General features: G+C 57.9%; 44 protein-coding genes, 3 pseudogenes and 1 other annotated feature (2 of these 48 cut by a window edge). Of the genes and pseudogenes, 10 read left to right on the top strand and 37 right to left on the bottom strand.

Annotated features, from left to right (window positions below):
- Positions 1-1245, top strand: partial view of an IS701-like element IS1452 family transposase gene (locus tag ACE2AA_RS04015; RefSeq protein ID WP_012812328.1) — the 3' portion only. It extends 6 nt beyond the left edge of the window; the window shows 1245 of its 1251 coding nt (coding positions 7-1251); its start codon lies off the left edge, out of view; its stop codon occupies positions 1243-1245.
- Between the two features lie 207 nt (positions 1246-1452).
- The gene (locus ACE2AA_RS04010; protein WP_395371306.1) at positions 1453-1833 is read left to right on the top strand and encodes an IS630 transposase-related protein; all 381 of its coding nucleotides are present in this window, start codon (positions 1453-1455) and stop codon (positions 1831-1833) included.
- 126 nt (positions 1834-1959) lie between these two features.
- Here the strand turns inward: ACE2AA_RS04010 and ACE2AA_RS04005 are convergent.
- The 16 genes and pseudogenes from ACE2AA_RS04005 to ACE2AA_RS03930 all read right to left on the bottom strand — a co-directional run bounded on the left by ACE2AA_RS04005 (position 1960) and on the right by ACE2AA_RS03930 (position 25654).
- A protein-coding gene (locus ACE2AA_RS04005; RefSeq protein WP_395371305.1) for an IS3 family transposase occupies positions 1960-3179 on the bottom strand; the annotation gives its coding sequence in 2 pieces (ribosomal slippage) (positions 1960-2882 and positions 2882-3179; 1221 coding nt in all).
- Positions 2785-2901 (bottom strand) — a sequence feature (AL1L pseudoknot). (Overlaps the previous gene by 117 nt.)
- A 51-nt stretch (positions 3180-3230) precedes the next feature.
- Complete coding sequence (locus tag ACE2AA_RS04000; RefSeq protein ID WP_395372121.1) at positions 3231-3968, bottom strand: hemagglutinin repeat-containing protein; 738 nt, start codon at positions 3966-3968, stop codon at positions 3231-3233.
- Positions 3969-4081: 113 nt separating this feature from the next.
- Complete coding sequence (locus tag ACE2AA_RS03995; RefSeq protein ID WP_395371303.1) at positions 4082-4636, bottom strand: hypothetical protein; 555 nt, start codon at positions 4634-4636, stop codon at positions 4082-4084.
- Between the two features lie 147 nt (positions 4637-4783).
- The gene (locus ACE2AA_RS03990) at positions 4784-5284 is read right to left on the bottom strand and encodes a hypothetical protein (RefSeq protein WP_395371302.1); all 501 of its coding nucleotides are present in this window, start codon (positions 5282-5284) and stop codon (positions 4784-4786) included.
- On the bottom strand, positions 5281-7596 hold the full coding sequence (locus ACE2AA_RS03985) for a hemagglutinin repeat-containing protein (protein ID WP_395371300.1): 2316 nt from the start codon (positions 7594-7596) through the stop codon (positions 5281-5283). The genes ACE2AA_RS03990 and ACE2AA_RS03985 overlap by 4 nt, the downstream gene beginning before the upstream one ends.
- A 121-nt stretch (positions 7597-7717) precedes the next feature.
- Complete coding sequence (locus ACE2AA_RS03980; RefSeq protein ID WP_395371299.1) at positions 7718-8128, bottom strand: hypothetical protein; 411 nt, start codon at positions 8126-8128, stop codon at positions 7718-7720.
- Between the two features lie 195 nt (positions 8129-8323).
- Positions 8324-8737: a hypothetical protein gene (locus ACE2AA_RS03975; protein ID WP_395371297.1), complete on the bottom strand. Its 414-nt coding sequence runs from the start codon at positions 8735-8737 to the stop codon at positions 8324-8326.
- Positions 8734-8859, bottom strand: a complete 126-nt coding sequence (locus ACE2AA_RS03970; protein ID WP_395371295.1) for a hypothetical protein — start codon at positions 8857-8859, stop codon at positions 8734-8736. The genes ACE2AA_RS03975 and ACE2AA_RS03970 overlap by 4 nt, the downstream gene beginning before the upstream one ends.
- A gap of 12 nt (positions 8860-8871) precedes the next feature.
- A pseudogene (locus ACE2AA_RS03965) lies at positions 8872-9669 on the bottom strand (IS5 family transposase).
- 85 nt (positions 9670-9754) lie between these two features.
- Positions 9755-10102: a hypothetical protein gene (locus ACE2AA_RS03960; protein ID WP_395371294.1), complete on the bottom strand. Its 348-nt coding sequence runs from the start codon at positions 10100-10102 to the stop codon at positions 9755-9757.
- 2 nt (positions 10103-10104) lie between these two features.
- A complete protein-coding gene (locus ACE2AA_RS03955) occupies positions 10105-20049 on the bottom strand; it encodes a beta strand repeat-containing protein (RefSeq protein WP_395371292.1) in 9945 nt (3314 codons plus the stop codon).
- Positions 20046-21785 (bottom strand): ShlB/FhaC/HecB family hemolysin secretion/activation protein, encoded by a 1740-nt coding sequence (locus ACE2AA_RS03950; RefSeq protein ID WP_395371291.1) that lies wholly within the window; start codon positions 21783-21785, stop codon positions 20046-20048. Before ACE2AA_RS03950 ends, ACE2AA_RS03955 begins: the two co-directional genes overlap by 4 nt.
- Positions 21786-21811: 26 nt before the next feature.
- Complete coding sequence (locus ACE2AA_RS03945; protein ID WP_395371290.1) at positions 21812-22465, bottom strand: invasion associated locus B family protein; 654 nt, start codon at positions 22463-22465, stop codon at positions 21812-21814.
- 589 nt (positions 22466-23054) lie between these two features.
- Positions 23055-23549: a hypothetical protein gene (locus tag ACE2AA_RS03940; RefSeq protein ID WP_395371288.1), complete on the bottom strand. Its 495-nt coding sequence runs from the start codon at positions 23547-23549 to the stop codon at positions 23055-23057.
- Positions 23550-23922: 373 nt separating this feature from the next.
- On the bottom strand, positions 23923-24717 hold the full coding sequence (locus tag ACE2AA_RS03935; RefSeq protein ID WP_395371286.1) for a dienelactone hydrolase family protein: 795 nt from the start codon (positions 24715-24717) through the stop codon (positions 23923-23925).
- Between the two features lie 358 nt (positions 24718-25075).
- A complete protein-coding gene (locus ACE2AA_RS03930) occupies positions 25076-25654 on the bottom strand; it encodes a TetR/AcrR family transcriptional regulator (protein WP_395371285.1) in 579 nt (192 codons plus the stop codon).
- Positions 25655-25789: 135 nt separating this feature from the next.
- Between ACE2AA_RS03930 and ACE2AA_RS03925 the strand changes: the two genes are divergently transcribed.
- Positions 25790-26773: an SDR family NAD(P)-dependent oxidoreductase gene (locus tag ACE2AA_RS03925; RefSeq protein WP_395372119.1), complete on the top strand. Its 984-nt coding sequence runs from the start codon at positions 25790-25792 to the stop codon at positions 26771-26773.
- A 533-nt stretch (positions 26774-27306) separates the two neighbouring features.
- On the opposite strand, the gene ACE2AA_RS03920 is transcribed toward ACE2AA_RS03925, so the two are convergent.
- Complete coding sequence (locus ACE2AA_RS03920; RefSeq protein WP_395371283.1) at positions 27307-28203, bottom strand: AraC family transcriptional regulator N-terminal domain-containing protein; 897 nt, start codon at positions 28201-28203, stop codon at positions 27307-27309.
- 221 nt (positions 28204-28424) lie between these two features.
- On the opposite strand from ACE2AA_RS03920, the gene ACE2AA_RS03915 reads away from it, so the two are divergent.
- Entirely contained in the window at positions 28425-29339 is a 915-nt protein-coding gene (locus ACE2AA_RS03915) for an SDR family oxidoreductase (protein WP_395371282.1), read from the top strand.
- A 5-nt stretch (positions 29340-29344) separates the two neighbouring features.
- On the top strand, positions 29345-29704 hold the full coding sequence (locus ACE2AA_RS03910) for a hypothetical protein (protein WP_395371281.1): 360 nt from the start codon (positions 29345-29347) through the stop codon (positions 29702-29704).
- Positions 29705-29773: 69 nt separating this feature from the next.
- Here the strand turns inward: ACE2AA_RS03910 and ACE2AA_RS03905 are convergent, their stop codons facing one another.
- Both ACE2AA_RS03905 and ACE2AA_RS03900 read right to left on the bottom strand, forming a co-directional pair.
- The gene (locus ACE2AA_RS03905) at positions 29774-30301 is read right to left on the bottom strand and encodes a hypothetical protein (RefSeq protein WP_395371279.1); all 528 of its coding nucleotides are present in this window, start codon (positions 30299-30301) and stop codon (positions 29774-29776) included.
- A complete protein-coding gene (locus ACE2AA_RS03900; protein WP_395371278.1) occupies positions 30265-30894 on the bottom strand; it encodes an HD domain-containing protein in 630 nt (209 codons plus the stop codon). The genes ACE2AA_RS03905 and ACE2AA_RS03900 overlap by 37 nt, the downstream gene beginning before the upstream one ends.
- Before the next feature lie 115 nt (positions 30895-31009).
- On the opposite strand from ACE2AA_RS03900, the gene ACE2AA_RS03895 reads away from it, so the two are divergent.
- Positions 31010-31981 (top strand): GlxA family transcriptional regulator, encoded by a 972-nt coding sequence (locus tag ACE2AA_RS03895; RefSeq protein WP_395371277.1) that lies wholly within the window; start codon positions 31010-31012, stop codon positions 31979-31981.
- A 356-nt stretch (positions 31982-32337) separates the two neighbouring features.
- Here ACE2AA_RS03895 and pyk read toward each other — a convergent pair whose 3' ends face one another.
- The 3 genes from pyk to ACE2AA_RS03880 form a co-directional block, all read right to left on the bottom strand.
- On the bottom strand, positions 32338-33435 hold the full coding sequence (gene pyk / locus ACE2AA_RS03890) for a pyruvate kinase (protein ID WP_395371275.1): 1098 nt from the start codon (positions 33433-33435) through the stop codon (positions 32338-32340).
- Complete coding sequence (locus tag ACE2AA_RS03885) at positions 33428-34279, bottom strand: sulfotransferase family protein (RefSeq protein ID WP_395371274.1); 852 nt, start codon at positions 34277-34279, stop codon at positions 33428-33430. Before ACE2AA_RS03885 ends, pyk begins: the two co-directional genes overlap by 8 nt.
- A gap of 105 nt (positions 34280-34384) precedes the next feature.
- Positions 34385-35125: an autoinducer binding domain-containing protein gene (locus ACE2AA_RS03880; RefSeq protein ID WP_395371273.1), complete on the bottom strand. Its 741-nt coding sequence runs from the start codon at positions 35123-35125 to the stop codon at positions 34385-34387.
- A gap of 1026 nt (positions 35126-36151) precedes the next feature.
- On the opposite strand from ACE2AA_RS03880, the gene ACE2AA_RS03875 reads away from it, so the two are divergent.
- The gene (locus tag ACE2AA_RS03875; RefSeq protein WP_395371271.1) at positions 36152-36601 is read left to right on the top strand and encodes a HEPN family nuclease; all 450 of its coding nucleotides are present in this window, start codon (positions 36152-36154) and stop codon (positions 36599-36601) included.
- Positions 36602-37009: 408 nt separating this feature from the next.
- Here the strand turns inward: ACE2AA_RS03875 and ACE2AA_RS03870 are convergent, their stop codons facing one another.
- The 4 genes from ACE2AA_RS03870 to ACE2AA_RS03855 form a co-directional block, all read right to left on the bottom strand.
- On the bottom strand, positions 37010-37519 hold the full coding sequence (locus ACE2AA_RS03870) for a RidA family protein (protein ID WP_141298825.1): 510 nt from the start codon (positions 37517-37519) through the stop codon (positions 37010-37012).
- Positions 37520-37524: 5 nt separating this feature from the next.
- On the bottom strand, positions 37525-37947 hold the full coding sequence (locus ACE2AA_RS03865; RefSeq protein ID WP_141259448.1) for a cytochrome c: 423 nt from the start codon (positions 37945-37947) through the stop codon (positions 37525-37527).
- Complete coding sequence (locus ACE2AA_RS03860; protein ID WP_395371270.1) at positions 37947-39548, bottom strand: flavin monoamine oxidase family protein; 1602 nt, start codon at positions 39546-39548, stop codon at positions 37947-37949. The genes ACE2AA_RS03865 and ACE2AA_RS03860 overlap by 1 nt, the downstream gene beginning before the upstream one ends.
- 215 nt (positions 39549-39763) lie before the next feature.
- Positions 39764-42073, bottom strand: a complete 2310-nt coding sequence (locus ACE2AA_RS03855) for a TonB-dependent siderophore receptor (RefSeq protein WP_141259450.1) — start codon at positions 42071-42073, stop codon at positions 39764-39766.
- Positions 42074-42701: 628 nt separating this feature from the next.
- Between ACE2AA_RS03855 and ACE2AA_RS03850 the strand changes: the two are divergent.
- A pseudogene (locus tag ACE2AA_RS03850) lies at positions 42702-42937 on the top strand (IS701 family transposase); the annotation flags it as partial.
- Positions 42938-42985: 48 nt separating this feature from the next.
- Here the strand turns inward: ACE2AA_RS03850 and ACE2AA_RS03845 are convergent.
- From ACE2AA_RS03845 to tkt, 8 genes are all read right to left on the bottom strand, one after another.
- On the bottom strand, positions 42986-43264 hold the full coding sequence (locus ACE2AA_RS03845) for a hypothetical protein (RefSeq protein WP_395372245.1): 279 nt from the start codon (positions 43262-43264) through the stop codon (positions 42986-42988).
- 116 nt (positions 43265-43380) lie between these two features.
- Entirely contained in the window at positions 43381-44085 is a 705-nt protein-coding gene (gene rpiA, locus ACE2AA_RS03840) for a ribose-5-phosphate isomerase RpiA (protein WP_395371268.1), read from the bottom strand.
- Between the two features lie 77 nt (positions 44086-44162).
- The gene (gene pgl, locus ACE2AA_RS03835; RefSeq protein ID WP_395370054.1) at positions 44163-44912 is read right to left on the bottom strand and encodes a 6-phosphogluconolactonase; all 750 of its coding nucleotides are present in this window, start codon (positions 44910-44912) and stop codon (positions 44163-44165) included.
- Positions 44905-45714 (bottom strand): Cof-type HAD-IIB family hydrolase, encoded by an 810-nt coding sequence (locus tag ACE2AA_RS03830; RefSeq protein ID WP_395371266.1) that lies wholly within the window; start codon positions 45712-45714, stop codon positions 44905-44907. Before ACE2AA_RS03830 ends, pgl begins: the two co-directional genes overlap by 8 nt.
- Positions 45715-45772: 58 nt before the next feature.
- Positions 45773-47305 (bottom strand): glucose-6-phosphate dehydrogenase, encoded by a 1533-nt coding sequence (gene zwf / locus ACE2AA_RS03825; protein WP_395371265.1) that lies wholly within the window; start codon positions 47303-47305, stop codon positions 45773-45775.
- A gap of 110 nt (positions 47306-47415) precedes the next feature.
- Entirely contained in the window at positions 47416-48417 is a 1002-nt protein-coding gene (gene gnd, locus ACE2AA_RS03820) for a phosphogluconate dehydrogenase (NAD(+)-dependent, decarboxylating) (protein ID WP_395371264.1), read from the bottom strand.
- Between the two features lie 117 nt (positions 48418-48534).
- Positions 48535-51402 (bottom strand): bifunctional transaldolase/phosoglucose isomerase, encoded by a 2868-nt coding sequence (locus ACE2AA_RS03815; protein WP_395371263.1) that lies wholly within the window; start codon positions 51400-51402, stop codon positions 48535-48537.
- Between the two features lie 87 nt (positions 51403-51489).
- Entirely contained in the window at positions 51490-53607 is a 2118-nt protein-coding gene (tkt, locus tag ACE2AA_RS03810) for a transketolase (RefSeq protein ID WP_395371262.1), read from the bottom strand.
- A gap of 1032 nt (positions 53608-54639) precedes the next feature.
- Here tkt and ACE2AA_RS03805 point away from each other — a divergent pair.
- Positions 54640-56121 (top strand): sugar porter family MFS transporter, encoded by a 1482-nt coding sequence (locus ACE2AA_RS03805; RefSeq protein WP_395371261.1) that lies wholly within the window; start codon positions 54640-54642, stop codon positions 56119-56121.
- A 46-nt stretch (positions 56122-56167) separates the two neighbouring features.
- On the opposite strand, the pseudogene ACE2AA_RS03800 reads toward ACE2AA_RS03805, so the two are convergent.
- A pseudogene (locus ACE2AA_RS03800) lies at positions 56168-56476 on the bottom strand (class I fructose-bisphosphate aldolase); the annotation flags it as partial.
- A 4-nt stretch (positions 56477-56480) separates the two neighbouring features.
- Here ACE2AA_RS03800 and ACE2AA_RS03795 point away from each other — a divergent pair.
- Positions 56481-57050: a hypothetical protein gene (locus tag ACE2AA_RS03795; protein ID WP_395371260.1), complete on the top strand. Its 570-nt coding sequence runs from the start codon at positions 56481-56483 to the stop codon at positions 57048-57050.
- A 32-nt stretch (positions 57051-57082) separates the two neighbouring features.
- Here ACE2AA_RS03795 and ACE2AA_RS03790 read toward each other — a convergent pair whose 3' ends face one another.
- Positions 57083-57544, bottom strand: a complete 462-nt coding sequence (locus tag ACE2AA_RS03790) for a YbaK/EbsC family protein (RefSeq protein WP_141299900.1) — start codon at positions 57542-57544, stop codon at positions 57083-57085.
- 85 nt (positions 57545-57629) lie between these two features.
- On the bottom strand, positions 57630-57671 hold the 3' portion of the coding sequence (locus tag ACE2AA_RS03785) for a class I SAM-dependent methyltransferase (RefSeq protein WP_395371258.1). It continues 714 nt past the right edge of the window; 42 of the gene's 756 nt are visible here — the last part of the coding sequence; the start codon falls outside the window, past its right edge — the gene reads right to left on this strand; it ends in the stop codon at positions 57630-57632.

Raw genomic sequence — 57671 nt, 5'->3', positions numbered from 1 at the left:
CAGGATATGATGAGTGGCGGTACGTCTGTTGAAGAGACGCTGGAATTATGGGCGCGCTCGCTTCGGTCCGCCAAGGATCGGATGGCGCCGCTGTTCACGCAAAAACGTGTCGTAGATTCGGCCTGTGCTTTTCTTGATGTTTTGATTGGCAATGAACCACGCAAGACGGGATGGATGCGAGCGGAAGCCGCAGGAGATCCTGGTCCATGGCGGCAGCAGGCGCTTCTGGGACGCGGGCACTGGGATGCCGATGCCCTTCGTGACGTCGTCAGGGATTATGTGATTGAGCATCTGGGCACTGAAGAGGGCGTGCTGGTCATTGATGAGACCGGTTTTCTGAAGAAGGGTCAGGCGTCCTGCGGTGTGGGGCGGCAGTATACGGGATCTGCCGGCAAGATCACGAACTGCCAGATTGGTGTGTTTGGCGCTTATGTTTCGGAACGGGGGCATGCCTTTATTGACCGCGCCCTGTATCTCCCGAAAGACTGGACATCAAAGCCTGAGCGTCTGAAGCGGGCCCACGTTCCCGATGACGTGGTGTTTGCAACCAAACCGGCGTTAGCCTCGATGATGATTGAGCGAAGTATTGAGGCCGGTGTGCCGTTCCGCTGGGTTGCAGCAGACAGCGTGTATGGCGTGGGCGACGTAGAACGCACGCTTCGCCGGGCAGGAATTGGATATGTGCTTGGGGTCAAGGGCAATCACTGGTTCGGATCATGGGCAACGGAACCGCTGATTGCCGGAGAGGCGAAAGATATTGCAGCAGGACTGCCAGACCAGGCCTGGCGTCGTCTGTCAGCGGGGCACGGCACAAAAGGTGAGCGACTTTATGACTGGGCGTATCTTCCGCTTGCTGATCTGGATGCTGAAGAATTTGACTGCCCTATAGCCGGACCATGGACACGTGGCCTGTTGATCCGCCGAAACATCGCTGACGGGGACCTTGCCTATTTTACGACCTGGAGCCCGAAAGGGACAACCACGCAGGAACTGGTGAACGTTGAAGGGACGCGCTGGAGGATCGAAGAAGGGTTCGAGACGGCCAAAAACGAATTTGGTCTTGATCATAACGAGACCCGCTCCTGGCATGGTTGGCATCGGCATGTCTCTCTGGTCATGCTGGCCTATGCCGTCATGGCCAGTGTCCGTTACCAGGCAAACTCACTGAAACCGAAAAAAACACAACTCAGAACACGACAGTCCTTGTCCGCTGGTCCATTCAGGAGATCAGGCGCCTCGTCGTAAAACTTGCACAACGCAGACTACCCGTCTCTCACATCCTCAGATGGTCCGTCTTTCGACGAACGCATCAGGCCAGTGCTATCCGCGCTCACTCACGACACAAAATGCAACTGTAGTGCTAGAGCGCGCTGCGAATAGATTGAATCATAGGATTCCCAAAGGGTGTCTGATGTGATTCAAGATGAAGACTGGCGAAGGAGGCCAGCCTTCATGCCGAAAGCCTACTCGCAGGATTTACGAGACCGTGTAATTGATGCGGTGGAGAAAGACGGCATGAGTTGCCGGGCAGCGGCGCGGCGCTTCGGCGTGAGCGATGCTTCAGCGATCAAATGGGTTCAGCGCGCAAGACGCGTCGGGGATCGGTGCTGTGCCGGCACGGGCGGGCATCGTCCCTCGAAAACCAGACCTGAACGGGTCTGGCTGCTGGCCATCATTGATGCCGAGCCTGATATCACCCTCGCGGCGCTATCGATCCGACTGCGCGAGGAGCGTGGCGTTCAGGCCGACACGGGCATGCTTTCACGCTTTTTCCAATCCGAAGGGATCAGCTTCAAAAAAAAGCGTGCTGTCCTACGAGCAGGACCGGCCTGACGTCGCGCGCAAGCGCAGGTTCTGGAAGCGCTATCAGGCCAACATAGATCCCACCCGTCTGGTCTTTATCGACGAAACCTGGGCCAAGACCAACATGAATTGCCCCGGGTTTTGTGGAGACGTTTTTTATCTGAACCAGGCGGCTAAAGCATGTGATTTCTGCTGAGCATAAAAGCGAGCCTCAGCTTCTGCCGGGGGGATGTTTCCAATAGATGACAGAATGCGGCGATTATTGAACCAGTCCACCCATCTGAGTGTGGCCAGTTCAACAGAGTCCCTGTTTTTCCATGGCCCCTGCCGATAGATGAGTTCGGTTCTGTAGAGACCATTTATGGTCTCGGCCAGGGCGTTATCATAGGAATCCTCAACACTTCCGACAGAGGCAACAAGGCCTGCTTCAGCCAGTCTTTGCGTGTAGCGAATGGACACATACTGACAGCCCCTGTCGGAATGATGGGTCACTTTCTCCTCGGGCTGCCTCTGGCACAGAGCCTGCTCCAGGGCATCCAGTACGAAGTCGGTATGGGCAGTTGATGAGACGCGCCAGCCCACAATCACGCGGGCGAATACATCAATGATGAAAGCGACATATACAAAGCCCTGCCATGTGGAAACGTAAGTGAAATCCGAAACCCACAGCCTGTCGGGAGCTGGCGCATGGAACTGGCGCTGCACCAGATCCTGTGGGCAGGGGCGTTGCGGATCTGGCCGGGTGGTTCTGCCCCCCTTGCCACGAATGACGCCTTTCAGTCCCATCTGGCGCATCAGCCGCTCTACCGTGCAGCGGGCGACATTCCTGCCTTCGCGTCTGAGCTGATGCCAGACCTTACGCGCTCCATAAACACAAAAATTATCGTTCCATACTCTACGGATTTCATCGCACGGTCCTTTGTCTTTCTGGCTGCGCATACAAGGATTTTTCTGTCTGGTCACGGAAGCATAATAGACAGATGGCGCAATCGGCAGAACCCTGCAGATTGACCCGACACCATATGCCTGCCGGTGCTCATCGATGAAGCGCGTCATGGCCTGAAGCGGCGGTCGAGTTTCCCTTCCGCAAAATATGCTGACGCCTTGCGCAGGCTCTCATTGACCTGCCGCAGTTCGCGGTTCTCGCGCTCCAGTCGCCTGATCTTCTCCCGATCAGGCAGATCATTTACCGCAGGTGCATTGGCCCGTTCATGCAGACGTGTCCATTTTGACAGCGTGTCAGGATGAATATCCAGCTTTGGCGCTATCATCATCACTGCGGACCAGCGTGACGGATGGTTCTTCTCTTCCTCCAGAACCATGCGGGCTGCACGTTCACGAAATTCAGGCGGAAAACGCTTCGATTTGTTACTCATGAATATCTCTTACCTCACGGGTCTTGCTGTCTCCACAAAACCCGGGGCAATTCAGTCTGACAGGCCGGCTTTCAGGCCGATAAAGCTGGAATCGCTGGTCTGGGAATCCTTCGCGACATTGCTGAGGGCATTGAACGAAACCGACGACCCTGAAACATTCAGGTCCTTCGCCGCCTCAAGCCCGGACGCGTTGATCGTGACCGGACCACCCGCCGCAACGGTTACGTCTCCGCCCGTTGACCCGATTTCGCTGGAGGTCCAGGTCGTGCTGCTGTCATTGGCGGTCTGGCGCGATTTGCCAAACCCAACCTCGAACCCGGCGCCGCTGGTGCCCACGAACAGGCCGCTTTTCTCCTGGCTGTAGGCAGACTGCGCCGTATCCTTCAGCGCGTTTTCCGTGACTTTTCCACCGGCCTGGAGCGTGACATTGCCGCCGCCTGCAACCGTACCCGCCACGGACATGTCCCTGCCCGAGACCATGGTGACGTTGTCATTGGCCGCCACCGTGCTGCCGACCTGGTCGGTTGAACTCTCGCTTGAAGTCGTGGTCGTCCTGTTGAGGAACCCGTGTTCAACCGTGCGGGTATAGGAAGACTGACTGTCAGTGACCGCGTTGAGGTTCACGTTGCCCGTCGCCATCAGCGTGGCCGACTTCCCGGCCGCAACCGTCGCCCCTGCCAGGGTGAGGTCACCCCCAAGGGCGGCCGCCGTCAGGTTTCCGCCCGTGCTGATCGACGCTCCGAAATTCTCCGTCTCGGCCGCGCGATGGCTGTAATCATGCTGCTCGATGTCCTGCGACGCGCTCGCCGCAACCGAACCCAGCGTGATTCCCTGCCCCGCCTGAACCGGTTGCCAGAAAGAATATCAGGAAAAGGAATGAGGGATTTCCTCGTCAGGCCCACCTACCAGAGGGACGGTCCGTGTCGCCACGAAGGGGGATAATTCCAGCGATGCTGCAGCGTGACTGACGTTGTCTGGTCAGGCAGGGTCCTGACTTCCTTGACGGCAATATTCTTGCTGCCGATCTCCGTAACCGCGTACCAGACGCCGACAGGCAGGTTAGAGAATATAAACTGCCCATCCGCTCCGCATGTGACATGCCGAACAAAGGGCTCAACATCAGCAGAAGCAACTTTTGGCCCGGTCATCACAGCATAATGGAACATATTGTCCACAACAGGATCAGATGCCGGACTTTGCGGCAGCAACTGCACATCGTGTCCGGCACAGGTCAGTTCGTGCCCTTTACCAACAGCAAATTGCATATTTCCGCCCTGTAGGGTGGGATAACTCCGGTGGTCAAAGAGACGCATGGATGCGGATCCGGCAATCGTTGCCGTGCCCTCTTTTGTAGACCACGACATATCCTTCGCACTCACGGGCGCCCGCATGGAATCAGGATATGGGTGACAGCCCACAAGAAAAAAACTTAATATGATGGGTATATATTTCTTCATATAAATTTATTCCTACAGTAATTTTATAATATTCTCTATAAATTATCCATATTATAGAATTATATAGTAAATAATTAAAAAATAGATATCAGAATACAATTCATATTAAAAAAACAAATATATAATGTTTTTTTCGTTATTGTAAATTTATTCGTTTACCTGCCAGAACGTTAAACATACGCCATCTTCAGGCCATATACCATTTCCAGAAATTTCAAATTCAAATTTCTTTTCTGGATAGCAATCGCGCAAGGACAGTCTCCAGTATTTCTCTATTTGCCTTGCGAATATTATCTTTAATTCTTTGTATTTTATACCGCCCTCTTCTTCGGTTTCCTCTAAATTATTAACTTCTTCATATTTTTGGAAAAAATCTTCTACACAAAATAGGTTAAAATACCGTTCTTTGTCTAATCTTTTGTTTGCTATGAAACCTTTCCTACCTTCTTTATATCCTATAGATTCTATATTTTCCCAAAATATACACCCATCAGCCTCAAAAAAAGCCGGACTCAATATACCAAGGACACCAATCGTCTGTTCTAATGTTACATTATTACTAACATATAAGAAAAAATCATTAAACGGGAAAGGGTCTGAGAATAATTCCATTACCTTTGCATCAATTCCATTTTTACACTTTTTCATTTCTTTATCCCTAGTATATTCAAGACCACATCCGGAACCAAGCTTTTTCCATTAGATATAAAAGTTTTTTCTCCTGATTTTTTAGGATATTCAATTCCCGTCTTCTTATTAACGTTGTATGATATATCTTTTATTCTTTGTGAAGATATATCATATAATGCTTTTCCGTTAGGCCCAAAAACGTAAGCATGGCCATTCCCCGCATTCACATAGGTATTTGGAACTCCATAATGATTATATGTTGTAGAACCTCGGTTTAATTTTAGATTTATACTTTCTCCACTCACCTCCTTTAAACTTCTAATATAGTGTAAATCAATTGTGCTTCCGGATGGATCAGTAATAAATCTAGCTCCGCCATTTCCTTCCGAAGACGACGGATCTTTCGGACCGCGCGGCGGTATATTTTTCCCAGAAATATCATTCTTACCAACCGGCTTCTCAGCAGAAACTTTACCGCCTGTGGCTTTAGTATAATCGACTATCTTGGTATAATCGACCGGCCCCGGCGCCCCTAAAATGTAGATATCACTGCTGCCGTCCTTGGTGAATTTCAGTTGGTTGTCCTTGGTGAACGTACCAGTTGAACGATATGTTCCTGCGTCAGGAATGCTAATGCCCAGATCCCCGATACCCGTCCCCGAAACCATGGCATCCGGCGAATAATGGGCAACTCCCGGTCCAAACCGATCAGTCATTGCGACCTCGGCACCGGGATACTCGTTGGCCATATCGGGAGCAACCGTCAGCCCCCCCGAGGAATCAAGCCTCAGGATATTTTCCCGGTGCACCCGAGTCGTAGTATCCCATGGATTTGCAACGTCGGGTTCGACTGGCTGTGGTACGTCCGCACCGACGTTGTTTCCCGTGCTATCCCCCTTTTTAATCCCTGGCCCCATTCTCCAGTCGAGAGTCTCAAAGCCGCCAGGTCCACCATCTTCGCCAAACCTGTCAGGCCGTAATCCTGATGACGTCGCATCTCCTGTGCCAGCCACGCTATCCTGCTTCGGCTGTATGTCGCGCGCGTCAGTTCCGACCGTGTCCCTGTCGTCAGCTCCCTCGCTGGCCATGTCATAACCCTGCTTGGCCGTCCATGCTGCCGCCTGGGTGACCGTCTCGGCCTCATTGGCGAGCGCCAGGACATTGCTTTCCTTGCTGGCGTCAAAATCGTTGGCGATGGCCTGGTTGGCGGTGGACGGATCACGCGAGAGGCTGCCGGATGTGGCGCCCGTCTCCACCGTAATGTTCGAGCCGATCGCCGACTGGCTTTCCGTCTCATGGGAACCGGCTACCGCCGCAGCCGAAGTCATGGGAATGCCGTTATCCGCCAAACCCTGCGTCAGGGGCACCGAGTTGTCCTCGCCCGTATCTCCCCCGCCCTGCATCGTGCTGTAGGAGAAACTGGCCGACGCCCCGGCGTAATCGGAGACATTCTTCTCCCCGCTGGCCGTAAGGCTGCCTGTCGTGAAGCTGTTGAGCGTCGATGCCGCCGTGCTCTCGATCACCCCGGCATCAAGGCTGGTATTGCCCGCAACGGCGATGTTCACACCACCATTGCCAGCATGGATCCCCGATAGCCCGCTGGCTTCCGTCGAGGCGTAGGTATCACCGAGCGCGCCGCCCGAGGCGTTGACCGAGAAGCCCTTCTCGCCCCCCACCCCGTAAACCGGGATCGCAAAACTGAACCCGCCACTTTCCTGATTGCTGGAATAGCTCGCCGTGTTCTGCGCCGAGGTGATGTCCAGGCTCCCCGTCGTCACGTCCACGGATCCACCCGAGACCTTTGCCCCGTCCAGCGTGGTCGCGCCGCCAGCATTGTTGACGGTCACGTTATCCGTACCCGTCACCGTGCTATCAACCTGCGTGGCGCTCCGTGCATCACTCTGCGCATGGGAGCCGCCGACCTGACCGGTAACACTCACGCCCCACTGGGCATCCGCGTTCAGCGACGCCGTCGCCCCGATAAAGGCGGACTCCGAAGACTGGCTGGACGTGGTGTGCGTGGTGTCCTGCCCGGACTGCAGCGTCACCGTTCCCGGCGCGTTCAGGGTAACCGTCTGCCCGGAAAGCTGCGACGCCGTGGCAATGATGTCACCGGCATTGCTGTCGGTGGTACCACCCCCGGCCCCCGTCGCCGTGACCGTCAGGGCATCTCCGGCAGCGGCCGTCGATCCCTGCACCGTCGTCGTGGTGGAACTTTCGGCCTGCCGGTCATGCGAGAACCCGACCTCGGCGCTTACCCCGACCAGTTCGATCTCGCCGCTCGCCACATCCTTGCTCAGGTAATGCGTGCTGGGGTCCGGAGTGGCCAAGATCACTGTCGGGATTGGTCGGGTCGCTGCTGGTGGCAAAGCCTGGCAGCGTCATCGCGGCTTCCTGCGTCGCTTGAACCGTTTGCCAGAAAGAGGTGAGGGATTTTCTCGCCAGATCAGCCTACCAGAGAGATGGTCCGTGTCGCCACGAAGGGGGATAATTCCAGCGATGCTGCAGGATAATTGACGTTGTCTGGTCAGGCAGGGTCCTGACTTCCTTGACGGCAATATTCTTGCTGCCGATCTCGGTAACCGCGTACCAGACGCCGATGGGCAGGTTAGAGAATGTAAACTGCCCATCCGCTCCACATGTGACATGCCGAACAAAGGGTGCGACATCAGCGGAAGCAATTTTTGGCCCGGTCATCACAGCATAACGGAACATATTGTCCACAACAGGATCAGACGCCGGACTTTGCGGCAGCAGTTGCACATCGTGTCCGGCACAGGTCAGTTCGTGCCCTTTACCAACAGCAAATTGCATATTTCCGCCCTGTAGGGTGGGATAACTCCGGTGGTCAAAGAGACGCATGGATGCGGATCCGGCAATCGTTGCCGTGCCCTCTTTTGTAGACCACGACATATCCTTCGCACTAACGGGCGCCCGCATGGAGTCAGGAGATGGATGGCAACCTACCAAAAAAAATAACAACCGATGAATACTTTCTTATTTTAAAATCACAAAACCTAAATACATTTTATTATATAGTTACACATAGAATATAAATCATACGCCATTGCGGAACGAATTTACCCATGATTTAAAGAATTCCTCTTGCTGCGCCACTGTTCCAATTACACTTGGTTTGGCATAATCAAATATATCAACCATATCTGATAGATTGGCTGGCTTTCCTTTTTTAATGATATACGCTTTCCGCCCCCCACTCATACTTCTAGACATTCCTGATGTTACTACATCGGGACGTGCACCCGCGCATAGAAAACGTATCTCCTTTTTTTCAAATTCAGTTCTCATATCCTGAAAGGCCGAGAAAATATCCGATGAATTATAATGCCTACAAACACCATTAGGAAAATTCGCTTCTATAGACCATGGATATTCACAAGATATTAAAATTGTTATTTTTTTTATATCTCCATCTGGAAGCATTATATTTACTTCTTTTCTTTCTATCATGGCACATACCCTGGATTTAAAATTGATATATTTTTACTTATAATAGTAATCGCTCGAATCTGGCTACCTGAAATTTTACCAGGAACAGCAACCTCTTCTTCCCCAGGAAATGGGTTTTTCATTCCTAGAGCCTGTTAGAGCTTGATCCAGTCTGCTGCAGCAGCGATATGGATGACGGCAAGGAACGACGTTGCTGTTTTTTCATATCTGGTTGCGACAGCGCGCCACTCCTTGAGGCGAGCCCAGAGGTTCTCGACAAGATGTCGACACCGATAGGCCCATTTGGGGCAGGCGACCGGGCCATCGCGCCGTTTCGTAGGAATGGCCGGCCGTGCTCCCATGTCTCATATCCGTTCACGCATGGCGTTCGACGCGTAGCCCTTGTCCCCCACTACCCACAGGGGAATGGCGGGAAGGCTGTCGAGCATGGCTGGTGCCAGAGGCAGTTCGTGAGCCTGTCCAGGGGGCCAGCGCAAAACCGAAGGCTTTTCCATGTCCATCAGCGATCACGCAGACTTTTGTGCCATAGCTGCCGCGAGAGCGGCCAAGTGCTTCACGATGGTCCCGCTCTTCGAAAGAGGTCCCTTTTTTTGGGCTCCCGCCGCTTTGTGGTGAGCCCTGATGTTCGTGCCATCCAGAAAAGTCATTCCGAATGCCACGCCCTGTTGTTCCTGAACCAGTGCGAGCAGCCGTTCCCATACGCCGAGCTTCGCCCAGCGGATGAAAAGCTGCGCAGCCCGCCACCACGGACCCAGTTCAGCGGGGATACTCCGCCATTTCGCGCCATTCTCATGACGCCAGAAAATCGCTGCTATCGTCCGCCGCAGATCATGTGGCGGCGTCTTGCCCCTCGGGCGAACCGCCTCGATCAGAGGTTCCCAGATCGCCCACGTCTCATCCGTAAAAGTGCCTGTTCCGTCTCCTTTTTCCATCCTTACAATATGGGAAGATTTTCAAGATCTAACAGGCCCTAGGAATTATAGCGTGACGCATCCTGCATCGCGATAATCGCTGGTGTTAAGAGTAATATTCATCGAGTTTATTAATAAATATTAGTGATTTCTGACCAACAAATTCTTTGTAAGTATCTTCATAACCGCGAGCGATCCAGCAGTTTATAAATGACTCTAAAAACATTGTAGCCACCAGGTTACTTTCTTTTTCATTATTTTCTATTTTATTTTCTATTAGAGAAAAGATCTTTTTTTTGTCATTATCAGAAAAACGACTAAAGTCCTTACAAAGTAAACGGCCCAAATCTGCCAAAATCATAGGCCAATTATCCTCGCCCCTTCGTGAGATAAAATTGGAAATATTATCAGAAATACATGAAATACCATTTAGTTTCTTTATTAATTCGTCCATGTTTACTTGCCTTCTAATGAATTTTTTAAATCACGCAACACATTCTGAGCGGCCATTTTATCGGTTGTTAGTGCATTGGGATGCGTATTAAGCCAGCTTTCAAGTGCTCTAACATAGTTTTCTGCCTTCTCACTATGAAACTTTCCGCCAACACCTTCACCTGTAGTCCGCTCCGCCCGAACAGCATCCGCAGTACTTCCGGAACCGACCCGTGCAAGAGGTCTGTATAGGTCATTCATAAGATTACTTAACTCACTATCATAAGTTTTCGGCTTTTCCTGAATAGAAGCCAAATCATCTTTAAGCTTATCTTTCCCAATAATGTTATTCGCCACATTGTTCCTAATACCATCTTCACTTTGAGGTAATTTCCCCTCTATTAACTGTCTCCCGACTTCGTTCTCTTTAATTAAGAAAGACGAAGAATCTCCAGTTACTCCGTTCTCGACCTTACCTCCAAAGTTAGCCGACTGGCGCATACCGTGAGCATCGAACACATATTTAACGTGTGTATCATTATCTATATATACGATGTTGCCATCACTGTCTTTCAAACCAGCGGAAGTGTATCCAGGCCTATAAGGTTCGGAACGCGGGTCTACTATTCTATCATCAGGCACTGGTGCCGACACATATGCAGACGACTGATTTCCTTCATCTGTTGTTTCGTTTTTCTTAAATGAAGTGGATTTTAATTCTAGATTACCTTCCGGTTCATGATCTTCATTGTACTGCTGAATAGCTGAAGCGTATCCGGCCCCGCTGAGGGCATTGACTGTCGTATCGCCACCGGAAGCCGCACCGGCCGCTGCGCCCGCGCCAGCCCCGATTACGTTGCTCAGCACATTCTCGATCACGCGCTGGCCGTCTGCATCATCCGTCATGGACCGGGCAACGGATCCGGCCCACTGGCGCGTGGCAATCGTGGCAACGTCGCCCGCCGCCGTACTGGCTGCCACCGAGCCGATATTTCCTCCAGCAAGACCCGCTATCAGCGCATTCCCCGCCGTCTCGATGCCGATGCGTCCCCAGGCATTTGAAACGTCCTCCGTTCCAAACCCGGCGACATGAGCATCATCCAGCGCATCCGAAACCATGCCCCCGACCTGTCCCACGACCTGCGATCCAACCTGCTGGATCTGCAGGTCGTTCTGCATCTGCCGGGCGTCGAAGCTGTTGGTCAGCGGGTGGCTGGACGTCGAGGGCGAGCGGGACAGGTCGCCACTGGTGCTGCCGGCTGCGATCTGCACGTTCGACCCGATGGCCGACTGCGTGACCGAACTGGCGTCCTTACGGGTCGCGGCCCCCAGCAGGCCACCGGCATTGGCCGCCATGCCCGCGCCGATCGCGGTGGCGAATCTGCCCGTGCCACCGCCCGTAGCCCCTTCGGGATTCATGACGTTGGCCTGGTAGCCCATCGTCTTCGCCGTGGCGTCGGCATGGTTGGCGATGTCATTGGCCACCAGCGTGCCCGTGGACAGATGGTTGAGCGCGGCCGCCGCCGTGCTTTCGATCACGCCCCCGTTCAGGGTCGTCATACCGCTCGCCGTGACATCAAGACCGCCACTGCCCGCATACAGCCCGGACTGCGTCGCCTCGGTCGAGGCATAGCTGTCCCTGACAGTCGTGTGACTGAAACTCGCGCTGCCCCCGATGTCCCCCGCGCCCCAGACCGGAACCGAGAAACTGGCGTCCACACCCGTGGTCTTCGAATTATAGTTCGACGTATCCTGCGCCGTGGTGATGGTCAGGTCTTTGCTGGCGACATCAATCGATTTCCCGCTGATCTCCGCCCCGTTCAGGGTTGTCGTGCCGGTCGCGTTGGCGAGGGTGACGGTGTCCGTGCCGCTGACCGTGCTGTCCACCGCCGTGCTGGACGCGGCATTGGTGTTGCTTTTCGAGAAGCCGAACTGCCCCTCGATGCTGACTCCGGCCCCCTTCGTGCCGATACTGGCCGAGGCCCCCACGCTCGCCTCGATCGATTTCGAGCTGGCGACCTCGTGCGTCGTGTCATACCCCGCCTGCAGCGTCACCTGGCCCGGCGCGGTCAGGGTCACGTCCTGGCCCGAAAGCTGGGACGCCGTCGCCACGATATTGCCCGACTGGCTGTCGGTCGGCACGCCGCCTGTCGCGGTCACGGCCAGCGTATTGCCCGCCGCCGCCGTCGAACCCTGCACCGTGCCCGTCGTCAGCGTCGTGCTCGACTTCTCGAGGTCAAAGCCGATATTCGACTGCACCGCAATCAGGTCGATATTGCCCTTGGCGGTGTCGCCTTTCTCGAACAGGCTAGAAACGGACTTGACCTGTTTTGACGCCTGCAGACCGACCTGGGCGCCCATGCCCGCCGCCGCTGCACCGTCCAGCCCGGCGAGACGCCCGCTATCCTTGCCACTCGCCTGGGAGGCTGACAGGGCAATATCCACCATCTGCCCCACGACGGAGTTCGGATCGAGGCCGGTCGTCTGCCCGATGAACAGCGACTTGTGCGTCTGGGTCTGGGTGGTGACGTCATTGAGGGCATTGAACGACACCGACGATCCCGTGACCGTCGCATCCTTCGCCGCTCCGAGATCAGAGGCGTTGATCGTGACCGGCCCGTTCGCCGTGATGCTCAGGTTGCCCCCGGTCGACGCGATCTCGCTGGGGGTCCAACTGGTCTGGGAATAGCTGTCGGTATCGGTCGTCTTGCCAAAACCGATCCTGGCAGAAGCCCCGCTGGTGCCAAGGAACAGCCCGGACGATTTCTGCTCATAGAAAGCATTGGCCGTATCCTTCAGCGCGTTTTCGGTGAACGTTCCACCTGCCTGGAGCGTGACATTGCCGCCGCCTGCAACCGTACCCGCCACGGACATGTCCCTGCCCGAGACCATGGTGACGTTGTCATTGGCCGCCACCGTGCTGCCGACCTGGTCGGTTGAACTCTCGCTTGAAGTCGTGGTCGTCCTGTTGAGGAACCCGTGTTCAACCGTGCGGGTATAGGAGGACTGGCTGTCGGTGACCGCGTTGAGGTTCACGTTGCCCGTCGCCATCAGCGTGGCCGACTTCCCGGCCGCAACCGTTGCCCCCGCCAGGGTGAGGTCACCCCCAAGGGCGGCCGCCGTCAGGTTCCCGCCCGTGCTGATCGACGCCCCGAAATTCTCCGTCTCGGCCGCGCGATGGCTGTAATCATGCTGCTCGATGTCCTGCGACGCGCTCGCCGCAACCGAACCCAGCGTGATCCCCTGGCCTGCCACAAGCGTGGTATCGCCCAGCGCGCTGAGCGACCCGCCATCAAACGTGATGTCCTTCGCCGCATAGATCTGGGCATCGCCCCCCGAGGTGATGGTGCCCTGCGCGCCCAGCGACTGCGCCTTTCCGCCATCGACCATGAAGGTGTTGAGCTGGTCCTCATTGACAACCGAACCGTTCAGCGCCGCCAGCGCCACGCTGCCACCCGACAGCGTCCCGCCCGCATTGACGATATCCCCGCTGGTCGCCGTCAGCGACAGCGCGTTGCTGGCGTTGATCGTGCCGGTATTGTTGATGCTCGAGCCGGTCAGCGACACGTTGGTGGCCGAGATCTCCGCCCCGTCGGAAAGCGTCGCCTGGCCCGGGGCCAGATACAGCTTCGGCGCCAGAACGGTCCGCCCGTCCACTGTCTCGGGCACATACCAGACGATGTTCTGCGTCAGCGCCGCCTGCTGGCTGGCCGTCAGCGCCACGCCAAAGGTCAGGTCAAGCGCATTGGATTCCGAGACCGCGTTGTCGAGCAGCAGTTCCATCTGCTCGTTGGCCGTCTCGTAGCTGCTGCCCAGGAAGGTCTGGCCCGTGGACGCCACGATCTGCTGCTGGATGAACTCGGTATCGAAATACGAATCCCCCAGGAACTCGTAATCCGCCGTGTTGTCGCCCAGCCGGTTGACCAGGTACTGCGAGCCGTAGAAACCGCTGAAGGTCGCGTATTTCGGGTTGGTCTCGATCAGGTAATGCGCGCCGGGGTCCGGATCGGCGATGAACAGCGCGCTGCCGCCCGGAATGGCCGAGATCACCGTCGGGATGGTCGGGTCGCTGCTGGTGGCAAAGCCCGGCAGCGTCATCGCCGCTTCCTGCGCCGTGGCCGAGGCCTTCACCTGCGCGGTCTCGACCCCCTGATAGGCCAGGGTAGCACCCGCCGTGGCGGGCGCTGCCGCACCGCTCCGCGTGCCGGTCGCCCCCGTGACCCCGGTGCTGACATCCGCCAGGGCCGCCGTCGCCCCGCCGTTCAGCGCGGCGTCAGCCGCAACCCCGGATGCGGCTGACGCGGCGGCGACCGGAGACAGGCCACCTGGCGTCTCGCCGGTATAGGTGGTGTATTCACTGGAACTCGCGTTGGCGATTTCCGTCTGGTTGTTGATCGTGCCCGTGAAGGTGCCGGTGATATTGTCTTTTGCAACGATGGTGCCGGTCGGGCCGTAATAGGTCTCGCTCGATCCCCATTTTTCCTTGGGCTGCGGTGCCGGATCCCAATGGCTACCTATACCCAGAAAATGATGGACATGATGAGCATATGTAGCAGCCCCGGTGAAAGCTGGATCCGACTGGCTGCTCCAGGTGCACCCCCAGTAATTCTTGCACGTAACGTAGAAAGCGTGCTGCACCGCATAGCCGATATTGTCGAGGCTGCCCCCGCTGAGGTTGATGTCGCGCCCCGCCGCAATATGGCTGGCGTCATTGACGATGCCACCCGTCGTGGTGATATCGACATCACGCCCGGCCGAGATCAGGGAAGCGGCGTTGTTGAGCGTGGCACGCCCGCCATCTTCCTGCACATAGATCGTGCCCCCGTTGGAATGACCGACAAGCTGGCCCGTGCCCTGCATGCCGGTCGCCGTGTCCAGCAGGCCTGCCGGCACGGGAATATCGACATTGCTGCCGCCCTTGTAACTATGGCTCCACAGCACGGTGTTTTTGACGACCGTCACCCCACCCAGAACATCATTGGTGACCGTGCCGGCGTTGATCAGGACATCCCCGCTGGCGCTGTCAGCAACAATTTCGCCGGAGCGGTTGAACACGGCGGTGGCCGCCCCGCTGGCGCCATTACTGATCCCGATCGACCCGTTCTCCGACAGGATGGCCCCGAGCTGGTTGGTCAACGTCCCGGGCAGGTCCAGGGCCACCCCGGCCGCGCCATCAATGAGGCCGGTATTGGTGATTGCCCCGCCCGAGGATACGTCCAGCACCCCGCCTTCGGCCATCAGGGCGCCGTTATTGGTGAGCGATGCCGCCGTGACGGTGGCATTGCCCCCGGCCAGTACCCCGCCACCGGCCTCGGCCGTGTAATCGCCCCCGACCCGCAGCAGCGTATCGCCACCGGACTGGAACAGCGTGCCACTGTCGAGGCCCCCCGTGAGCGTCACGGCCAGCGTGTTCCCCGCGACCAGTTGCGCAGCGCCACCAGGCGAGGTCGTATCAAGCGAAAGATTGCCCGCCGCCTGCACCACACCGTCCGTATCGCTGAACCCGGTCATGGCGCCGCCGCCGGCATTCGCAAGCGACAGGGTATTCTGGCCGGAGCGTTCGATCACGCTGCCGCCGTCATTGTCCAGCCCGGCCGCCACCAGGGTCAGGTCTCCCCATGACTGCAGCGTGCCGCCCGCGTTATTGATGCTGGCGGCAGCCTGTGTGCCACCGGCGGAGACCAGCAGGCTGCCATCGGCCGCGTTGACCAGCCCGCCCGACCCGTTGGTCAGGCTATTGGCAACCAGCGTGATATCCCTGCCTGCCTGAAGCGCGCCACCGTCATTGGCGACCTGCGCCATCGCGCCACCGCCTGCGTTGCGGACATCCAGCGTGCCGCCGGTGCTGACGATCCGGCCGGCGCTGGTGTTATCGAGCGACGCCGCCACCAGCACGACATTACCCGCGCCCTGGATCGCACCACCTTCATTGCCCACGACGCCAGTCGTGGTGACGCTCACAGTGCCCGCACCCGAGATGACCGCGCCGGATGTGTTGGTCAGGCTGGTCCCCGAAAGGGCGACCGCGCCATTGCCCCCGATCCGTCCATCGGTATCGTCGATCGCGCCGCCACTCTTCAGTGTCACGCCCTGCGTGCCATAGACCAGACCGGAATTCGACACGGAACCGGACAGGGTTGCGTTCATCTGATCAGACGCGACCAGCGTTCCGGTATTCGCAAGGGAGGCCGCATTGAGGTCCACCAGACCGGCCAGCGCACCGATCTCGCCACTATTGGTCACGCCCTGCGCCGCGAGCGTCACATCCCCCTGCGAGACCAGCGTGCCGCCATTGGCCAGGGCGGCACGCGTCCTGGCGTTCAGGGTCGCACCACGGCCTTCGGCCTCAATCCGCCCGGCATTGGACAGACCATCGCCGCTACCCGTTCCGGTCAGGACGAGGTCAAGCACGCCGTTTTCGGTTGCCATCAGCCCGCCTGACGCGGTCGTCAGGCCAGCCGCCGTGAGGGTCAACCCCTGCCCGCCCACCAGCGTGCCCGCAACATCCATGTCGCCCGCCGCCACCACGGACAGATCCTGACCGGCACTCATGACGCCTGTGGCATCATCGGACCAGGTCCCCGTCACCAGCGACAGGTTCCCGGCCGCCTTGACCGCGCCACCGGCGTTCGAGAAGGCCAGGGCGGATACGGGCGCGCTGTCGGCGTCCAGCGCGATGTTGCCATCGAGTGCGAGGATGCGGCCGTTATCATTGCCGATCGTACCGGCCGCGATCGAGACATTTCCGGCCGCCTGGATGATGCCGCCCGAAGTGTTGTCCAGCGTTGTCATCAATGTGGCGGGAGCCCCTGCGGAGAGCGTGACGTTGCCGTCCACGCTGACCAGGGTGCCAGCGGTGTTGGCGAGGCTGGCCGCCGCAATGGTCAGATTGCCGCCCGCCTGCACCGCGCCGCCGCGGTTATCAAGGGCGGTCAGCGGCGTCGTGGCACTGCCGTTGCCGATCCCGATGGTGCCCCCTGCGAGGATCGTGCCGGCTTCGTTATCGAGACCTGCGGTGGAAAGCGCGAGGCTGGACCCGGCCTGGATCGTGCCATTGTCATTGGCGACCTGTGCCGCCGTCAGGACCAGCGCGCCCGCATCCCCCGTGCCGATGGTACCGCTCGGATTGGACGTTGTGCCCCCGGTTCCAAGCGTCAGCCCGGTCGCGCCATACAGCGTGCCGGTATTGAGCAGGTCATCCGTCGTGGACACGTCAAGGCCCGCCGCAGTCGCGATCAGGCCGCTATTGGTCAGATCCGCCGCCGAAAGCGTGCCACCGCCACCAAGGGAAGCGATTTCGCCGCTGTTGAACAGGGAACCGGCCGTGACAAGAGTCTGGTTCCCCTGCGAGATGATCGTGCCCGTGTTGGCGAGCGACGTCGCATCAACCTTCAGGACACCGGCGGCATCCGCGTCCTCGATGGCGCCAGCGTTGGACAGGGCAGGCGATGCCGCATTCCCATGGACGGCAATCGTCGTGTCCCCGGCCAGCGCACCAATGGTACCCTTCGCGCCATTGACCAGGCTGGCCGCCGAAAGGGTCAGCCCGTTACCCGCCGTGATCGCCCCTTCATTATCGGCCGCCCCCGTGACCGACAGGTCAAGCGCGGTTCCTGCCTGAAGGGCAGCAGATGTGTCGCTGGCGTACTGGCCGGTCGTAAGGGTCAGCGCGCCACCCGCCTGGACCGCGCCATCCGTATTGGTGAACAGCCCCTGTCCCGACCCATTATCGGTGATGGCAACAGAACCGGTTTTCCCGACCAGGCCACCGGATGTATTGTCAACGCTCACCGCGCTGATCGTGAGATCGCGACCAGCCTCGACCAGACCGGATGCGTTCGTCAGGTGGTCAAGGGCCGCCCCCGTCGCATCGCGCGCAAGGCTGACGGATGTCCCGCCAAGAACCGTCCCGCCGGTATTGTCCAGCGCGGTCGTCACGATGGACATGAGGGTGGCTGCCTGCAGCCAGCCGTTATTATTGGCGACACTGGCGGCATCAATGTTCAGGCCACCATCCGTCACGATGATCCTGCCACCGGTATTGTCGAGACTGGCGGCGGCAAGCTGCACCATGCCCGTATCACTGCCAAGCTGTCCGCCCCTGTTGGACAGGGCGCCACCCGCCGCAAGGCTCAGGCCGGCTGCCCCGTACAGCGTCCCCGTACTGGTCACCGTACCGGCCGTGCGCACGCCAAGCGTGCCGGCGGCAAGGATGCTGTCACTGTTGGCCAGCGTGGCGGCGTCGATCGTCAGGCTGCCCGATGCCGACTGGGATTTTATGACCCCCGTATTGGCCAGGCCACCAGTCCCCGCCGCGTTGAGGGTAAGGTTGCCCGCGGTTGCAAGCAGCAGGGCGGATGCTCCGTTGGCGATGTGGTCCGCCGTCACGGTCACGCCCGTGCCGCCACCCAGCGTGCCTTCGTTATCGACCGCCCCCGTGGCGGTGACGGCAAGGGCCTGCTGCGCCGTCAGCGAAGCCGTGGTGTCGGATGTATAGCTGGCCAGTGCAGCAGTCAGGCTGCCCCCGGCCTGGATGGCCCCGCCATTATTGGTGACGGCCTGCGCTGACAGCGTCATGTCACCCGACTGGTCGAGGATCTTCCCGCCCGTATTATCCAGCGCCCCCACGGCGGCAATCGAGGCCAGCCCGGTCGTGCTCGATATCTGGCCACCGGCATTGGACAGCGTGCTGGCGCTGGCCAGCGTCAGCCCCGCCTGGGCTGCGATCGTGCCGGTATTGGCGAGCGACCCTGCCCGGGCGGACAGGGCGCCACCGGATGCGCCGATGCCGCCACTGTTATCGAGCGCACCGGTCGCAGAAAGCGACAGCGCGCCAGCCCCGGCCGTCACCGTCCCGCTATTGCCGATCGCAGCCGCCCGGGCGGCCAGGGTCGTACCGCCGCCAATGGTCCCGCTGTTATTCAGGGCGCCGCCTGCCGCCAGCTGCATCCCGCCACCTGACTGCAGCGTCCCGGCATTGCTGACCTGCCCGCCCACCTGCGCCTGCAGGTTGCCCGAAGCCGCCATGGAACCGTTGAGCACAAGGTCGCCGGCATCGGTCAGCGTCATGTCGCCTGCATTGGCCGCCATGGTGCCGTCAACCCGCACGCCGGCGCCGGCCTCGTTGACCACCATGTAGATCCGGTTGGCGTACATCCCGCCAAGGGCCGCCGTATCAATCGCGAATTCCGGTGCGGCCGTGCCGTCGGACGCCAGCGGATGGGCCGCGTTGGTGCCGTAATCGACCCGGTTGCGCCCGGCCACGATAGTGGCCGTCTCCGCATTGACCTGCGCCTTGAGCGTCACCGAGCGCGACAGGATGTCGAGCACCGGCACGGTGGTGAAGTCTCCGCCCTTCCCCTCGAAGGTGATGTTGCCGCCCCGGACGACGATATCCTTCAGGTTGCCGCTGGCATCCATCTCCGGCGTGCCGGTGGCAAGGGTCACATGGGCGGTGTTGATGAACCCGCATCCCGCACAGGTGATGCCGTTGGGGTTGGCCACCACCACCGAGGCCTGGTGCCCCGCCACTTCCGTATAGCCCAGCATCTGTGTCGGCAGGGTGCCGGTCACCTCGTTGAGGATCAGGCTGGCGGCATGGCCGTCAAGATTGGTGTTGCCATACACCACGCCCCCGATCTTCGTCTCGGTCGCCGTGGTGGCGTTGTTCAGGATCACACCGCTTTCGGGCACGCCATACTGGATGAAGTCATTATGCGACACGCCCGCCGCGTTGGGGGTGGCGATATTGACCTGGTCGATGCCGTTCTGGGTCTTGTCCAGCGTCGGCTCGGGGCCGCCGGCATGGGGATCGACCACGATCTGCGGCTCCGCCTGCTGGGCGGATGCGGCGGACACGGTCGAGGCCAGGAACAGGGAGACGGCGGCAAAGACATGCACGCAGCGCTGAAGACGTGACGGACCCGGAATGATATCGGGTGCGGCAACCCTGCGGGGCGTCTTCATCATATCTTCGCTCCAACCTGAAACAGCGGGATCAGCCCTTCCGAGGGAAGCGGGCCGGTATACATGGAATGGGTCAGGGAGACGTTCCAGAAGAACGGCCCCGTGGTCTTGCGCAGCCCCAGGCCACCGCCCGCCATCTCGCCGCCCTTCAGCGCAGGCGGCGTGGAGGAGGAGGCAAAACCCGCGCGCACGACGCCGACATCAAGGGCGGCGTAAAGCTGGGTGCCCTCGATGACCTGGTGGCAGATGAAGGCGAACTTCCCGCACTTCAGGCCCTTTGTGGGCAGCTGCCACGAGAAGTCGTTGCGCATGTAGCCGCCGTCATTGCCCAGCAGGACCTGCTCGAGGAAGCCGCGCACCGAATAGGGGCCACCCACCTGCAGTTCATTAGTGGGAAACTGGTCGCGCGTGCTGTATTCGCCGTGCAGCGTGGTATGCCACAGCACGCCGCGCGCAAGCGGCTTGTAGCCGTCAATGTCGAGCGAGGGCTTGAGGTAGGAGGAATGCGGGTCCTGCCAGCCTGGACGGATGAAGTTCGACCACGTGCCCGCGCCATCCACCGCGACCTTGAGGCCACCGGTGATGTACCACACCCCGCCCCAGCCCTTGAGCGATTCACTGACCTGCACGTTGACGAAGGCCTGCCGCGCCGTCTCGGTGTCGATCACCGTATGGTTGATCTCCGAGCCGAACGACTTGCGCTCGTAGCTGGCCTGGAAGGTGGTCACGCCGATACGGTTGCGCAGCAGCACGCGCGAGATGCCCAGCCGCCAGTCCCGTCGGCCGCCGCCAAGGTGGTAGATGTCGCTGAGTGTTGCGAGCGGATAGTCATCCTGCGAGCGCCACCACGACCCGAACACGGTCCAGTAGCCGAACGGGATCGACCCGTTGACCGACAGGTAGGACGTGCCGCGCTGCCCGGCATGGCCGACAAGCGAATGGTCGTATTCCACTGACCACAAATCCAGCAGCCCCAGCGGGTTTTCCGCCGTGAGCATGGCATGGCCCGTCTCCTGCCCGGTGATCTGCTGGCCGTAATTGTCGAACCAGACCTGGCCATGCAGCACGCCACGTTTTGGCGCGGTCACCACCACGGTGGAGGAACCCGGTTTGCCACCGGGTGCAATGCGCATGCGCGCGCCCCAGTGGCTCAGCCGGTTCATGTCCTCGATTCCCTGCTCCAGATCCCGCAGGTTGAGAATTTTCCCGTGCAGGCCGGGGAAGGCCATGACGGTCGCCAGCCGGGTCGGACGGCCCTTCAGTTCGACGCCCGCCAGCTTCCCTTCGATCACCACGATCCGCAGATGCCCGCTGGAAAGTTTCTGCTCCGGCAGGTAGGCCCGCGAGGTGATGAATCCCTGGCGGATATAGGCGGCATTGAGCGCGTTGATCAGCCCGTTGAGATCGCGCACCGCCATGCAGGTGCCGATATGCGGGCGGGTGAGCGCATCCGTCGTGCCGCGCGACAGGTGCTGCGCGCCCTCGACCGTGATGTCATGCACCGTAACGCAGGTCTTTGACGCCTGCGGCAGGGCAGCCGGCTTCTGCACCTGGATGTCGTTTGACGGTGGCGGCAGCGCGTCAAGCTGCTCCTGGTGCTGCTCGAAGCGCTGGAACTGATCCTGCGACGAGCCCGGCCCCGCCGGCATCACGCCGCCGGGCAGGCCAGGAACCTGGGCCATTGCCACACCGGGCAGGACCATCACGGCTGCGGCCGCCCCAAACTGCCAGCGCATCATGCGCAATCCGGACTATGCCGCCTGCGTCAGGCAGGCGCTTTCTGGCTGGACCAGGTCTCGATCGCGCCAAAGGCGTCGGAGAAGTGGCTCATGTCGTAATTGATGGTGACCGTCCCGCCGCCCTGCGCAGGCACGCGGCTGACGCGGATATGCCCGGTCTTGCCCGCCTTCAGCGCCGCGATTATGGCTGGCGTCGCCTGCAGCGTGGACAGGCACCCCGATGCATTGCACACCAGATAGGGCAGGCTGAGCGGCTTGCCGTTATCCATCGACAGGGTCGCAGGCTTCGTGAGGTCAAAGCCCAGCGGGGTCATGATGCTCAGCTCGTAGGGACGCGCGGTCATCGCCACCTTGTCGGTCGCGGCACGCGCCACGATCACCATGCCCAGCGGCACGGTCTTGCCCTGCTGCTGCATGCTCAGCTGCTGGGCCGCCACGCACAGCGCGGCCGCGCGCGTCGTGGGCGCATAGGTGCAGTTGGCCTGCCAGGCGCCAAAATTCTGCTGCGTGGTGATCGGCGACGGCTGGGCCGGGGCCTGCGGCGCACCAGCCGTCCCCGCAGACCTTGCAGGCGCTGGCGTGGCTGCCGGAGAAGGAACCGATGCCGTACCCGCCGCATGGGCAGCCCCCGTCAGGACCGCAGAAAAAAGAAAAGCACTCGCCACGGCCCTGAACTGCATCAGTACCCCCCTGAACGGTCAGCCTGACCGGCAATAACCGGTCGGTCCTGCATTGAATGGAACGTCGCCTTGAAAACGACATATTTCGTCATTCATGGATACAGTTTGACATAGAAGACGGCAACAGAAGAATTCATTCAACTAGCGGTTGAATAACGGCCTGTTCTATACATTTTATAAGAAACTCCCCTGATATAATCAGGGAGACTGTCTGGTATCCCTCCCTCTTTATTATATAGAATAACTGTTATTTACATAATACTCAGTTGCCATGACACCCGAGAGACGCGGAAACGACTCCGTGGAGAGCCATGCCCTGGTGACAGAGGCACCAGCACCAACGCCGGGGCTGCGGACGGGCAGCTCAGCCAGGCGGGGCGTGATATCCTGAAACAGGCGCGTGATAACACCTTTTGCACTGAGGCGGCCTCCTTGTCGGGTAGCCTGCCGAATACGACACCCGGACCTGTGTCCAGCGGTGCATGGAGAGATTTGTTCACCGTCGTAGAAATAGGCAGGGCGCGGCTATGCCTCATGCAAACACGTCATCATCCGCCCGACGCCAGGGCGGGCAGGAGGCGCACACCTGTCATCCTTCCCCGGCTATTGCACAGGACAGGCGGGAGGCAAGGATGGATGCATGACGGTTGCACAAAACAGGCCAGCCCATGAAATCATGGATACGGACGTCATGATGGTGGCCCTTCTGTGCGCATACGGGCTGCCGGGCGCCAGGGAACGGGCCTGCCATCACATTGGCCGATGCGTCGAGGCGGGCCTTGTGGATGATGCCGCCTTCTGAATGCGCGTCAGTCACCAGCTCGATGGCCTGATGGGTAAAGGCTATGTTTTTTCCCGGACGGCAGTAACGACACAGCCGGATATGCTGCCGATCTACGCCGCTTTGAAGAACGGCGGAGCCATACATTGCCCCGTCAATTTTGCGGCATATGCTCCAGACCGAGCCAATCAGGTTCATGGCGTGAGCCTGCCCTTCCACATCGTGACGGTCGAGGTTGCGGATAAACTCGCGAGGATCGACCTCCTCTGTATACAGGCTCTGTCCCGGCATCACGAAGACCATATGAGGCTCCGGATGGGACAGGCGTGCAGTGGACTTGTTCCAGATGGGTGCCGCAGACGGAGCGGCCACCACGACCGATGATCATGGATCACGTAGCCGCAACCCGTGACCACTGGACCGCCCCTGTTCATGGTGCACGGACTGGTCACGCCAAACGGCGATTCCCCACACGGGACCATTGACATCGATAGCGGGATCAAGGACCGTCCGGCTCCATACAGACGCAGGATTTTCTGCAAACCCTGCGTCTTTGCACCGGCCCCGGATGTGAAACGGAAATGCACGAAGCCCTCGATGGCCGCATTGCAGCGCATATGCCGCAGCACATCGCATCGCTCCATCGGTATGGTGCGTTATTCCATGTACCGGAGCCTCAATGGGCGGAGAAACTTTCATCAAGCCACGCGCGCATCATCATCGACGACCAGGCATCCGCCTGCGCGTCGTACCGGCACAGGCCGGTTGCGGCCGTTGCCTCCTTTTCGGTGAAGCAGTGGACCGCATGACCGATGGCCAGAAACTGCCACGGGGCGGGACTGCCGCGCATTTCGGTCAGGAAGGCATCAAACTGGGGACTGGTCGTGGTGTCGTCCGCCCCGTTCATGACCAGGACGCGCGCGCGGATCGCGTGCGCCAGGGCGGGGTCGTCCGTCGACAGATTGCCGTGGAACGCAACCACGGCGGCAATGTCCGCGCCGGACCGGGCAAGATCAAGCACCGCCGCCCCGCCGAAGCAGTAGCCGATGGCGGCAAGGCGGGTCGTGTCGATCGGTGCCTGCGATGCAAGCGTCCTGAGCTGCGTCAGGGCAAAGGCCGCCCGACGACGCATCATGGGACGGTCAGACAGCAGAGGAGCAACGGCGTCACGTGCGCCGGCAGTGTCCTTCGGGCGGATCGTGGCGCCATACATGTCCGTCAGCAGGACCACGTAGCGTTGCCCCGCGACGCCTTCGGCCTTGCGGATGGCATTCGCGTTCACGCCAAACCATGCGGGAACCATCAGCAGCGCCGGCCGCCGCGCGGTCGTCGCGTCGTCATAGACGAGGACGCTGTCATAGCGCGTGCCCTCGAATGTCCATGAGACTGGCCTGTCGACCATGCGCGCACTGGCGTGCCCGGCAAAAAGAGACGGCAGTGCAGCGATGACGATATGACGCAAACGGATCATTGAGGTTTTCCTTCCGGGCATCAAGGCAGTAGGAGAGGTTACCGCATACGCCGTGTGCTTCTTCGACACGACGAGGTGAAGTCATCATGCAAACGGGGCGCCAGGACGCAATGACCGCTTTCGGAAATCTCCATGGCGACCGTCACCCTCACTATCGTGCAGCGTATCGCGCGGTCCGGCCCTGACCACGCCCTGCACCGCGGCGCCGGGATGCGGCCTGTCACATGCCGCGGGCCCGCTTTCGGTTTCAGCGGCTTTTACGGCGGCATTCGGTCTGCTCTATGTCTTCCGCGGCCTGCTGCTTCTGGCGACGTTCCGGCTGCCAAAGGACATGTCACGCCGCCCCTGGCCGTAACCCTCATCCTTCGGGACGCGACCCTGCAATCAGAACATCAACAAGGCGTTTCGCCCGTGTTTCCCAGCCGGGGCCTGTCGCGTAGTTCGAAACACCACCGAGAGCGCACAGCAGGTCTACCGGTTCAATGTCAGGGCGGATGTCACCACTTTCCATGGCGCGGGCGACAAGCCCGTCAATCGCAGCGGTAAGAACGGTGCGGGAGTCCGCATAGATCGCGTCCGTTCCGCCCAGGAGGCTGTTGAGCGCGGGGGCGATCACCTGCTTGGTCGCGATATAATCCACGAACAGGTTCAGCCACGCGCGCAGCGCTTCGACGGGCGGCTGTGTCCCTGCCAGATGGGTGGCTGCTGCGGCGAGCCTGTTCAGTTCATCGCGATAGACCGCCTCGATCAGGGCATCGCGGTTGGCAAAATGTCGATAAAGCGTGCCGATCCCTACACCGGTACGCCGCGCGATCTCATCAAGGGGAATGTCGATTTCGCCTGATCCAAAGGCGCTCCTGGCCGTTTCCAGCAGGCGTTCGCGATTTTTACGTCCATCGCTGCGTGGCCTGCGACGGCGCGTCTGGTCCTCTTCCACGTCTTTCCCTCTTGTTAAACGGATGGATGCTCCGTATATAAATAAGCGGAGCATGCTTCCACATAACTCCCCGGGCGCTCTTTCCGCAAGGAAATGGCGCTCCCTTCATGCTGGAGGCCTATCATGGCACAGACTATGACACAGCAGTTTGGCGCAACATCCACAACCGAGGATGTCCTGCACGGCGTCTCCCTTGCCGGCAGGCGCGTTCTCGTTACCGGCGTTTCAGCAGGGCTTGGTGTTGAGACAGCCCGTGCGCTGGCAGCCCATGGGGCCACGGTCGTGGGCGCCGTACGCAACGTTGCAAAGGCGGAACACGCAACCACACAGGTCCGCGCTGATGCGGAAAAAGGCGGCGGATCGTTTGAACTGCTTGAACTTGACCTCGCGGATCTTGCAAGCGTTCGGGCCGCCACGGACCGTCTGAACGCGGCAGGCCAACCGTTCGATCTGGTCATTGCCAATGCGGGCGTGATGGCGACCCCCTTCGGGCATACGAAGGACGGGTTCGAAACCCAGTTCGGCACCAACCATCTGGGGCATTTCGTGCTGGTCAACCGGATTGCCGGCCTGCTGCGGGCAGGCTCGCGTCTGGTCAATCTTTCCTCCGCCGGGCATCGTTTTTCGGATGTCGATCTCGCCGATCCGAACTTCGCACACACGCCTTACGATCCATGGGTTGCCTACGGCCGGTCAAAGACCGCCAATATCCTGTTCGCGGTTGCTTTCGATGCCCGGCACCGGGCTCAGGGTATACGGGCCACTGCCGTTCACCCTGGCGGGATCATGACGGAACTGGTGCGCCACCTGCCACAGGGCGAACTTGAAAAAATGGTGGCGCAGATCAACGCGCAGGCTGCTGCTGATGGCAAACCGCCCTTTGAGTTCAAAACAATCCCACAGGGCGCCGCGACCTCGGTATGGGCTGGTGTTGTTGCAGACGCCAATGCGACAGGCGGGCATTATTGCGAGGACTGCCACGTCGCACAGGTCATTCCCAATGACGCGCCCAAAGGACTGCTTGACGGGGGTGTGCGTGCCTATGCTGTCGATCTGGCACATGCCGAGGCCTTGTGGGCAAAAAGCGAAGAAATGACTGGAGAGCGGTTTACGTCATAATTTCCATCAGCGTTCCATCCTGATCTGAAAGAAACCTGCTGTCCATAGGGTCAGGCTCCCCTATGAATGGGCTAACAATTTCCTGCCTGTCGATCCGCCTTACATGCCCGGTGGATCGACAGGTTGCGTTTCCTTTGTCGCCCATCAGGCTGTATTCTCCTGACCTGCAGGAAGGTACTGATATCGACGTCATCAAATAATGGTTCTGCTGCAGTGATCTTCGTCCTTTACCCGGACATCAGGGAAAAGGCGGCCATTATTCCTCGAACATCAACGATCCTGTGGATTTTTGTGGTCAGTCAGCCACGGGACGGCCTGATCACCGACCGGGAAGGTCGCACTACGGAATACCAGCACGGTAAGGCAACAGGCGGGTGGCTGTTCGCGGGGGCATCAAAGTGGTTACCCTGTAAGCGAAAATGCTGCCTGTCTGTTAATTTTATTTAGCAGACAGGCAGATGAGCGGGGGAAGCCTGTAGTTCCTGACACAGGAAATCTGATACGGACAAACCTTCGCATTCGCTCCAGCATAGTCAGATGATGAAGGACCGGAGTTCCATCACATCCCGTTTGGGCGCTATCCCGAACCTGCGAACATAATCCCGACTAAATTGCGACGCGCTTTCGTAACCAACTTCAAACGCCGCGTGCGAGACATTGACATCCTCTGATACCATGAGGCGACGCGCCTCAAGCAGTCGCAACTGCTTTTGATACTGGAGCGGCGTCATGGACGTCAGTGTCTTGAAATGCTGATGGAAGGACGAGAGGCTCATGCGTGCAACGGCAGCAAGATGCTCGATCCGCACCGGCTTTGTAAAATTCGCGCGCAGCAGATGAATGGCTTCCGCAACCCGTTGCAGGTGACTGTCAGGCAGGACGAGTTTACAGACTTCGCCCGCATGGGGTCCGGTCAGAAGCCAGAAACAGATTTCCCGCATGATCGCAGGCCAGAGGACCGGAGGCGCCATCGGATTATCGAATAGCCGTATGAGCCGCCGGACGCAGTCGGCCAGATCTTCAGAAAGTTCGGCGACGAATACTCCAATTCCCTGATCATTCGACGGTAAAGGTGGCTGCGTCAGTTGTGTCATGACCTCACGAAGGATACCTGCATCCAGATCCAGGGTGATGCCAATATATGGGCACGCGTGACTTGCCTGCGTCACACGGCTGAGAGCGGGCATTTCGACGCTAACCAGCAGGAACCCCATGGCGCCATACGCGAAGATGGCGTCGCCAAACTCTACCTCCTTCGCGCCCTGAAGGGTAATACAGAGTGATGGTTTGTAAACCATGCCATTCGGTGACGTCTTTCCGCTCAGCCTGATGATATTCAGGCCGTCGAAAGACGTCGTGAAAAGCCCGTCTGCGCCACAACCCCGCCCGTCCAGATAGCAGGTTACAGCCCTGGCGAGAGATGAAGACATTTCTTGCTCCAGCCAAAATTCCAACAGTTCCCATCTACACGCGGCTCATCGTCTGAGCCAGAGCATTACAGGATCGGGCAAGAAATTTGAGAGTTCGGGCATTCGTCCTGTCGCCGTGTACGCCTAAATATGGGGTATCTGCCGGGATCAATAGCGCGCTGCCGTCGAAATGCCGGCCTCCTCTCCCCGAAGAGAATTCCTTGCTGATACAGGAGCCCAACATGAGAAAATGGACGACATCAAACATTCCAGACATTCGCGGGCGCTCATTCGTCGTGACCGGGACGGGCGGCCTCGGGTTTGAGGATGCACTGGCGCTCGCGCGCGCCGGGGCAACGATCATTCTCGCCGGACGAAACCCCGGCAAAGGCGCGGACGCCGTTGCCCGGATAAAAAGGGAAGCGCCCAAAGCTTCCATCAGCTTTGAGGTTCTTGATCTGGCTGATCTTGCGTCAATTGCCGCGTTTGGTGAACGTCTGCGCAACCAGAACGACCATCTCGACGTGCTGATTAACAATGCAGGGGTGATGATGCCCCCCACACGCAAACTCACCCCGGATGGTTTCGAACTGCAGTTCGGAACCAACTATCTCGGGCACTTCGCACTGACCGCGCATTTGCTATCCCTGCTTCGCAAGGGTCGCAATCCGCGCGTTGTAACGCTCTCCAGCATCGCGGCGCGTGACGGCCGGATCGCATTTGATGACCTTCAGGCAGCACATGATTATAAGCCCATGCCGGTTTACAGCCAGTCCAAGCTGGCCTGCCTGATGTTCGCACTGGAATTCCAGCGTCGCAGCGAAGCCGGGCATTGGGGGGTAACCAGTATCGCCGCTCATCCTGGTATTTCGCGTACAGACCTTCTTCCTAATGGTACTGGCGCCTCAAGCATCTTCAGCATCGCGCGACGGGTATTGTGGTTTCTTTTCCAGCCAGCTGCCCAGGGTGCGCTGCCGACCCTTTTCGCCGCAACGTCACCCGAGGCAAAGGGGGGCGGCTATTATGGCCCCGACAGACTGAGCGAGACACGCGGATATCCCACCGCCGCCAGAATCCCCCCCGCCGCACTCGACCGGGAGGCTTCAGCCCGTCTGTGGGATATTTCTGAAAAGCTAACCCATGTGCGCTTCGGATAAGCAACATGCACAGGACTTTGCTGCTTGCCGCCTACATCTGGCTGACCTTCAGTGGAACACTGCATTTTCTCGTCGACGTCGTCTCACAATACGTGCGCCACAAGCGTGTACCGGGACCGGAGACAACCCTGTATTATGGCCTCAATACGTCATTTGCACTCGGTCAGGTTGTCTTTGGTCTCCTCTGCCTCTGGCTGACGTGGCAGGCGCCAGCACTCGGTGATCAAAGAGAGGTCACAGCGATATCATTTGCCGCTGCCGCAGGCTGGATTGCGATCACGTTCACCTTCATGCGTTATTGGGAGCCGAAGATGAACATTTTGGTGTTCCTGGCCTTACTGGCAGGGGCGACCCTTATTCGCTGAAAGTCAGGTGCAGCACACATCACGCTCGTGATCGGGCAATAAAAATGTCGACAAGCCTCTTTGTACTGGTCACCCGGTCGGTCCGGCAGAAGAATTCGAAACGCCCGCCAGAGCACGCACCAAATCAAGCGGCGCAATATTGCCGACGGACAGAACGCGGCCCGCACTCTCGACGCCAAGGAGGTTCCGGCCGGCTTCCGTCCCGAACAGACCGCGCCGGATGCCGGTATCCATGAAGTTAACACAGGCCGCCGCCACATCGACCAGAATCTCACCGGAACCTGGTACCAGGTCGGGTTTCTCGACTGGAGAGAGAGCGAGAGAATTTCTGGACCTCCCGGTTCGCGCATTACGGTTGCGGATGACCGCGGATCCGCGACCGGGCAGGGTCAGGTGATGGATCTGTGAGGCCAGCACGCTCGCGCCGTTGACGGCCTGATGGATTGCCTCGAAACGTACCAGCACGTATGTCGTGAAGATCCGCACCCAGACCTGCACGACGTTGTGTTTGCCGTGTATTTCAGGATCACCAGAGCTGTCGTTATACAATAACCACATTATCACCCGCTCCAATGGGAACAGCGGATAACGCTGCAAAAATTACCTCTGTGGAAATGCGGATCCTTGTCAGCCAGGACGTCGGCTTTCACGTTACCAAATGTTGTTTCTGGCTTATGTTTGATACCCTCGTAGAACGCCTGAACAATGTCTTCCTTGAAATGCGGCGTACGAGGAAATGCCCTGACGACCGTGTCTCGTTCAATAGCCGTATATTCATCATAGGTAAGCCCGAGGACATCCATTTCCACACCTGCAGTCACGAGAGCGACAATCGGATGCATATGTTTGGGGATGCCGGGCGTGGTATGCAGTGCAATCGCCGTCCAGACCAGGTCAATATCCTGCGGAGCAATCCCACGACCGGAAAGAAACGCCTTCGCCGCGTTGGCTCCATCCACTTCGAAACGCTCATGGGGACTGCTGTAAGCCGCCATTAATCCAAGATCGTGAAACATGGCCCCCGCGTAAAGTAGCTCACGATCGAAATTCAGGCCTCTGTGTGCACCGGCAAGGGCACCGAACATATAAACACGGCTGGAATGGTTGAACAGAAGCTCTGTTTCGGTGTCGCGCACGAACTCGGCAATCTCTTTTACCAGTTTGCTGTCGGGTATCTTGATGGTGGGCATCGGTTTGCCTTTCCCTGTATGTCTGCCTGAATCATATCTTTTGGATACAATGTCTCCTATGATCGTGTGACGACGGAACAAGACATTTTACGTCATGGCTGGACACAGAAAGAACATGCGCAAAATTGGCATTCTAGCGCTCCCCGGTGCACAGATGCTGGATATTTCAGGTCCACTGGATGTGTTCGCAGAAGCCAATATCCAGATCGGCTATAAAGCGTATGCTCTTTTTGTCGTGGGTGTCTCTGACCGGCCAATTGAATCCTCATCTGGAATGCGGTTTCTACCGGACTGTACAGTAGATGACGCTTTCGATCGGTTCGATACCCTTCTTGTTTCCGGTGCGCCGGGTTTGAAAAACACCCGTTATGAAGCGAAAATTGTCGACTGGATTGGTCGTGTCGCACCAAATTGCCGTCGTTATGGCTCCATCTGCACGGGCGCGTTGCTCTTGGGGGCATCAGGTCTTCTTGATGGTCGGCGAGTGACGACCCACTGGGCCGTAGTCGATCAACTTGCTCTGGCATGTCCTGCTGCAGAAATCGAGCCCGATGCGCTCCACGTGCGAGATGGACCGCTTCGCACAGCCGCCGGCGTGACTGCAGGCCTTGATCTTGCACTATCTCTGGTCGAGGAAGACTGCGGTCTGGCGCTCGCAAAAGACGTCGCGTCCCAGTTAGTCATGTTTTTCCGACGGCCTGGAGGCCAGTTGCAGTTCAGCAGACGGGGTGAAGTCAGACCTGCCGGACGCTCGGTCATCCAGGATATTCAGAGATGGCTCATTGCTCATCCTGACGAAGACGCCCGTACGGCGACACTTGCGAACCGGTCGGGGCTCAGCGCGCGCCATTTCGCACGTATTTTCAGTCAGGAATTAGGCATGACCCCAGCTCGATGGGTCGAGCAGATCCGCATTGATCTTGCGCGTGGCAGACTGGAGGCCGGGGACTATCCCAAGCAAGTCGCTGTTGCTTTTGGTTTCAAGGACATCGACACATTTCGTCGCGCTTTTCAACGGCAAACGGGCATCACACCCGCAGTCTACCGACGACGATTTGGGGGAATGGATGAACAAACAGAGACATAAAAATGGCCAACGGTTATTCGGCCCAGAGGCATAGATCTATGTCATCCCCCACGACCGATAACGACGGAGCACATGCCCCTGGTCCATGACTTCCGGGCCACTCACCCCTGTCCTTAGATGTGCGGAAAAACTTTCATCAAGCCGCACGCGCATCATCGTCGACAATCAGACACCCGCCTGCGCGTCGTACCGGCACAGGCCGGTTGCGGCTGTTGCTTTCTTATCGGTGAGGCAGTCGACAGCATGGCCGATGGCAAGAAATTGCCACAGGACGGGCAGCCACGAATCCCGGTCAGGACGCTGGTTGCGGTGCCTTCCGCTTGCCGAACGGACAGCTCATTCAGTGTCTGTTGTTTTCATGGAGGCAGGCTCCAGCCTCCATCTGGATCGGATTGAGGGCCGCAATGATATATCGAACATGGTCCTGGATGCGCTATCGAGCACCATCCGTTCTGTTTTATATATGTGCTAACGGCCCTGCCTATCTGCTGCAATCGAGCCGTTGCCTCCACCGGATAGCAACCGATCGCCGTTTCTCCTGATAGCATCAGAAAGCTCGTGCCATCGAGGACTGCGGTCGTGATGTCGCCAATCTCCGCTTTGGTCGGATATGGATGTTCAATCATGGTATTGAGCAGTTCAGTCGCTACGATAACAGGTGCTTTCTGCTTCTGTGCCGCCGCAAGTATGCGTTTCTGGAACAGACAGACCAGATCGGGACTGGTCTCGACAGCAAGATCCCCCCGGTCGATCATGACCATGTCTGATGCCCCGATAATTTCGGCCATGTTGTCCAGGCCACCCTGATTTTCCACCTTGGCAACAATACCCAACGGAACCCTTCCCATAAGATGACGGATTGCCGCGATATGCTCCGCTCCTTCCACGAAGCTGATGCCAACGTAGTCCACAGCATTTTCCTGGGCGAAGGCCATCATCTCGCGATCGCTCCGTGTAACCAGCGGGCGCTCGAACCGGGCCTGCGGCACGTTTATACCTTTCCGGCTCCGCAGTACACCACCGACTTTCGCGCGCATATGCACGTCACGTCCGTTAATTTCTTCGACTAGAAAAAACAGGTGACCGTCATCGGCATACACGTCGAGGCCAGGCATCATGAATTCATGAAATCGGTCAAAATTAACCGGAACCTTGATCGAGCCATCATGCTGGCTGTCAGTGGTCAGGATAATGAGGTCTCCGGCCTCGAAGGCCGGTTCATGGGCAAGCGGCGCTGTTCTGATCTTCCGGCCAGGAATATCGAGAAGAACAGGCAGGTCTGGCAGCGTTTCCTTTATCAACCTGATCGTCTGCCGATGCCATTCGCGTGTGTTATGCGAACCGTTCAGCCTGGCCATTGTCATGCCAGCTTCCGAAAGGGCTTGCAGCATTTCACGACTTGCAGAAACAGGACCGATTGTCGCAACAATTCCGGGCGGCGGAGACTCAGGCAATAATCGTCGCTCCACCCGGATTTTTTTTAGGATCGCGCCAGAATGTGCCCCCCGCCAGTCGCGACGCAATTTCGGGGGGAATAGCCAGTCTCCGATGGACCGCACCGACCCGTTCACGGACGATATGCTGACCGGGTGAGTTCAGGTTGTGGTCAAACGCAACCGGCTCTTCAAACTGCACACGTTCGAAATCGTAGCGCCATGCGGGCAGCTGAAGCGCATCAGTAAGGATCGCCATTGTCCCACCCGGATTGTTCACCAGCCGGTCATAATCAACAACGATGAGATTATGCGCCATATCCCCGAAATAGGCTTCGTTGAAAGCACGCCAGCAGAACCCGAACGGACCGTCCGCCGCAAGGATATAGTCTATGCGGCTATAGAGATTGCCCCGTCGTTCAATGGGCACGATTTTTGATCCCAGTAGCGGATTTTTCTGAATGAGGCGCTCAAAGGAGTCGATGATCCAGGCCGGATCGCGCACACAGCATATAATCCTGGAACCGGGAAAGAGCGCATTGGCCAACCCGACACGGGTACACCAGATGCGACTGTTATCGATGATGACCGGTCGCTGCCTTTCCGGAGCGGGCAGCTTTCCGTAATAGTTCAGCAACACGCCCCGCAGGACACGATCGCGGGTCTCGGTATCGAATTCGGTCTGATATTCTCCCTCGACCATAACCGAGCTGAGTTTGACGATCATCGGTGCAACAGGAGAAATATACCCCGCTTCAGCCACAACCGGGTTCTGGCGCAGAATAGCGGCCAGTAGCGTTGAACCTGATCGCGGCAGACCGGACATGAAGTGGACGAGCGGTAGAGGCATGAACACAAAGACCACAAAATTAGCGATTTCTGCATTCTAGAAGTCTGATAACTATGGCCTACTCCCCGTTCGGGTAGTCACGTATGTTACAAATTGTTTCGTGGCGACTGTCCACGCACGTCATGGATATATCAAGCCAAGCTGGATGGCACGCACAACAGCCTGGACACGATTGTGACAACCCAGTTTCTGCATCACATTCTTCACATGATGTTTGACCGTATTATCACTTATCGAAAGGATGGAGCCAATTTCAGTTGTATCCTTGCCCTGGGCAACCCAGAGAAGGCACTCCCGTTCCCGGTCTGTCATAACCGGTCGGTCGTCATAGGTAGCAAGTTTGGCGAGTTGGCAATAGCGGGTATGATATTGCCCGACAATCAACTGGATCAGGGCCTGCGTCCGGAAGTCGATTTCTTTTTCAGGCGAGGCCACGCTCACCAGAAGTAACATTCCTGGGGTTAAATGAAACGGGATGGCATGTCCGGTCTGAAAACCGATATCCCGGAATTCATTCATTATTTTTTTCTGGTCCGCATTCCTGACATAGACCTGGTTCCAGTCATAGGGCGTCAGACCGTGGCTTACGGGATCAATGACTGGATCTATATTCTGGTAATTGTTCCGGACGTAATGTTCCAGCCAGTGATCGGGATAGGTCGTGTCGATCAGATAACGCTCACCCAATCGGGTCTTGTGGATCGTGCCAGCCGCATGGGCAAACGGGCCAAGCCGCGCCAGAAGTGCGCGCAGGGACAGGTTCAACTCGTCTATTTTGGATGCCTGACGCATTTTGGCGGCCAGATCGATGACGTTTTCAAACATGTAGATCATCGTGCGGTCAATAAGATCTATATCCACTCATCACATCGTGTTCTGCGCTCTACCATTTGAAACGCACGCCTGCGGTTATGGCGGCTGAGCCTGCATTACTACCTGTATTGGTCTGTCGATGACCTCCAAATGCGTTTACGACAAGATCCATGCCCTGAACACCTTTCACGGGATAAGCTGCCGTAACCGTTCTGCCCTGTTCAAGCGGAATAGGGCTGCTCTGGCTATGTTCGATTGCAAAGGGGCCAACATGGCCCATATTGTCAAGGTCAGGAGAAGCAACAAAGGGGCGACGGAACGGAGCGCTCTGATAAAAGTTTTCCGATAGAGAACGCGAACCCGGCGCAACGGACGAGGTAAATCCCGGAAGTGCAGACGATGGGGATGTGGGAGCGTGTGCAGGAGTAAAACAGGTCGACCCCGGCGCCTTGACTGGCGCTGCAGATGTTCCCCACGGCATGCCAAGCAGGCAGAGCTGAAAACTCAGTGGCGCGTATCTTCGAAGCAAAAAAACTGACCTCAACCGCATTGCGACATGGTATCCTATAAAAAGCATAGCCTCGTCTCCAATGACAACCCGGATACGTTTAAGATCTGTTGTTCTCAAGACACATATAGCGTGCAATCCCATAATATGACATCAATATGTATTTCGAAATATTTCGAAAAGTATGTGCGCTTAAATACAGACTTTCATTCTCGTACGATGAATAATCATTTTTTCATCCATCTGCCTGACACCCCACCGACCGCCCTGCAGGCTCCAACCATTACACTGCGATTGCCCTTCTTGTTCGGGCGAAGTGACCAGACAAGCAGTTTTTGCCCTCATCAAGATCGTGCTGAGGACCACCGTCGCATCCCGGAAGCGGCCTGAGGTTGCCCGAAAGAGGAAGTGAATCGACAGTGGTAGCCTTAGAGACTGTTTCAAAAATCTAAACGTTTGAAAAAAGTAGATTAATGCCCTGTCTTCATCCCCAATGCCTTGCGTTCTACGAGGCCATATCAGAAGGTATCCGTCTGGTGATCTGGTTACCATAAGGACGGTACAGCATGGGTATTCCGAGTGATCCGCTCTTGGACATCATTCGACGGTCTATAGCCAACTTGGAATTCATCGAAGCGAATTACGAGACCCATGGCCTGTATGAAGTGACCCAACTCTTGAATACATTCTTGGGTGCGCTTATTCACCCTTTTGAGAGGTCATCAAAAGGGAAGCAGTTCATCGAATATTTCTCGAACAAGCCAGTCCCTATAGACGTTCAATATAAGATCATTTTAGAAGAAAATATTTCCTATTATGGTTTTTTGAAATGTATTCGTCACGCACTTGCACATGGTAATATTAGATACAACCCCGACAAAATCAAGAGGATACAGTCTGTAGATTTCTGGAACAAGGAAGGTAACAAGAAGACGTTTAGATGTACCCTCTCATTAGAGGAAATGAAACGTCTTCTTGTGGACTTCAAGATATTCCTCGAACAACTACATAAATAAAGTTATAAAGTAATTTACTATGGAACTGAGGTAACTAGTCGTTTTACTACTATTTTTCCAAATACGATACATGGTTTTTCTATAAAATAAAATGTAAAGCATGATATTATTTCGGAAATCACAATGGATAAAAGGATAATAAAACTATAGGATATAGGTCCAAATGAAAATTCGTTTATTATACTATTAGCGTAAAACAACGATATTCCATGGATAAGATAAAAACTATAACTTATCTCACCAAGACGAACAGCGCCGCGAAGACGAAGTAGACCACCAAAATCATAGCCCTGACATACCTGCAAGAATAGCACAAATGAGAAAAATATTTGGGGCTGGCATAGGTAATTCCTTACATTATGAAACACAACCACAGTACATGCCACTGGGATGAGATATGCCGATCCATTACTTTGCGGGCATACGCACCGCAGTAACCTCGATCTCAACCAGCCAACCCGGATTGGCCAGATGGGCCACACCAAAGGCCGAGCGGACCGGCAGATCCGGCTGCCTGTCGGTACCATAAAACTGGGTATAAGCTTTCATCATCCCGTCAAAATCGAGCTTGCCCAGCTTGGGGTCCTCGGCCATGTAAATGTGCATCTGCACGACATCGCCCATGCCCAGACCCAGCTTTTTCAGTTCATCCTGAATACGCAGCAGCGCGGCATAGGTCTGGGCCTGCGTATCACCGTAGGCGGCAAGGGTATGCGGATCCGCCTTCCTGTCCTGCACCGGCGCGCCCATGCCGCTGAGGTAGATGGTGCTCGCCCCGGCCGGAACCTCGATAGAGGATGCAATGGGAAATTTGCCTGCGGAATGCCGCACGATACCGTCATCGGCACAGGCCGGGACAGCACCAGCCATGCTGGAGAGGATGGCAAGGACCATGGCTGTCTTTTTAAGATCGAACATTCGCTTCACTGTTCCTTCTGCTGTACGGCAGGCCGCTGGGCCGCGACATCGGCGGGCGTGACGGTATCCGTATAATGATTGCCAAAATGCGTGCGGATGTAATTGACCACACTGGCAATCTGGTCATCTTTCAACGTGCCCGAAAACCATGGCATGCCGCCATATCCGTTCATGATGACATAAACCGGATACCCACTGCCCTGCAGTTTGGCATTGCTGGCAAAGGCGGGGAATTGCGCACCGGCACCGACCGCCCCTTTGCCGTCGGGCATGTGACAGCCCTGACAGACATGACGATATACGTCCTCGCCCGTATTCAGGGGCTGGACCTGCCCCACGACCGAACTGGCGCTGTCCGCCTGTACTGGACCAACAGGGACCAGAAGCAGCGGGACGGCAAAAATGGAAAACAGAAGAAACTTGCGCATCAGCTGGCTCCCTGCGCACGGCTGTGCAGTTGGGTTATGGCATCCAGCGCAGACAGGATGGCCCCTTCCTGCCAGCACCCCACATAGGATGCATGCTCGCCAGCCAGCACGATACGGTTATCCATGGTGCACAGCGCCTTGTAATGGGTCCTGCGCGCCTGTTCGCTCCACATCGAGCAGCACCCCATTGTCCAGGGCACGCGGCTCCATGCAAAACTGACGCCGTTGGAGAATTCCTTGCGGTATTGTTTGTGGAAGACCTCACCCTGCGTCAGGGCATGCTCGATCCGCTCCTGCGGGGTCATGCCGGCAAAATCATATGCCGCCGGACCAAACATGTACCCGCCCAGCAAGACCGCGGGGCCGCGGGAGAAGTAGCCGTGACTGGGATAGGAAATCTGGCTGATCGGCTGATCGGTAAAGCTGATTCCGCCATATATCTGGTCATCCTCCTCCCAGAACCGGCGTTTGAACTCAAGCCCCAGCTTGACGGAGGACGCATAGGGCACCGCCATGATCGCGGCCCTGAGCGGTGCGCTGACCTGCACATCAAGCTGCGAGAGGATGGGCAGCGGGATGGTGCAGACACAGTAATCGGCCTCCGCCTCACGCACGGCACCACCATGGCTCATATCGTTATAAGTTACTTTTACGCCCCTGTCGTCCTGATGGATCGATGTGACCTTGCAGTTCAGGGTGATCAGGTCGTGTACCTGCCGGTTGAAGCCCTTGCCGATCATGTCCATGCCGCCTACGGGCTGGAACATGGTGGTCTGCATGTCCAGACGTTCATGGAAGGCAAGCCACGTCCACAGGCCGGAACGCATGACATCCTTGCGGGCAAACGGCTCGGATGGAACAGGCGCGCCGTTTATGCCGCCACCCAGCGCCTTTTCATATCCACGGGTTTCGGAACTGATGATGCCCCTGGTCCAGTTCAGATTGGAATCAAGGCAGCCCCACTGCCGCATGGCGGTCATGACATGTTCCTGCTCATCGGCCAAGACCATGTCGTCCAGCTTGTGCTGGTCAATCGCCTTGCCCAGAAGTTCCGCCGTGAAACCATGGAAATCTGCGGCAAATTCCCGGTACCGGACCGGCTTGCCATCAAATGCCGTGCTCGAATGGAGCCATGAATTGTGGTTCAGTTCCACAAACGGTTCCAGTTCCACCCCGAATTCACGACAGTAATGCAGCAATCCCTGATGATGGTAGGGAATACGCCATGGACCGGGATTGATGTAATTGCCCGATGCGAAGCTGACCTTCTGGGTGGCTCCCCCCAGTTCGGTTACGGTATCCCCCCCGCGCAGGCTGATATTACGGCCACCAGCACGGTTCTGGAATTCCAGAACCTGCACATGGTAGCCTGCCTTGCGCAGTTCATAAGCGGAAAGCATGCCTGCAAGCCCTGCCCCCAGTACCAGCACGCGTGTCCCGCGTTTCGCACCGGACAGGACGGGCGGAGACGTGAAATCCGTACCCTGCGCATGTCCCAGGGATGTCATGGCCTGATACAGGGCGGCACTACCGGCGAGCGTGCCAATACGGGTCAAAAGTTGCCTGCGCGTGGGTACCTTGCGCGGATGAGCGTTTGTCACCAGAAAATTCCCATAACAACAACCGTGATGAACCTGCCTCCATTGCTCCGGACTGATTCTGGCTGGGAACAATGCAAGCGGATATGAAGATCATGCCTTTCCGGCCATGGACGGATTGCCAGATGGCCGCAGGAAACAGCAAGGTTTCTGCCCATCGTCAGTAAAATACCCATGGTGTCGGCCATGGGTATTTTGACTTCAACTGTCAGGCCGGATCAGAAGTTGGCATTAAGACGACCGTAATAATACCCGCCATACATGGGAATCTGGGCGGAATCTTCATCATAAGGCATGGCGCCCAAAGCATTAAGCGCCTGCGGGACCATGCGTGGACGCACGTTGAATACGTTATTGGCACCGACTGCCATATGCCAGTTTTTCTTGAAACGGACGCCAATTTCAATATCCGTCAGCCAGTGTGGCGTATTGATGAACTGCTGCAGGGCGTTGTTGGAGTACTGCAGGGCCGCAGGACCCCAGTCCTGATACTGCATCATGTCGCTGGTCTGGCCATAGCGGGTCTGGCGGATATTAAAATCCCAGTTCCGATAGGTATAATATGCGTTCAGGATGATCTTGCTGCGCGGATAATCGGTTGTGATTGCCGCGATATCCGAAAGGTTCAGGTCCGCGCCGTTATGATGCAGGCGGGTACGGTTGAGGTCGATCGACATCGACAGCGCCAGATTGCCGTATTGATGGAAGCGGAACATGTAATCCGCCTTGATGTCCACGCCCTGTGTGCGGGTACTGGCGCCATTGGTGAAATAATCGGCATAAACATCGTTATAACCGGTAAAACCGGTTGGCAGGGAAGCCAGCTGGGCAATGGCCTGCGCCGCAACCTCGCCCTGCGTTGTATTACCGTAAGGGGTAGAACCGCCGAAGTTCGTATCCTGCACGATGCGGTCACGCATATTGATCTGGTAGACGTCCGCTTCAACGTGGAAACCATCGACAGGCTCCAGCACGATGCCACCGCTGACACTGGTGGAGCGCTCGGGCTTCAGCTTGGTCGCGCCAATGGCCTGGGCCGCCGAGGAATCAGCGGCAAGCAGGCCGCTGGCACCCGTGGGTGAAACATTGACGGCGCTGAAATGGGATTCAGCCAGCGTCGGGGCACGGAAGCCCGTGCTGATGGTGCCACGGATGGCAATACGCTTTGTGAAGTTGTAACGTGTTGAAATCTTGCCATTTTCTGTATTACCGACATCGGTGTAATGCTCCAGCCGCCCGGCAAAATCCAGTTCCCATTTCCTGGTCAGGCGGAAATCACCATCCAGATACCACGCCCAGATGTCACGGTACCATGTGCCTGCCGAACCGGGGGAGATGCCGGCATAACCCTGCGTGCCGCCCCCCAGGTACGAAACGGGATTACCTGCGGTGATGTTGTAGGATTCCATCCGTTCTTCAGCACCAAAAGCGAGCGTCATCGGAACAACGTCCCCGATCTTGAAACGACGACGGAAATCGACGTTGTTGGTCCATTGCACCATGCTGTAGCTTTCAGCCCGCGCCTTACGCGGACTGGAACCGTATTCAGTGACATAAGATGTGTTAAGGGTATTCTTGTTGCCGATCTTGTCGATATCTTCACCATAGGTGGAACTGATATCCCAATTGAAGCCCATGAAGTTGTCACCCTTCAGGCCCAGTGTGGCGGCAAAATCGTTTTCTTCCATGGTTTCCAGCGGTGAAAAACCATAGGGCGCAATAGCGGCACAGGCCTCGCAGGAACCGCCGACAGTGGGCGTGCGATAGTTTTCATACGCTTCCGCATGACGATGGGCGTAGGTAATCAGCCCATAGAAATTGATTCCGGGCGTAAACTGCTTGCCCCATTCAATCGCCAGATTTTCACGCGTTTCTTCCGGCGTGCTCATGATCTTGTTGGAACGTGTTGAAATTTTTCCAGCATTGACACCGGTATAGGTCGCACTGCTGGCATCGGCAGGCTGGGAACCAAGCAGGCGGTGGTCCCGCGCATTGTTGGCCACGAAATGGTCCGTATGGTACATCTGGCCGCTGATATGCAGGAACCCGCCCTGTCCCAGTTTCATGCCACCATCGGCATTAAGCTGGTAGCCCCAGCCATCACCGTTATAGGCATTCGCGCCGGTCTGGCCGCTCAGGTTCAGGCCATGATCCTGTTTCTTGGTAATAATGTTGACCACACCGGCAATCGCGTCCGAGCCATACATGGCGGCCGCACCGTCTTCCAGCACTTCGATATGATCGATGGCATTGGCCGGAAGCATATTCAGGTCAACCGGGGTCGAACCTGAATCCGGTCCTGAATCAGCATACAGATTGGCCGTCGTATGACGGCGCTTGCCATCAACCAGCACCAGCACTTCGTTCGGGTTCAGACCACGCATGCGAATGGCGGATGTCAGGGCGCCCGCATCGGCCCCCATCGTGCTGACATTGATCGAGGCATAGGTACGGGTCAGGGCATCAGCCAGGTTCATCTGGCCCGACCGGCGCAGGGTTGCCGCGCTGACGACCGAGACGGGACTCATGCTGTCACGCGCCTTCCGATTGACCGTGTGCGTGCCGGTCGACACGTTTATTGTCTCGACGCCGGAACTATTTACACCTGCGTTATTTTCTTGCTTCAGGTTCTGCGCAGCACGCGTATGCGTCTGCGCCGTCGTTGCACGACGTGCGCGGACTGTCCCGTTTTTTTCTGGATTCTGTTCCTCTGTTACAGAATTTCCACTGGGTGTTGCGGCAACTGCTCCGAAAGAAACAAAAGAGCAGATAGTTGTAATCAGGAAAGAAGTTCGTCTGTTCATGATGCCCCGCGATTCTTCTGTCGATTTACGATATTGACGGGACGTAATGATTATCGAGAAAAAAATACTCATCACATCGTTTCGACATCAGTACGTTGCAGCAATGCGACACCTCGCTTTACATCACGTTATGTTGACAGTCTTAAAAATCAGAAAAGATGATATTCACAAGTAGTAATAAATAAATGACATATGCAAGAGCAGCAATCGAGAACTCTGATTGTGATATCAGCTGATTATACGCAGGCTTGCAGATCCCTCCGGCACTACAGTTGCATTTTATGCATGCGTTCATATTCTGTGGGCAACCATGATTCAGTATTTCATGAATGATGGAACATAAGCTGAATAGATGCAGGAACTATCGGCGTCCACGCTTCAGGCAACCAGCAAGCAGATCGTTCCGCTGTTTTACTCAGAAGCGTGTCGCATCTTCTACGTGTACCTTCCCTGTTGGCCTGATCGGTAATGAACCACGCAAAACGGGATGGATACGTTCGGAAGCGGCAGGAGAGCCCGGTACATGGCGGTCAATAGGCGCCTCTCGATCGCGGGCAATGGGACGCCGATGCCTTTCGTGACGCCATCGGTCACGCGATCACATACTCACCGGACCACGTCTCATGCCTGCGTAATTTAATCAAACAGGTCTCCATCACCCCCGGCGCGGTTCAGTCGGCTACCGGGAAACCTGTGCGCGATTTCCACGTATTTCCGTGCAGCGCACTCGTCATTCCATAATATGCACGGCCGCAGCGCTGTCCCCTGCGTGCCCGGCAGCACCGCGCCATGCTGCCGTCCTGACAGGTCGATAGCGATGACGGTAGCCATCCCCCATATGGAATGAGCCGCCAGCGCGTCCATTGCCTGTATCAACGCGGCCGACCAGTCCTGCGGTACCTGTTCGCTCCACATGGCTGGGTGGATGGGACCAGCACCTGCTGCGTGCCACTCATTCGCACGGCCTTGAGGCTTGATATGCCCGGATCAAGCCCAACAACCATGATTACTTTCCGCCGTAAAGGGCGTGGTTATCCGGCCATCAGGTGCTTCAGGCCATCCCGGCCTGCCACGATAACCTCGGATGTGCGGCCAATGAACAGGCCACTTTCGATCACGCCCACGATGGAGCGGATCTGGCGTGCCAACGCCACGGAATCAGCGATTTCCCCAAAATTGCAATCCAGGATCAGGTTGCCGCCATCGGTATTGAAGGGTATGCCATGCGGGTCCAGCCGCAGGGTGGGACGCGCGCCCAGATCCTGCAGCCGGGTGGCCGTCAGTTCCCAGCCGAATGTCGTGACTTCCACGGGTACAGGCATGTGGTGACCCAACCGTGGCACCAGCTTGCTTTCATCCACCACCACCACGAAGCGGCGTGAGGCGGCGGCCACGATCTTTTCACGAAACAGCGCCCCGCCCCGGCCTTTTATCAGGTTGAGCGTGCCCATCTCCACTTCATCCGCCCCGTCAATATCAAGGTCGATCTGCGGGTGGGTGGCAAACGTCACCAGCCTGATCCCGTGCGAACGCGCCTGCTCGGCCGAATGCTCCGATGTGGGAATGGCGGCAAATCGCAGCCCTTCCGCCCAGCGGCGACCCAGTTCATCAATCATGTAAGCTGACGTGGTGCCCGAGCCGAGGCCGACCACCATCCCTTCCCTGACCATGGATGCAGCCTCGATCGCGGCGAGGCGTTTCTGTTTCTCACGCGGGTCGCTTGTCTGGGCTGTCATGTCCGGGCTCCTGCTGTTCTTCTGGCTGGCTGTATCCTTTCCGCACCCCGCTGAAGGCGCAGTGGTGTTCACGGCATTCATTGTCCCGCCGCCGCCTTGTCCATAAGCCAGATGAGTTCGCCCTCGGTCGTGATGTGGCTGGCGGGTTCCGCCGGATCACCGGCGCGCACTTTCGCAAAGGCCTCGCGTTTGCCAGCACCCGCCAGCATGAACACCACATGGCGGCTGGAATGGATGGCGGGATAGGTCAGCGTCAGGCGTGTATGCGGCGCATCATCGGGCACGCAGGTCGAAACCCACAGCTTTCGCTCGTCAAGCACCGGCTGGCGCGGAAACAGCGATGCGGTATGCCCGTTATCACCCAGCCCCAGCATCACCACGTCAAACAGCGGGCGACCGGGTTCCAGCACCGTGCCGCCATACACCTTCTCCAGCTCCGCCTGGTATGTCGCCGCCGCCTGCGCCGGGTCGCCCGATGTCGGCATGGGGTGCACATTGGCAGGCGGCACGTTTACATGCGCCAGCATTTCGGCTTCCACCATGTTATAGTTGCTGGCCGGGTCACTGTCGGGCACGAAGCGTTCATCACCGAAGAAGAACTGCGTGTTCGCCCACGGGAAACGGTCACGATAGGCGTCGGACGCCAGAATCTGGTACAGCCGCTTTGGCGTGGACCCACCCGATAGCGCGATCACGAACGGGCCATCCTTTTTCGCCAGCGCCTGTTCCGTCAGCCATTTCGCCATGTATCGGGCAATGGCCTCGGCATCGGGCAGGACCACCATCGCGCCCGTTTTCACGTCCTGTCCAGCTGTCATGTCATGCATCTCCCAGCACGAATTTCTCGATACCACGGGCGAATCCTTCCTCCTCGCACGATGTCGAGACATGGGTCGCCTGTTTCTGCACCTCGGGGCTGGCCTGCCCCATGGCGATCGACATGCCGCTCTTGCGGAACATCAGCACGTCGTTGGGCTGGTCGCCCAGTGTCACCATCTGGCTGGCTGGAATGCCCAGCAGGCGTTCCAGCGTCATCACCACGCCGCCCTTGTTGGCGTCCCTGTTGGTCACATCCACGTAGTACGGCTGCGACAGGGCGGCTGATGCCGTATCGCCCAGCGCCTGCTGCAGGTCGTGCTCCAGCCGCTTCATCAGTTCAAGGTCATCACTGACGCCGGTGATCTTGACCACCTGATCCAGCTTTTCTTCGACATTGCCGACCACGGGCGGGAACTTTACCGTCCACTGCTCACGCGCGACATGGGGGGCGTCGAGTTTCGAGACAATCCAGTCATTGCCATTATAGACCCACGGGTCAGCCTTGTGGTCGCGGATGATGCCGATCACCTTGCGCGCGGTATCGGCTGGCAGGGTGCGGGCCTCGATCACGGTGAAATCGGGCCTGACCATCATGCCGCCGTTAAAGCCCGCGATCGGTTCGGAAATCTTCAGCGGGTCGATGACCATCTTCATGCCCCTGGGCGGGCGGCCGCTGGTTATGGTGAACAGGATACCGCGTTCACGCAGGCGCTCGACCGCCCGGATTGCGCGGGGTGTCAGGATCTTGTCCTTCGTGACCAGGGTGCCATCCACATCGGCCAGGACAAGGCGTATTTCGGGATCAGACACGGAAGTGTCCTCCTGTCAGCGTTATATCAAACAGTTTTTGGGCACGCATCAGGTTCCGTCAGGACCCGATTTTCAGCCAGTGCCGGTGATCGCGGGCCAGCAGGTCATCAGCGGCCTTTGGCCCCTCGCTGCCAGCGGTGTAAAAATCCAGTCCCGCGGGGGCGTGCATCCAGTCAAGAACAGGCTGGACCACGCGCCAGCCGGCCTCGATATTGTCCGCGCGCTGGAACAGGGTCGCATCCCCGATCATGCAGTCATACAGCAGCGTCTCGTAGCCGGTGCTTGGTCCTTCGTGAAACCATTCGGAATAGTCGAATTTCATGCGCACACCGCCCAGATGCACTGTGGGACCGGGGATCTTGGCGGAGAACTGCAGCGTCACCCCTTCAGTCGGCTGGATGTGCAGCAGCATGATGTTTGGCGTCAGCTTGTCCACCGGTGTATCGCGGAACAGGGCATAAGGCGCTGACTTGAAATGCACCGCGATTTCCGTCTTGCGCGCGGCCAGGCGCTTGCCGGTGCGCACATAGAACGGCACCCCCGCCCAGCGCCAGTTGTCGATCATGAGCTTCATCGCAACATAGGTTTCGGTATGGGAATGCGGGTCCACGCCGGGTTCGTCACGATAGCTGGCAACTGGCTTTCCCTTGATCCTGCCTGCCGCGTACTGGCCGCGCACCACGTCATGATGCTGCACGGTATGGATCGCCTTGAGCACCTTGGTCTTTTCATCACGTACGGCGTCGGCATCGAATGAAATGGGGGCTTCCATGGCCGTCATGGCCAGAAGCTGCATGACATGGTTGGGCACCATGTCGCGCACTGCACCCGTGCTTTCATAAAACCGCGCGCGCTGTTCCACCCCCACCGTCTCGGCTGCGGTGATCTGCACATGGTCGATATTGTCGCGGTTCCACAGGGGTTCAAAAAAACCATTGGAGAAGCGCAGGGCAAGGATGTTCTGCACCGTCTCCTTGCCCAGATAGTGGTCGATCCGGTAGATCTGGCTTTCATCAAGCGTGCGCAGCAGCCGTTCGTTCAGCGCGATGGCGGATTGCAGGTCGCTGCCGAAGGGCTTTTCGATAATGACCCGGCGAAAGGCCTTCCCGCTTTCCTTCGCAAGGCCCGATACGCCAAGCTGGTCCACGATCGTGCCAAAGAAACGGGCGGCCACCGCAAGATAGAAAATGCAGTTCTGGTTGCCGATTTTCCGGGCAAGGACATCATATGTCGCGTTATCCTCGAACGAGCCGCGCACATAGTCGATGCTGCAGGACAGGCGCTTCCATACATCATCATGCAGGGTGACGGCTTCGGTCCCGCGACTGGTTACGAAATTTTCCAGTGACGCATGAAAGCTCTGGCGCAGGTCGGCAGCCGAGACATCGGCCCGGTCCACCACAATGATGGAGAAATGGCTGTCCAGCAGCCCCGCACTGGCCAGATTGTAGAGTGCTGGCACAAGAAGGCGATGCGTCAGGTCCCCGCCCCCGCCAAATATGACAAAGACCCCTGGTGGCCCGCGACGCGGCACGTTTTCATGCCGGGTGTCGTCAATCTGCGAGGACGCGGATGCGACAATGCTCTCCATCTTGCTTCTCCCTGAACTTTTTTCAGCGTGTAAAACCCGGCCAGACCGCCCGCGGTCGTTATGGTGCCAACGTGGTCTGGCCTGCCGGGTGCGTTATCAGGCGCGAAACATCAGTTGTTCGTGCCTTCGATATGGCCACCAAAGCCGAAACGCATGGCAGACAGCATCTTTTCGGCAAAGTTGTTACCCGTGCGGGAACGGAAACGCGTGAACAGGGCTTCCGTCATGACCGGTACGGGAACGGCTTCTTCGATCGCGGCCTCTATGGTCCAGCGACCTTCACCGGAATCCGCCACGTCGCCCTTGTAATTGGACAGGTCCGGGTTGCCCGCCAGCGCACGCGCCGAAAGGTCGAGCAGCCAGGACGAAACCACACTGCCGCGCCGCCAGACTTCAGCGATATCGGCCATGTTCAGTTCAAACCGCTGGTCTTCGGCAAGGTCGGTGGAATTCTTGGACTTCATGACATGGAAGCCCTCGGCAAAGGCCTGCATGATGCCGTATTCGATGCCATTATGGACCATCTTTACAAAATGGCCGGACCCCGCAGGACCGCAATGCAGGTAGCCCTGCTCGGCACGCGGATCGAAACCGGGTTTATCGCGGTTCGGCGTGCGGGGGATATCGCCAAGGCCCGGTGCAAGGGCCGACAGGATGGGGTCGATATGGTCGGTGGCATCCTGGGTGCCGCCGTACATCATGCAGTAGCCACGTTCCAGCCCCCACACGCCGCCCGATGTGCCGACATCAACATAATGGATGCCCTTCTTCGCCAGTTCGGCAGCCCGGCGGATATCGTCCTTATAGAAGGAATTGCCGCCATCGATCAGGATGTCACCCTTGTCCAGCAGGCCGCCGAGTTCCTTTACCGCCGCTTCGGTCACGGGGCCTGCGGGCAGCATGAGCCAGATGATCCGCCGCTCCGCTGTCAGTCTGGAGACCATGTCCTTCAGGCCGGATGAAGCAATGGTCTTTCCGGCCACGGCCTGTTCCGCGATTTTGGAAATCACGGCGGGCGTACGGTCATAAAGCACCACTTCGTGCCCGTGACGTGTCAGGCGGATGGCGATGTTGCCCCCCATCTTGCCCAGACCTACTATACCAATCTGCATAATTCTTACTGCTCCCGTGGCAGGGACATGCCCCGCATCGTCAGCCCGCGTTCGGGCTGATAAAAAAATGGGCCCCACCATTTCCGATGGTCATGGCGGGGCTGCTGCGCTGCGCGATCAGACGGCGGCCCTGATGGCCTGAGCCAGTTTTTCAAGGCCGGCTTTCAGGTCACCGTGGATATGCACGCGCAGGACGCGACGACCGCGTTCGCCCAGTACTTCGAGATCCCCTCGGGCCTGCGCTTCCTTGACGATGCTGAAGGTGTATTTCTCTCCCGGTACCGGCAGGTTTACTGCGTCATCACATGTGATCTGCAAAAATACGCCCGTGTTGGGCCCACCCTTGTAAGCCTGGCCGGTGGAATGCTGGAAGCGCGGGCCGAACTCGGCCGCCGTGGCCAGTTTCAGCCCATCGCGCACCGACAGCCGCACCTGCTGCAGCCATTCGCGCGTGGCCGTGTCGCGGTCGATATAGGCCAGCAAGGCGACATAATCGCCCGCCTTGCCGCGAGCGAAATGGGCCTTCAGGATCCCTTCCGCCGTATGGCCGACCCTGAGTGCCGCCGCATTTTTCGGATCGGCATAGAAGGCAAAGCTGCCGTCTTTCGCGAACGGTTCGTACGGCGGCAGCCTGCCGGTTTCGTTATAGGCGGTGGTGATCTTTTTCGTCTCGATCTTCGATGCCTCGACATCAGGCTGGTTGAAGGCATTGATGCCGATGATTGAACCGGCGACGGCGGTCGCAAATTCCCAGCGGAAGAATTCCTCGGCAATCTGGCAGCGGTCATGCAGTTCGATTGTTACAACCGGCTCACCTTCCGCGATCAGCTTTTTGACCGCCGCGTCCTGCTTCTCGCACGGCTTTTCGCTCAGGCGCAGGTAGATGAACACGCGGTCCTTGCCATAAACGGATGCAGGTCCGGCGGTTTCCCCATCAATGGGGATCAGGCCGCGGCCATCCTTACCCGTTGATTCCGCCAGAAGCTGTTCCAGCCACGCGCCCATGTCGTATATGGCAGGCGACGCCAGCAGCGTGACCTTGTCCCGACCGAAATTGCGCGCGGCCACGCCAAGCACACTGCCCAGTACCACGCCTGGGTTCTGCGCGGGCGGAACCGATGCAGCGCAGGATTTTTCACCCCGCAGCGCGGAATCCAGCAGCCGCTTCAGCGGCAGGCCAGCGATGGCTGCGGGCACCATGCCGAAATCGGACAGCACGGAATACCGACCGCCGATCTGCTTGTTACCGTAGAAGATTTTCCAGAATCCATCTTTCTTCGCCACGTCTTCCATGTGCGAACCGGGATCAGTGACGGTGATGAAGTGCGACCCGGCCTTGTCCCCCAGCACCTTTTTCGCCTGATCGAAGAAATAGGCCTTAAGGATATTCGGCTCCAGCGTGCCACCGGACTTGGAGGAAACGATGAACAGCGTCCTGCTGATATCGATCTTCCCCTGAAAATCCCGGATCTGCTGAGGATCGGTGCTGTCCAGGACATACAGGTGCGGGAAGCCTTCATGCTTGCCGAACGTCACTGACAGGACTTCCGGCCCAAGGCTCGATCCACCCATGCCCAGCAGCAGCGCATCACGGAAGCCGCGCGCCTTTACTTCGGCCTGGAATTCCTCGAACTTCGACAGGTCCAGCAACTGGTCATCAACAATGCTCAGCCATTTCAGCCAGCCTGCCTCGTCACGGCCCGTCCACAGCGTGGCGTCCTTCGCCCACAGGCGGCGGACATTGCCCTGCGTGCGCCATGTTTCCAGTTCCGCCCGGACCGCCGTATCAAGGTCGGCGGGCAGGTTGGGCGTGGTTGTGGTGACCTTGTGGCCCAGGAACGCCGCCTGTTTGGCCGCAATCGACCCAAGCAGGGCGTCGAACGCCTCCTCGAAGCCGCGCACCCCTTCATCCACAAGGGTCCGGGTCACGCCATCCAGATCAAGGCCAAGGCGCCGGACCTCAGTGATTACCTTGTGCGCGCCCGCAACGTCCTGCGTCAGGGTTGGGGCAACGTTGCCGTGATTGCGGAAGTCATCAAAGGTCGCAGGGGGAATGGTGTTGACGGTTTCCGGGCCGATCAGGCCGTCAACGTACAGCACGTCGCTGAAGGTCTTGTCCTTCGTGCTGGTGCTGGCCCACAGCAGGCGCTGGGGCATGGCGCCAGCCTGCGCCAGTTTCTGCCAGCGTGGGCTTTTTACCACGCCCTGCCAGTATTCATAGGCCTGCTTGGCATTGGCGATTGCGACCTTGCCACGCAGGGCCTTCAGCGCGGCTGCGTCTTTGTCCCCCGCTGCGACGCGATCATCGATTTCCTTATCGATCTTTACATCGATGCGGCTGACGAAGAAGGAGGCGACGCTTGCGATCCCTTTCACACTTTCGCCGCGCGCCAGACGGTCCTCCAGCCCGGCGATATGGGCTTCCACCACCTTCTTGTATGCACTCAGCGAGAACAGCAGTGTGACGTTGACATTGATCCCCGCAGCGATGGCGGCCTGCACGGCAGGCGCGCCTTCATCCGTTCCGGGGATTTTGATCATGAGGTTCGGTGCACCTACCGCAAGCCACAGCCGCCGCGCTTCGGCAATGGTGGCGCTGGTATCACGCGCAAGATAGGGCGAGACCTCAAGGCTGACATAGCCATCGACCTTCGCGGTCTGTTCATAGACCGGATGCAGCACCTTCGCCGCTGCACGGATGTCATGGATCGCCAGTGTTTCATACAGCGTCCCGGCGTCAACGATCTGGTGTTCGAGGATCTGGCGAATTTGTGAATCGTAATCGGTGCCGTGGCCCATGGCTTTCTGAAAGATGGACGGGTTGGAGGTGACCCCTTTCAGCCCGTCTTCCTCCACCAGCTTTTCCAGCTTGCCGCTTTCGGTATAGGAACGCTGGATGAAGTCCAGCCACGGGGACTGACCAAAGCGGGCCAGTTGTTTCAGCGGATTGGCGGCCTCAGTGGTGCCGGCGTCATACGCAGTCATGGTGTATTTCCTTTATGGTATTGCGGATGTGAACAGCCACCCGGCAGGCGATGTCCGATAGCGGTCCCGTCGCAATGGTGGTTGCGCTCAGCGCGCGGCAAGCTGTCTGCGGGCTTCAGTCATGACGGCTTCCACCGTGAAGCCGAACCTGACCTCCAGTTCATCCGCCGGGGCGGACGCGCCGAATGTGTGCATCACGATGGTCGCCCCCCGCAGGCCGACATATCGTTCCCACCCAAGCCGTGCTGCCTGTTCCACTGCCACGCGCGCGGTGACATCCGGCGGCAGCACGCTATCGCGATAGGACTGGGGCTGGGCTTCGAACAGGTCCCATGACGGCATGGAGACAATGCGGGCCCTGACCCCTTCGGCCCTGAGCTGCTCGAACGCTTTCACGATCAGCCCGACCTCGCTGCCCGTTGCCATAAGGATGACGTCGGGCATGTCAGCGCTGCTGTCAGCCAGAACATAGGCACCCTTTGCCAGCCCGGAAGCCGGGGCATAGGTCTTGCGGCAGATGGTAGGCAGGTTCTGGCGGGTCAGTACCAGAACGGTGGGACGGTCATGCAACGGGACAAGGGTGCGCCAGGCCTCCACGACCTCGTTGGCGTCCGCCGGGCGGATCAGGGTCACCCCCGGTGTCGCGCGCAGCTGCGCAAGCTGTTCGACCGGCTGGTGGGTCGGGCCGTCTTCCCCCACCCCGATGGAATCATGGGTGAAGATATACAGCACCGGCAGCTTCATCAGCGCCGCAAGGCGGATGGGCGGCTTCATATAATCGGAAAAGATGAAGAAGCCGGAGCAGTAGGGCCGCAGGTACGATAACGCCAGCCCGTTGCAGATCGATCCCATGGCATGTTCGCGCACGCCGAAGTGCAGGTTGCGTCCGCCATAGGTCCCGCCCCATTGCGGTGGCTGGAAATCACCCGCACCATCGAATGTCAGGTGTGTTTTGGTGGAGGGCGAAAGGTCGGCCGAGCCACCGATCATCCACGGGTAGCTGGCGGCCACCTGATTGAGCACGGTCGCGGAACTGGCACGGGAGGCGAGTCCTTTCGCATCCGTCGGGAAATCGCTGATCTGACGGTCCCAGCCTTCGGGCAGCTTCCCGGCCAGGATCAGGTCAAGTTCGGCGGCCAAGTCGGGGTGCGCCGTGCGGTAGCGCGCCAGCAGGTCGTACCATGCCCTGCTGGCGGCTGCCCCGCGTGTGGCGATGCCCTGCTGGAAATGTTCCGGCACGCCCTCGGGCACATAGAAACTTCTGTCTTCCGGCCAGCCGTAGAATTTCTTGGTTTCGCGTATTTCCTCCACCCCCAGGGGCGAGCCATGCGCCGCAGCCGTGCCCGCCTTGTGTGGCGACCCCCAGCCGATGATGGAATGCACGATGATTAACGTCGGCCGCGATGTCTCAGCCTTCGCTTCGGCAAGCAGGCGGCGGAAATCGCCGGTATCGTTGGCGTCCTTCAGTTCCAGCACGTGCCAACCATAGGCCTCGAAGCGTTTATGCACGCTTTCGGTAAAAGCGATGCGGGTATTGCCTTCGATGGAAATATGATTGCTGTCATAGATCCATGTCAGGTTCCCCAGCTTCAGGTGGCCCGCAATGGACGCAGCTTCGCTGGACACGCCTTCCATATTGTCGCCATCGCCGCAGAACGTGTAAGTGTGGTAGGTGAACAGATCGAAACCGGGTTTATTGAAATGCGCGGCCAGCCATTTCTGGGCGATGGCCATGCCGACGGAATTGCCACACCCCTGTCCCAGCGGGCCGGTCGTGGTCTCGACGCCTGCGGTGTGGCCATATTCCGGGTGGCCGGGGGTACGGGAATCAAGCTGACGGAACTGCTCGATATCCGCAAGGGTCAGCGAAGGCCTGTCCGCCAGCACGCGCCCGTCCTTCACGTCACGGATACCGCTCAGATAGATCAGCGAATACAGCAGCATGGAGGCATGGCCGATCGACAGTACGAAGCGATCGCGGTTGGGCCACAGGGGATTGGCGGGGTCATAATTCAGGACCTCGCGCCACAACGCATAGGCTGGCGGGGCAAGCGCCATAGGTGTGCCCGGGTGGCCGGAATTGGCTTTCTGCACCGCATCCATAGCCAGTGTACGGATTGTATTGATGCAGAGGGTATCAATATCCGCCCGTGCATTGCCGGCACCATCAGGTGCCCATACGGGACAAGGAAATAGTGAACGCATGAAAACCGTCCTCCGTTATCACGGCCAGCCCTGTTCGCTACGGGCGTTACATGGAACTGCATGAGGGGACAGCCTTCATCCGGTCATGCCTGCATGCCACGTACGTCACATACCTGTGCCGAGATCCATTACCCTGCTGCCATCCATGACAGTACAGGGACTGATGCGCCGACGTATTTCCAGTACAACCCGCAGGCCAGATGTAATTGATTCAGTCTTGCGGTTTATTGATATGGAACAGTGCGTCATGTCTGGCGCGGCAGTTCCTGCATTGAAGTCCCAATCCGGGCCTAACGCCAGCCTCGTTCATTCACGAGTCCTTGATATTTATTTATTCTTTTTACGCATAGCTATACATTTTCCATATGCTGTCATGGCCGTGTGACAAGACATGGCAAATCCTGAAAATGTGCTGTTTCCCAACGTTTTTTAGCAAAGAACAGAGGTCAAGAATGCATAGGCGCATGGACCGTGCCAGACGCCATGAAACAGGCGCGGATACAGCCCCAGTACACAAAAATATGTGCATGTTTGCATATTTCAGAAATAACAGAAGGATAGAATCGAATGTATTTTTATAATTTATGAATATAATATATGTGAACATAAATACGTTCATGGAGCCGACTCAGATCAGCACACGATTCTTATGACGGTGCCAATTTCGTTACTTATATCTGCAATACAGGTTTCATATAATCTGTTCCATATACCATTCCGTTGGACATTTTCCCGTCCACCATTTCTGAAAATGATGGGTATCAGACCTGACGAACGGCCCTTTATCGCCGTTATCAGGATTTTCTTAGATTTATATAAAAATTTTAGATATCCGGGTCACAGAAAAATGTTGGCGATCGGGTTCATATCTGTTGTTCAGCAGGGGACAATCCATGCATTGATGCATGCATATCAGCGTCTGTAATGACCTGCCCGTTCATGATGGCCAATCCTGACGATCACGAACCTTCAGCAACAGTCACGTAACGGGACAGACGTATTTCAATAAATAAAAAGAGAAGGTACTCCGCAATGCCCGAAGAAGACCTGCTTACCCATGACATGACATGTGCCGCACCGCAGGGTCAGACGACCGCCCACGACACGCCCGCAGCGGGACATGCCATTGTCGTGGGCGTGCTGGCAGCCCTTGCCGGTCTCATGTTCGGGCTGGATACCGGGGTCATCGCGGGCGCGCTGCGCTTTATCGGCACGGATTTCAATGCATCACCACGCACGCAGGAATGGATCGTCTCCTCCATGATGGCGGCGGCAGCCGTAGGCTCGCTGATCGCCGGGACGATCTCGTTCCGTCTGGGACGCAGGCGCGCGCTGCTGGGTTCATCCGTTCTTTTTCTTGTCGGTTCCCTGATCAGTGCGCTGGCCCCGTCCGTTGCCATGCTTATCATCGGTCGGATTTTCCTTGGCTTCGCGGTGGGAATCGCGGCTTTTACGGCACCGCTTTACATATCCGAAGTCTCGGCCGTGACGCAGCGCGGGTCGATGATCGCCTGTTACCAGTTGATGATGACGGGCGGCATCTTCCTGTCCTATGTAACCGATGGCATGCTCGCGAATGGTGCACACTGGCGATGGATGCTGGGACTCATGACCGTGCCTGCGACCATATTCCTGATTGGTTGCCTGTTTCTGCCAGACAGCCCGCGCTGGCTCATGATGCGTGGGGAGAGGCTACGCGCACGCACGGTGATGCGCTACCTGCGGCCAAGCCCGCAGCAGGCTGACCGGGAAATATCCGATATTGCCACGGAACTGACCCGCGGCCGGTCGGAAGGTTTTTCGTTTTTCCGCAATAACGCCAATTTCCGGCGTTCGGTCGGACTGGGTATCATGCTGCAGATCATGCAGCAGCTTACCGGTATCAATGTGCTGATGTATTACGCGCCCAAGGTCTTTCAGGCCGCCGATTTCGGCGCATCCGCTGCAGGCTGGGCCACGGCGCTGATCGGCCTGATCAACCTGGTCGCCACGTGCGTCGCAATCGTGACTGTTGACCGCTGGGGCCGTCGGCCATTGCTGCTGCTCAGTTGCGCCATCATGACAGGTAGCATGCTGCTGGCGGGTAGCCTGGTTGAATATGGTGGCCATGACACCACAGCCCAGGTCGCCATGGTCGGGTCGCTGCTGGTGTTTGTGTTGGGGTTCGCCATCGGTGCCGGGCCGCTGGTCTGGACATTGTGCGCCGAAATACAGCCGCTGCGGGGTCGTGACTTTGGCATTGTCTGCTCCACCTTTACCAACTGGGCGACCAACTGGGCGGTCAGCAATACATTCCTCAGCGTGCTTGATACATTGGGGGAGGCCCATACGTTCTGGCTGTTTGCCGGAATGAATGCTCTGTTTATCGTAATCACGCTGTTTTACGTGCCGGAAACAAAGGGGGTTTCGCTGGAAGATATTGAATCCCACCTGCTGGCGGGATGGCCCCTGCGTGACCTGGGTGCACGTTCCCTGCCGCAGGGTGGAAAGATGCCCACACGTCCACCTGCCTGACACAGGACGGAAGCCGTTTTTGTTTGAGATGAAAGAAAGACGAAGATCAGACCTTCTGCGTTGAAGCCCTGAAGATCTGCTCGATGAACTTTGTAGGAACTGCGTCAAATTCCGCATCCGTCATGGTGTAGCGTAGATCCTGCAGCAGCGCGCACGAGAAGCTGACGATCATGCCATGGCTCTTCTTCGCCAGACGCTGGCACGCTGTGTCACATGGATACCCACCGGACAGTACCACGACACGCTGCACGCGCGAGTGCCTGATCAGGTCAAGGTAGAGATCGGCCTTTTCAGGGATCGAGACCTTGATCATCACCTGATAGTCACCGGGCAGCGCATCAAGCCCACGGTGCAGTCCAGTGGAGGTGATTGAAATCTTTGCGCCGTTATTCCTGCAGACCCTGCATCACCAGGGCCCTCTGGTCGCAGGCTATCTGTCCGCGCTGATGGCTGCAGGCTGGTCTACTGGTTCTTTTGCCGGTTCTGGGGCATCGGGAAGAAAGGCGCGCCGACTGCTGGCTGCTGCTCCTGTTCTGGGACTGGGTGCAATCCTGTTTCTGGCATGGTGGATGCCACACGACGTCCACGGTGGCGTTACCGACATCCTGCCGATTGCCATGGCCTTTATCCTTGTCGGAGCCGGTGTGGGGATGGCATGGCCGCATCTGCTCAGCGGTATTGTTCGTGCAACACCGCAGCCCGAACAGGGCGTGGCTTCAGCGTCCCTGACCACCGTGCAACTTTACACGACTGCCATCGCAGCAGCCGTGGCCGGAACCATCGCGAATGCGGCCGGTCTGGCCAGTCCGGACGGGACAGCCGGAATACAGGATGCCGCCTTCTGGGTGTTCGCAGTGTTTTCGATTGTCCCGTTTGGTTCTGTCTTTCTTTCCCGTAAGGTCCTGTCCGTCCAGCAGAAACACAAATGACGATTATGTCGGGTCTGCAGGCAGTTTCAACGTCAATGCTGGCTGACATCCACCCATTCTGCGCCAACAAGTTCTGCAAGCCGATCCGGCGTCAGACACACGGAACTGTTCCGGTCACCGGCGGCAGGCCAGACCACGTCAAACGCGCGTAAAGAGGTATCGCAGAACACCCGGACCGGCTGTGGCAGCCCGAAAGGGCATACGCCACCGACCGGATGGCTGGTCAGTGCCAGCACCTCTTCCGCTGGCAGCATACGGGGACGGTTTCCGAACGCAGCCTTCGTCTTGCGGTTATCCAGACGTCCTGTCCCGGCCATGACGACCAGAATTCGCTCATCCCCGACTTTCAGCGCCAGCGTCTTGGCAATCTGCCCTTCCTGTACGCCAAGCGCCTGAGCGGCTTCAGCCACCGTTGCGGTACTGTCCGTCAGCACCACGGGTTCAATATCAGGTGCGTTTGCCTCAAAAAATGTCTGCACGGACTCCCGGCTCATCTCTATTCCCTCACGATGCTCGAAAACAGTTCCTGATCTGAATGATTACACATCCTGCACGTCTTCAAGACAATCACAGCCCGGTTCACAACGGTGCCACCTGAAAACTGCCAACATCGATCATGAA

The sequence above is a fragment of the Komagataeibacter diospyri genome (assembly GCF_043995075.1).
GTDB lineage: Bacteria > Pseudomonadota > Alphaproteobacteria > Acetobacterales > Acetobacteraceae > Komagataeibacter > Komagataeibacter diospyri.
This window is presented reverse-complemented; position numbering and strand designations above follow the sequence as displayed.

Excerpts from the sequence above, each read along its gene's own strand:
- ACE2AA_RS03920 (WP_395371283.1), bottom strand. The coding sequence starts at position 28,203 with ATGTCTTCATCTCTCGCCAGGGCTGTAACCTGCTATCTGGACGGGCGG.
- ACE2AA_RS03855 (WP_141259450.1), bottom strand. The coding sequence starts at position 42,073 with ATGAGTCCCGTCTCGGTCGTCAGCGCGGCAACCCTGCGCCGGTCGGGC.
- ACE2AA_RS03875 (WP_395371271.1), top strand. The coding sequence starts at position 36,152 with ATGGGTATTCCGAGTGATCCGCTCTTGGACATCATTCGACGGTCTATA.
- ACE2AA_RS03815 (WP_395371263.1), bottom strand. The coding sequence starts at position 51,402 with ATGACTGCGTATGACGCCGGCACCACTGAGGCCGCCAATCCGCTGAAA.
- ACE2AA_RS03995 (WP_395371303.1), bottom strand. The coding sequence starts at position 4,636 with ATGAAGAAATATATACCCATCATATTAAGTTTTTTTCTTGTGGGCTGT.
- ACE2AA_RS03970 (WP_395371295.1), bottom strand. The coding sequence starts at position 8,859 with ATGAAAAACCCATTTCCTGGGGAAGAAGAGGTTGCTGTTCCTGGTAAA.
- ACE2AA_RS04010 (WP_395371306.1), top strand. The coding sequence starts at position 1,453 with ATGCCGAAAGCCTACTCGCAGGATTTACGAGACCGTGTAATTGATGCG.
- ACE2AA_RS03955 (WP_395371292.1), bottom strand. The coding sequence starts at position 20,049 with ATGATGAAGACGCCCCGCAGGGTTGCCGCACCCGATATCATTCCGGGT.
- rpiA (WP_395371268.1), bottom strand. The coding sequence starts at position 44,085 with ATGACAGCCCAGACAAGCGACCCGCGTGAGAAACAGAAACGCCTCGCC.
- ACE2AA_RS03925 (WP_395372119.1), top strand. The coding sequence starts at position 25,790 with ATGACACAGCAGTTTGGCGCAACATCCACAACCGAGGATGTCCTGCAC.
- gnd (WP_395371264.1), bottom strand. The coding sequence starts at position 48,417 with ATGCAGATTGGTATAGTAGGTCTGGGCAAGATGGGGGGCAACATCGCC.
- ACE2AA_RS03910 (WP_395371281.1), top strand. The coding sequence starts at position 29,345 with ATGCACAGGACTTTGCTGCTTGCCGCCTACATCTGGCTGACCTTCAGT.
- ACE2AA_RS03790 (WP_141299900.1), bottom strand. The coding sequence starts at position 57,544 with ATGAGCCGGGAGTCCGTGCAGACATTTTTTGAGGCAAACGCACCTGAT.
- ACE2AA_RS03870 (WP_141298825.1), bottom strand. The coding sequence starts at position 37,519 with ATGTTCGATCTTAAAAAGACAGCCATGGTCCTTGCCATCCTCTCCAGC.
- ACE2AA_RS03940 (WP_395371288.1), bottom strand. The coding sequence starts at position 23,549 with ATGGTCTTCGTGATGCCGGGACAGAGCCTGTATACAGAGGAGGTCGAT.
- ACE2AA_RS03960 (WP_395371294.1), bottom strand. The coding sequence starts at position 10,102 with ATGGACGAATTAATAAAGAAACTAAATGGTATTTCATGTATTTCTGAT.
- pgl (WP_395370054.1), bottom strand. The coding sequence starts at position 44,912 with ATGCATGACATGACAGCTGGACAGGACGTGAAAACGGGCGCGATGGTG.
- zwf (WP_395371265.1), bottom strand. The coding sequence starts at position 47,305 with ATGGAGAGCATTGTCGCATCCGCGTCCTCGCAGATTGACGACACCCGG.
- ACE2AA_RS03865 (WP_141259448.1), bottom strand. The coding sequence starts at position 37,947 with ATGCGCAAGTTTCTTCTGTTTTCCATTTTTGCCGTCCCGCTGCTTCTG.
- ACE2AA_RS03900 (WP_395371278.1), bottom strand. The coding sequence starts at position 30,894 with ATGCCCACCATCAAGATACCCGACAGCAAACTGGTAAAAGAGATTGCC.
- ACE2AA_RS03845 (WP_395372245.1), bottom strand. The coding sequence starts at position 43,264 with ATGTGGAGCGAACAGGTACCGCAGGACTGGTCGGCCGCGTTGATACAG.
- ACE2AA_RS03990 (WP_395371302.1), bottom strand. The coding sequence starts at position 5,284 with ATGAAAAAGTGTAAAAATGGAATTGATGCAAAGGTAATGGAATTATTC.
- tkt (WP_395371262.1), bottom strand. The coding sequence starts at position 53,607 with ATGCGTTCACTATTTCCTTGTCCCGTATGGGCACCTGATGGTGCCGGC.
- ACE2AA_RS03945 (WP_395371290.1), bottom strand. The coding sequence starts at position 22,465 with ATGCAGTTCAGGGCCGTGGCGAGTGCTTTTCTTTTTTCTGCGGTCCTG.
- ACE2AA_RS03895 (WP_395371277.1), top strand. The coding sequence starts at position 31,010 with ATGCGCAAAATTGGCATTCTAGCGCTCCCCGGTGCACAGATGCTGGAT.
- ACE2AA_RS03975 (WP_395371297.1), bottom strand. The coding sequence starts at position 8,737 with ATGATAGAAAGAAAAGAAGTAAATATAATGCTTCCAGATGGAGATATA.
- ACE2AA_RS03935 (WP_395371286.1), bottom strand. The coding sequence starts at position 24,717 with ATGATCCGTTTGCGTCATATCGTCATCGCTGCACTGCCGTCTCTTTTT.
- ACE2AA_RS03980 (WP_395371299.1), bottom strand. The coding sequence starts at position 8,128 with ATGCGTCTCTTTGACCACCGGAGTTATCCCACCCTACAGGGCGGAAAT.
- ACE2AA_RS03950 (WP_395371291.1), bottom strand. The coding sequence starts at position 21,785 with ATGATGCGCTGGCAGTTTGGGGCGGCCGCAGCCGTGATGGTCCTGCCC.
- ACE2AA_RS03805 (WP_395371261.1), top strand. The coding sequence starts at position 54,640 with ATGCCCGAAGAAGACCTGCTTACCCATGACATGACATGTGCCGCACCG.
- ACE2AA_RS03915 (WP_395371282.1), top strand. The coding sequence starts at position 28,425 with ATGAGAAAATGGACGACATCAAACATTCCAGACATTCGCGGGCGCTCA.